At 38.3% G+C, this 57671-nt stretch carries 56 protein-coding genes and 4 tRNA genes (2 of these 60 cut by a window edge); 44 read left to right on the top strand and 16 right to left on the bottom strand.

Annotated elements, in window-relative coordinates:
• The 3 genes in view from CH361_RS00890 to CH361_RS00880 are tightly spaced (each overlapping or abutting the next) and all read left to right on the top strand, a layout consistent with a single transcriptional unit that may run on beyond the window.
• Positions 1-287: the 3' portion of an HmuY family protein gene (locus tag CH361_RS00890; RefSeq protein ID WP_100789405.1), read on the top strand. Its footprint begins 307 nt before the window's first position; 287 of the gene's 594 nt are visible here — the last part of the coding sequence; its start codon lies beyond the left edge, outside the window; its stop codon occupies positions 285-287.
• Complete coding sequence (locus CH361_RS00885; RefSeq protein ID WP_100789404.1) at positions 287-2473, top strand: TonB-dependent receptor plug domain-containing protein; 2187 nt, start codon at positions 287-289, stop codon at positions 2471-2473. Before CH361_RS00890 ends, CH361_RS00885 begins: the two co-directional genes overlap by 1 nt.
• Complete coding sequence (locus CH361_RS00880) at positions 2448-3095, top strand: hypothetical protein (RefSeq protein ID WP_100788943.1); 648 nt, start codon at positions 2448-2450, stop codon at positions 3093-3095. The genes CH361_RS00885 and CH361_RS00880 overlap by 26 nt, the downstream gene beginning before the upstream one ends.
• Here the strand turns inward: CH361_RS00880 and CH361_RS00875 are convergent.
• Both CH361_RS00875 and CH361_RS00870 read right to left on the bottom strand, forming a co-directional pair.
• Positions 3092-3619 carry a DUF3015 domain-containing protein gene (locus CH361_RS00875; RefSeq protein ID WP_100788942.1) on the bottom strand — a complete coding sequence of 176 codons (528 nt, stop codon included), beginning with the start codon at positions 3617-3619 and terminating at the stop codon, positions 3092-3094. The genes CH361_RS00880 and CH361_RS00875 overlap by 4 nt on opposite strands.
• A 14-nt stretch (positions 3620-3633) precedes the next feature.
• Positions 3634-3855 (bottom strand): hypothetical protein, encoded by a 222-nt coding sequence (locus CH361_RS00870; RefSeq protein ID WP_100788941.1) that lies wholly within the window; start codon positions 3853-3855, stop codon positions 3634-3636.
• Between the two features lie 188 nt (positions 3856-4043).
• Here CH361_RS00870 and CH361_RS00860 point away from each other — a divergent pair, with 188 nt between their 5' ends.
• Together CH361_RS00860 and CH361_RS00855 are read left to right on the top strand one after the other, a co-directional pair.
• Complete coding sequence (locus CH361_RS00860) at positions 4044-4967, top strand: FAD-binding oxidoreductase (protein ID WP_100788940.1); 924 nt, start codon at positions 4044-4046, stop codon at positions 4965-4967.
• Position 4968: 1 nt separating this feature from the next.
• Positions 4969-5190: a transcriptional coactivator p15/PC4 family protein gene (locus CH361_RS00855; RefSeq protein ID WP_100788939.1), complete on the top strand. Its 222-nt coding sequence runs from the start codon at positions 4969-4971 to the stop codon at positions 5188-5190.
• 1 nt (position 5191) lies between these two features.
• On the opposite strand, the gene CH361_RS00850 is transcribed toward CH361_RS00855, so the two are convergent.
• The gene (locus CH361_RS00850; RefSeq protein WP_165782214.1) at positions 5192-6847 is read right to left on the bottom strand and encodes a VWA domain-containing protein; all 1656 of its coding nucleotides are present in this window, start codon (positions 6845-6847) and stop codon (positions 5192-5194) included.
• A 72-nt stretch (positions 6848-6919) separates the two neighbouring features.
• Between CH361_RS00850 and CH361_RS00845 the strand changes: the two genes are divergently transcribed.
• From CH361_RS00845 to CH361_RS00805, 9 genes are read left to right on the top strand one after another with little or no spacing between them, the layout of a single operon-like run.
• Positions 6920-7630: a 7-carboxy-7-deazaguanine synthase QueE gene (locus CH361_RS00845; RefSeq protein WP_100788938.1), complete on the top strand. Its 711-nt coding sequence runs from the start codon at positions 6920-6922 to the stop codon at positions 7628-7630.
• Positions 7630-10473 carry a DEAD/DEAH box helicase gene (locus CH361_RS00840; protein WP_100788937.1) on the top strand — a complete coding sequence of 948 codons (2844 nt, stop codon included), beginning with the start codon at positions 7630-7632 and terminating at the stop codon, positions 10471-10473. The genes CH361_RS00845 and CH361_RS00840 overlap by 1 nt, the downstream gene beginning before the upstream one ends.
• 39 nt (positions 10474-10512) lie before the next feature.
• A complete protein-coding gene (locus tag CH361_RS00835; RefSeq protein WP_100788936.1) occupies positions 10513-11778 on the top strand; it encodes a dicarboxylate/amino acid:cation symporter in 1266 nt (421 codons plus the stop codon).
• A complete protein-coding gene (locus CH361_RS00830; protein WP_100788935.1) occupies positions 11765-12616 on the top strand; it encodes an SGNH/GDSL hydrolase family protein in 852 nt (283 codons plus the stop codon). The genes CH361_RS00835 and CH361_RS00830 overlap by 14 nt, the downstream gene beginning before the upstream one ends.
• Before the next feature lie 2 nt (positions 12617-12618).
• Positions 12619-13437 (top strand): hypothetical protein, encoded by an 819-nt coding sequence (locus CH361_RS00825; RefSeq protein ID WP_100788934.1) that lies wholly within the window; start codon positions 12619-12621, stop codon positions 13435-13437.
• A 3-nt stretch (positions 13438-13440) separates the two neighbouring features.
• On the top strand, positions 13441-13758 hold the full coding sequence (locus tag CH361_RS00820) for a TRL domain-containing protein (protein ID WP_100788933.1): 318 nt from the start codon (positions 13441-13443) through the stop codon (positions 13756-13758).
• A complete protein-coding gene (locus CH361_RS00815) occupies positions 13755-14000 on the top strand; it encodes a hypothetical protein (RefSeq protein ID WP_100788932.1) in 246 nt (81 codons plus the stop codon). The genes CH361_RS00820 and CH361_RS00815 overlap by 4 nt, the downstream gene beginning before the upstream one ends.
• Positions 13936-14319, top strand: a complete 384-nt coding sequence (locus tag CH361_RS00810) for a TRL-like family protein (protein ID WP_100788931.1) — start codon at positions 13936-13938, stop codon at positions 14317-14319. Before CH361_RS00815 ends, CH361_RS00810 begins: the two co-directional genes overlap by 65 nt.
• Positions 14320-14346: 27 nt before the next feature.
• Complete coding sequence (locus CH361_RS00805; protein WP_244279444.1) at positions 14347-14763, top strand: Ig-like domain-containing domain; 417 nt, start codon at positions 14347-14349, stop codon at positions 14761-14763.
• 123 nt (positions 14764-14886) lie between these two features.
• Here CH361_RS00805 and CH361_RS00800 read toward each other — a convergent pair whose 3' ends face one another.
• Positions 14887-17034, bottom strand: coding sequence for a sodium-translocating pyrophosphatase (locus CH361_RS00800; RefSeq protein WP_100788929.1), 2148 nt, complete (start codon positions 17032-17034; stop codon positions 14887-14889).
• 70 nt (positions 17035-17104) lie between these two features.
• Here CH361_RS00800 and CH361_RS00795 point away from each other — a divergent pair, with 70 nt between their 5' ends.
• Positions 17105-18274, top strand: a complete 1170-nt coding sequence (locus CH361_RS00795; RefSeq protein ID WP_100788928.1) for a tetratricopeptide repeat protein — start codon at positions 17105-17107, stop codon at positions 18272-18274.
• 65 nt (positions 18275-18339) lie between these two features.
• Here CH361_RS00795 and acs read toward each other — a convergent pair whose 3' ends face one another.
• Positions 18340-20304, bottom strand: coding sequence for an acetate--CoA ligase (acs, locus tag CH361_RS00790; RefSeq protein ID WP_100788927.1), 1965 nt, complete (start codon positions 20302-20304; stop codon positions 18340-18342).
• A gap of 83 nt (positions 20305-20387) precedes the next feature.
• The gene (gene folE, locus CH361_RS00785; protein WP_100788926.1) at positions 20388-20939 is read right to left on the bottom strand and encodes a GTP cyclohydrolase I FolE; all 552 of its coding nucleotides are present in this window, start codon (positions 20937-20939) and stop codon (positions 20388-20390) included.
• Positions 20940-21089: 150 nt separating this feature from the next.
• Between folE and CH361_RS00780 the strand changes: the two genes are divergently transcribed.
• The 6 genes from CH361_RS00780 (at position 21090) to CH361_RS00755 (ending at position 25066) form a co-directional block, all read left to right on the top strand.
• A complete protein-coding gene (locus CH361_RS00780; protein ID WP_100788925.1) occupies positions 21090-22190 on the top strand; it encodes a glycosyltransferase family 4 protein in 1101 nt (366 codons plus the stop codon).
• 113 nt (positions 22191-22303) lie between these two features.
• Positions 22304-22495 carry a (2Fe-2S)-binding protein gene (locus CH361_RS00775; RefSeq protein WP_100788924.1) on the top strand — a complete coding sequence of 64 codons (192 nt, stop codon included), beginning with the start codon at positions 22304-22306 and terminating at the stop codon, positions 22493-22495.
• Positions 22473-22946 carry a WbuC family cupin fold metalloprotein gene (locus CH361_RS00770; protein WP_100788923.1) on the top strand — a complete coding sequence of 158 codons (474 nt, stop codon included), beginning with the start codon at positions 22473-22475 and terminating at the stop codon, positions 22944-22946. The genes CH361_RS00775 and CH361_RS00770 overlap by 23 nt, the downstream gene beginning before the upstream one ends.
• Positions 22943-23959, top strand: coding sequence for a CE1 family esterase (locus CH361_RS00765; RefSeq protein ID WP_100788922.1), 1017 nt, complete (start codon positions 22943-22945; stop codon positions 23957-23959). The genes CH361_RS00770 and CH361_RS00765 overlap by 4 nt, the downstream gene beginning before the upstream one ends.
• Positions 23940-24824, top strand: coding sequence for an alpha/beta fold hydrolase (locus tag CH361_RS00760; RefSeq protein ID WP_100788921.1), 885 nt, complete (start codon positions 23940-23942; stop codon positions 24822-24824). The genes CH361_RS00765 and CH361_RS00760 overlap by 20 nt, the downstream gene beginning before the upstream one ends.
• A gap of 41 nt (positions 24825-24865) precedes the next feature.
• On the top strand, positions 24866-25066 hold the full coding sequence (locus CH361_RS00755; protein WP_100788920.1) for a YgaP family membrane protein: 201 nt from the start codon (positions 24866-24868) through the stop codon (positions 25064-25066).
• 53 nt (positions 25067-25119) lie between these two features.
• Here the strand turns inward: CH361_RS00755 and CH361_RS00750 are convergent, their stop codons facing one another.
• A complete protein-coding gene (locus CH361_RS00750) occupies positions 25120-26235 on the bottom strand; it encodes a class I SAM-dependent RNA methyltransferase (RefSeq protein WP_100788919.1) in 1116 nt (371 codons plus the stop codon).
• Positions 26236-26305: 70 nt separating this feature from the next.
• On the opposite strand from CH361_RS00750, the gene CH361_RS00745 reads away from it, so the two are divergent.
• From CH361_RS00745 to recR, 8 genes are all read left to right on the top strand, one after another.
• Positions 26306-26389 (top strand) — tRNA-Ser (locus CH361_RS00745).
• Positions 26390-26396: 7 nt separating this feature from the next.
• A tRNA-Ser gene (locus CH361_RS00740) sits at positions 26397-26483 on the top strand.
• Between the two features lie 392 nt (positions 26484-26875).
• Positions 26876-26949, top strand: a tRNA-Arg gene (locus CH361_RS00730).
• Position 26950: 1 nt separating this feature from the next.
• Positions 26951-27391 (top strand): nucleoside deaminase, encoded by a 441-nt coding sequence (locus tag CH361_RS00725; protein ID WP_100788917.1) that lies wholly within the window; start codon positions 26951-26953, stop codon positions 27389-27391.
• Between the two features lie 45 nt (positions 27392-27436).
• Positions 27437-27523, top strand: a tRNA-Ser gene (locus tag CH361_RS00720).
• Between the two features lie 165 nt (positions 27524-27688).
• Entirely contained in the window at positions 27689-29182 is a 1494-nt protein-coding gene (gene dnaX / locus CH361_RS00715) for a DNA polymerase III subunit gamma/tau (RefSeq protein ID WP_100788916.1), read from the top strand.
• A gap of 21 nt (positions 29183-29203) precedes the next feature.
• Entirely contained in the window at positions 29204-29569 is a 366-nt protein-coding gene (locus tag CH361_RS00710) for a YbaB/EbfC family nucleoid-associated protein (protein WP_196795741.1), read from the top strand.
• Positions 29547-30155, top strand: a complete 609-nt coding sequence (gene recR, locus CH361_RS00705) for a recombination mediator RecR (RefSeq protein ID WP_100788915.1) — start codon at positions 29547-29549, stop codon at positions 30153-30155. The genes CH361_RS00710 and recR overlap by 23 nt, the downstream gene beginning before the upstream one ends.
• 158 nt (positions 30156-30313) lie before the next feature.
• Here the strand turns inward: recR and CH361_RS00700 are convergent, their stop codons facing one another.
• From CH361_RS00700 to CH361_RS00680, 5 genes are read right to left on the bottom strand one after another with little or no spacing between them, the layout of a single operon-like run.
• Positions 30314-31864, bottom strand: a complete 1551-nt coding sequence (locus CH361_RS00700) for an alginate export family protein (protein ID WP_100788914.1) — start codon at positions 31862-31864, stop codon at positions 30314-30316.
• A 5-nt stretch (positions 31865-31869) separates the two neighbouring features.
• Positions 31870-32727 carry a substrate-binding periplasmic protein gene (locus CH361_RS00695; RefSeq protein ID WP_100789402.1) on the bottom strand — a complete coding sequence of 286 codons (858 nt, stop codon included), beginning with the start codon at positions 32725-32727 and terminating at the stop codon, positions 31870-31872.
• Between the two features lie 42 nt (positions 32728-32769).
• Positions 32770-34329, bottom strand: coding sequence for an OmpA family protein (locus tag CH361_RS00690; RefSeq protein ID WP_425268655.1), 1560 nt, complete (start codon positions 34327-34329; stop codon positions 32770-32772).
• Between the two features lie 29 nt (positions 34330-34358).
• A complete protein-coding gene (gene serS / locus CH361_RS00685; RefSeq protein ID WP_100788913.1) occupies positions 34359-35615 on the bottom strand; it encodes a serine--tRNA ligase in 1257 nt (418 codons plus the stop codon).
• Positions 35608-36417, bottom strand: coding sequence for a TatD family hydrolase (locus CH361_RS00680; protein WP_208861358.1), 810 nt, complete (start codon positions 36415-36417; stop codon positions 35608-35610). The genes serS and CH361_RS00680 overlap by 8 nt, the downstream gene beginning before the upstream one ends.
• Positions 36418-36522: 105 nt before the next feature.
• Between CH361_RS00680 and CH361_RS00675 the strand changes: the two genes are divergently transcribed.
• From CH361_RS00675 to CH361_RS00660, 4 genes are read left to right on the top strand one after another with little or no spacing between them, the layout of a single operon-like run.
• Positions 36523-37512, top strand: coding sequence for a M23 family metallopeptidase (locus CH361_RS00675; RefSeq protein WP_100788911.1), 990 nt, complete (start codon positions 36523-36525; stop codon positions 37510-37512).
• Positions 37512-37865, top strand: coding sequence for a bactofilin family protein (locus CH361_RS00670; RefSeq protein ID WP_100788910.1), 354 nt, complete (start codon positions 37512-37514; stop codon positions 37863-37865). Before CH361_RS00675 ends, CH361_RS00670 begins: the two co-directional genes overlap by 1 nt.
• An 8-nt stretch (positions 37866-37873) precedes the next feature.
• Positions 37874-38344, top strand: coding sequence for a YaaR family protein (locus CH361_RS00665; RefSeq protein WP_100788909.1), 471 nt, complete (start codon positions 37874-37876; stop codon positions 38342-38344).
• Positions 38345-38348: 4 nt separating this feature from the next.
• Positions 38349-40169, top strand: a complete 1821-nt coding sequence (locus tag CH361_RS00660) for an ABC transporter transmembrane domain-containing protein (protein WP_100788908.1) — start codon at positions 38349-38351, stop codon at positions 40167-40169.
• Here the strand turns inward: CH361_RS00660 and CH361_RS00655 are convergent.
• Genes CH361_RS00655 through CH361_RS00645 form a run of 3 tightly spaced genes read right to left on the bottom strand, consistent with a single transcriptional unit; the run spans position 40143 to position 42544 of the window.
• A complete protein-coding gene (locus CH361_RS00655) occupies positions 40143-41042 on the bottom strand; it encodes a ParB/RepB/Spo0J family partition protein (RefSeq protein ID WP_100788907.1) in 900 nt (299 codons plus the stop codon). The genes CH361_RS00660 and CH361_RS00655 overlap by 27 nt on opposite strands.
• Positions 41043-41046: 4 nt before the next feature.
• Positions 41047-41808, bottom strand: a complete 762-nt coding sequence (locus CH361_RS00650) for a ParA family protein (protein WP_100788906.1) — start codon at positions 41806-41808, stop codon at positions 41047-41049.
• The gene (locus tag CH361_RS00645; protein ID WP_100788905.1) at positions 41801-42544 is read right to left on the bottom strand and encodes an RsmG family class I SAM-dependent methyltransferase; all 744 of its coding nucleotides are present in this window, start codon (positions 42542-42544) and stop codon (positions 41801-41803) included. Before CH361_RS00645 ends, CH361_RS00650 begins: the two co-directional genes overlap by 8 nt.
• Positions 42545-42602: 58 nt before the next feature.
• On the opposite strand from CH361_RS00645, the gene CH361_RS00640 reads away from it, so the two are divergent.
• On the top strand, positions 42603-43328 hold the full coding sequence (locus CH361_RS00640) for a hypothetical protein (protein WP_100789400.1): 726 nt from the start codon (positions 42603-42605) through the stop codon (positions 43326-43328).
• Positions 43329-43489: 161 nt separating this feature from the next.
• Here CH361_RS00640 and mnmG read toward each other — a convergent pair whose 3' ends face one another.
• Positions 43490-45364, bottom strand: a complete 1875-nt coding sequence (gene mnmG, locus CH361_RS00635) for a tRNA uridine-5-carboxymethylaminomethyl(34) synthesis enzyme MnmG (protein ID WP_100788904.1) — start codon at positions 45362-45364, stop codon at positions 43490-43492.
• A gap of 168 nt (positions 45365-45532) precedes the next feature.
• Here mnmG and CH361_RS00630 point away from each other — a divergent pair, with 168 nt between their 5' ends.
• The 10 genes from CH361_RS00630 to CH361_RS00585 all read left to right on the top strand — a co-directional run.
• Positions 45533-46456: a branched-chain amino acid transaminase gene (locus tag CH361_RS00630; RefSeq protein WP_100788903.1), complete on the top strand. Its 924-nt coding sequence runs from the start codon at positions 45533-45535 to the stop codon at positions 46454-46456.
• 6 nt (positions 46457-46462) lie between these two features.
• A complete protein-coding gene (locus CH361_RS00625; protein WP_100788902.1) occupies positions 46463-47395 on the top strand; it encodes a DNA polymerase III subunit delta' in 933 nt (310 codons plus the stop codon).
• Between the two features lie 220 nt (positions 47396-47615).
• Entirely contained in the window at positions 47616-48941 is a 1326-nt protein-coding gene (gene dnaA, locus CH361_RS00620) for a chromosomal replication initiator protein DnaA (protein ID WP_100788901.1), read from the top strand.
• 246 nt (positions 48942-49187) lie between these two features.
• Positions 49188-50306 (top strand): DNA polymerase III subunit beta, encoded by a 1119-nt coding sequence (dnaN, locus tag CH361_RS00615; RefSeq protein ID WP_100788900.1) that lies wholly within the window; start codon positions 49188-49190, stop codon positions 50304-50306.
• A complete protein-coding gene (gene recF, locus CH361_RS00610) occupies positions 50306-51409 on the top strand; it encodes a DNA replication/repair protein RecF (RefSeq protein ID WP_100788899.1) in 1104 nt (367 codons plus the stop codon). Before dnaN ends, recF begins: the two co-directional genes overlap by 1 nt.
• Complete coding sequence (locus CH361_RS00605) at positions 51406-51729, top strand: DciA family protein (protein WP_100788898.1); 324 nt, start codon at positions 51406-51408, stop codon at positions 51727-51729. Before recF ends, CH361_RS00605 begins: the two co-directional genes overlap by 4 nt.
• A gap of 79 nt (positions 51730-51808) precedes the next feature.
• Complete coding sequence (gene gyrB / locus CH361_RS00600; RefSeq protein WP_100788897.1) at positions 51809-53728, top strand: DNA topoisomerase (ATP-hydrolyzing) subunit B; 1920 nt, start codon at positions 51809-51811, stop codon at positions 53726-53728.
• Between the two features lie 18 nt (positions 53729-53746).
• Complete coding sequence (gene gyrA / locus CH361_RS00595) at positions 53747-56272, top strand: DNA gyrase subunit A (RefSeq protein WP_100788896.1); 2526 nt, start codon at positions 53747-53749, stop codon at positions 56270-56272.
• A 13-nt stretch (positions 56273-56285) separates the two neighbouring features.
• On the top strand, positions 56286-57299 hold the full coding sequence (locus CH361_RS00590; protein ID WP_100788895.1) for a tRNA dihydrouridine synthase: 1014 nt from the start codon (positions 56286-56288) through the stop codon (positions 57297-57299).
• Positions 57300-57310: 11 nt separating this feature from the next.
• On the top strand, positions 57311-57671 hold the 5' portion of the coding sequence (locus CH361_RS00585) for a PilZ domain-containing protein (RefSeq protein WP_100788894.1). Its footprint extends 23 nt past the window's final position; 361 of the gene's 384 nt are visible here — the first part of the coding sequence; it begins with the start codon at positions 57311-57313; the stop codon falls past the right edge of the window.

The following is a 57671-nucleotide window of genomic DNA, read 5'->3' as shown; positions in this document are numbered from 1 at the left end:
TTGGTACAGCTAGTTCTAATTCTGCTGCTAGCCAAGGATGTTCCACATTTACCGTTGATGTTGCCACCACCACACAAGGAATTGGTGGAGCCGGGGCAACTTATATCGGAAATGCAATTGTTACCGAATGGTACTATTACACTATTGGATTTTTATCTCCAAAACCTGATATCTTTCTCATTCGAGGGGGAACAGGAGCTTCTACTTACGCCGTTCATATCGAAAATTATTATAGTGATGCGGGAACTTCAGGTTATCCTACCATCCGATGGAAAAAACTTCCCTAATGCATTCTTTCATTCAGTTTCTATTTCCTATCCTTTGCCTCTTTGTACTTTTTATTGGAGAAGTTCATTCCCAAACACGTCCTCGTGAAACAGGAAAAAAAACTAAAACGACAGACCAACAACTTCCGAACACTACCACTCCAACAACTGAAACCAATCCTACTGATCAGAATCAGAACCCACAAACTACAGGTACCACAACCACTACGCCAGTAGCGGATGGAGAAAACAAAGAAGAAACTTCTACAGAAGAAGTAGATCGTTTCAAAGATTTAGACAATAAAAATGGGATCGTAGTAACTGGTTCGCGTGGTGAAAGAAGACTCAAAGATTCTACAGTTGCTACAGAGGTAATCTCTAGAAAACGAATTGAACAAACAGGAGCACGTAACTTAGGTGAGGTGCTCGATACACAAACTGGAATCAATGTAACACCTTTTTTTGGTGGTTCGCAAGTACAAATGCTCGGGCTTGATTCTAAATATGTACTCTTTCTTGTGGATGGACAACGTGTTGCAGGAAGGTTAAACAATACCATCGATCTAACTCGATTCAAAGTTCAAAATATTGAACGGGTTGAAATTGTAAAAGGTAGTTCTTCTTCTTTGTATGGAGCCGATGCGATTGGTGGTGTGATTAATATCATTACCAAACAAGCTGAAAAACCAGAACATTACCAATTCCGAACATCTTACGGAAACGGAAGACAAACCAACTTTGGTACCCAAGGCGAAAAGAACATGATCGCTGATGTGGGTTTTAAAAATAGTTTTGTAGCCACAAATTTTTTTGGTGGGTTCAACCAATCTGCTGCTTATGACTTAGATCCTAAAACTCCAGCCACTACAGGGAATGCATTCCAGGATAACAACTTAGGTGGGAATATGACCTTCAATCCCGATGGTCAATTTAAAGTAAAAACCGGATTCAATTATTTAAACCGAAACCAAGCAGGGGTTGATTCTAGAGCCAATGGTGGTGTTTTTGATAGAACCAATCTCACAAACGACTTTCTTGGGTTAGGTGCTTTAGAATATTCCTATGGGAATAGAAATATGATTTCCTTACGTGGAAATTTTTCGCGTTGGGAAAACCACTATAAGTTAGATCAAAGAAATTCAAATGAATTAGATGTAAAAGAACTCACCAATGAGTTTTCATCACAGGGTGTTGCTCAGATTGATCACGAAATCAATAAAGATCATATGATCACTGCGGGAGTAGAATCCTTTTCCGAAGAATTACAGTCTGACCGACTCCAAAGAAGAAATGCTTATCGAACCAGAAGAGCAGCTTTCATTCAAGATGAGTGGATCATTTGGCGCCAAGGTTTTGTTTGGCGACTGGTTCCAGGGGTTCGCCATGATGTGGATTCTCAGTTTGGTGGACAAACCACTCCAAAAATTGCAACCAAAGTAGATATCACAAGTAATCTTGTATTCCGCGCAAGTTATGGAAAAGGATTTCGTCCTCCTTCCTTCAGAGAATTGTATTTACGTTTCGAAAATCCAGGTGTGGGATATGTTGTTGATGGAAATGACCAATTAAGACCAGAAAAATCAACAACTGTCAACGCAGACATTGAATACACTCCTTATAAATTTTGGACATTGTCTCTTAGTGTATTTCGTAACGATATTACAGACCTCATCCAATATAGTTTTGGGACGAGAACCAGTGAATTTGCCAATTTCCAATTAAAGAATATCCAAAGAGCTTATACAAGAGGTGTGGAAGCAGGATCTCGAGTTCGATTCCTCAAATACTTTGCTCTGGAATTAGGATACAACCAAACAGACACCAGGGATCTAACAACCGATAGACCTCTAGAAGGAAGAGCTTTACACCAAGGAACAATGAACTTTTTTGTTAACGCTCCTGGTGGCTGGGAATTTGCCCTCCGTGCTAAACGTTTAGACAAACGGCCGTTTTATAGTACAACCAACGAATTTACTGCAGGAAGTAGTACAGCTCTCATCGACCAACAAACCAAATCGGTCGAAGAAAATAACAAAGTAGTCTATGGGAAACCTTTCACATTACTAAATGTACGAATGGAAAAAAAATTCTTCGATGGAAGGATGTCTTTGTTTTTAGGAGTGGACAACCTCCTAGACCAATACGAGCTTACATACAATCCTATTCGTCCCAGGTTTTACTATGGTGGACTCCAAGCCACTTTTTGAACTTAGTGTTTATAAAACAGCATTCATTGTTTTTGTTCTTTATTCACTCTCAGGTGTCGTTTTGTACGCCGATGAATCCAAGTTAAATGCAAAACAATCCAAAGTTCTCAAAGAATCTTTTTCTTACTTAGAATCTATAGAACCCAAACGAATCAAAATCGATAAACCCACGTATAACAAACTTACACAATTTGAATCTATCTTCAAGTTTGGGTTTTCGGGAAAAAAGTTATCACGTTGGATCCAATCGCGAATCAAAAAATATTCTTACGGATCTACTGGTGATTATATAGCGATGTACCATGACGATGGGGATGTTTTGCTTGGACGCGCATTTTTTAGTTTGAATCGATTGGACCGGGTGCTTGTTTTATTACACGAAGCAAGACATGCAGACGGTAAAAATTTCGGCCATGTGGTTTGCCCGGAAAATTTCCAATTTCTAAATCCACGAGATTGGAAAATTCATCCTGCAGGCAAAAAGGGATGTGATTCTGTTATTGATGGTGGTTATGGAGTCACGGCTGCTTTTTTATTTGAATTAGGTGCCTATGGATATCTAAACCAAACGGAAGCAGCACACCGTTACAATTCAGAAATTTCGCGAGTCATTCGCGACTAATACAAACAAGCTTGTTTTAAAGTTGGATCTTCTGCGATTTTAGATTTGAGTCTAGAAAGAATGAGTTGGGATCTTGTAGTCGAATCTCCCTCTTTTGACTTCTCAAAAATATAAGAATGTTTTTCTTTCATCAGTTTTCCAAGTTCTATTCCATGTGTCGGACAACCTAAGAGAGAAGCAATGGTCCGAATTCTTTCGCCCGTCCCTTGTGTAGTCTCTAATTCTAATGGTTCTTCATTATAAGTCACAAAAACTTCTTGTACTCGGTCAGCACGAACAATTCCATCTGTAGTACAATTTGATGTTCCTGAGGTAATCCCAAAAGTCTGAGAGGACAAACTACCGTTCGTAGTCGCAGCAACAACTTGGCCAATGTCATTTTTCCAAGCAGGCACCATCGATCCAAGCCCACAACCAGCCATTCCATATGGTTCTGCAGAAACTTGGTTATGACTTGTAAGTAAAATTATGCTAACAAGTGCTAGTTGGACTTTGATAAAAAAACGAATACCGACTCTAGACATAAAAACCTCTCTAATTAAACAGAAAATAAGGAATCGGAATTACGATCGATTTGCGGAAGTTTGTGTCCATGGGCTAAGATTTCCCCTGACATAGAGAGAACGACCCAGGATTTTTCCTCTTTTGTTTTGGTTTGTAGAGATTGGATCATTGAATTTGTGAATGATTCCAATTTTTGATGAAGGACGGTATTTGGAAATGAGGATGGTTTCTTTTCTTGTGCTTCAATCGATCTCATGCAATTTGTTTTCCCGGTTGTCTTTAGGATCGGCGAGGGGGCCGGAATGACTAAAGTTTAAAAAATCCAAAAAATGAGTCAAGAAGAGACATAATTCCGAGGAGGAAAAATGAAAACTCTAACTTCTCCTTTTCCCGAAGGATCGGAATGCCAAACTTGACCAAAAACCACCTGTTACGAGGACGACCTTGCTTACCCCTCAGATCAATCTGTTTAAAAAATCCAATCCTATTTTAGCCCAAGTTCTAGCGAACACCCGTTTGACTCCCGAACCAGGAAAGGGAAAACGTCCTGCAAAGGAAGGGGATTCTGCCGTTCATCGAATCACCATAGCGGTCGATCACAACACCTACCCATATATGATCGGGCAAAGTGCAGGGATCATCCCTCCGGGTGTGGATCCAGAAAAACAAGCCAAAGGTTCGGCCGATCCTTCTTACACCATCCGTTTGTATTCCATCGCCTCACCGTCGTTTAGTTTTGGTCAAACCAAAGACAATATTGAGTTTGTTGTCAAAAGGGATAATGTTTACGATGAAAACGGAAATCTTGTCCATAAGGGAGTTTGTTCCAATTATCTTTGTGATTTGAAACCTGGGGATACAGTGACCATGACAGGTCCTGCGGGAAAAAAATTCCTTCTACCCCAAACTGATTTTTCAGGTGATATTTTCTTTTTTGCTACCGGAACTGGGATTAGTCCTTTTTTCGGAATGGTCGAAGAACTTCTGGTTCAGAAACTAGTTTCCTTCCAAGGAAATGTTTGGTTGATTTATGGAGCTCCCTATTCTGACGAAATTGTCCTCCGTGATTATTTTGAAGATATGGCAAAAAGTCATTCCAATTTTCATTTCATAACGGCGATTAGCCGAGAGGAAAAAAATTCCTTTGATGGTGGAAAAATGTATATTTCTCACCGAGCAAAAGAAAATGCCGAAGCCATTAAAAATGCTGTCAATGGAAATGGTAAGTTTTATATTTGTGGCGGTCCGAAAGGAATGGAAAAAGGAGTGATACAAGAAATCATGTCTGCTTGCGGAACTGATCTTTCGTATGATGAATTCAAAAAACACCTGGAAGAAAAAGAACAACTTTTTGTAGAGACGTACTAAAATGGCAAAAACAGGAATCATTCGAGATATTGACAAAGGTAGGGGAGAAGTCATCCGCGTTGAGATTTCCGAATACAAAGGCCAAACTTTTTTTAATATTAGAGTTTGGTACACTGACCCCAACGGAGAATTAAAACCCACTCAGAAAGGGATCGCTATTGCACCTGCTCTGGTAAGTGATTTAAAGGAAGCGATCGAAGAAGCAGAACGATGGCTAGCTTAAATTAACTAATTTTTTTATCTCCTTCGTTTGCATAAATGATCCTCTGTAAAATTTCTTTGGCAGAGGAGACATTTTCAGCTACGCGAATGTGGTTGTACAACCTTGTAATTTCGAAAATCTTTTTCACCGAATCATGAATGTTGGCAACCACAAGTTCACCACCCCGTCTTCGTAGCCAACCCACAATCTGAATCACCATTCCAATCGCAGAAGAATCAATATGCGATGTCTCAATAAAATCAAAAATCATATAACGATAACCTTCTGATAGTTTTTGTTCTATTAGGAGTTTGATTTCAGGACATTTATATAAATCGATATCACCAATGGTTCTGTATTCAAAGATTTCATCATGAAGAACAACATCTTTTAAATCTAACTTCTCTGGACCTTTCATCAGTATTTGCGAATTCATAAAAAGATGTTTGTTTAGATCATCTGACTTCGTTGTGATTTTAGTTTCCAGAACTTGTAAACGACCCAAAACAGAACCAAGTGCATTGGGAGCAAAATGTAAATTATTTTTAATATCTTGGATGAGGCCAAATAGTAATGCTTTGGCATCTTCGCTATGCCCACGTTTGATCAAATCAGAAATTTCTCGAATCCCAGTCGTTGCATTTGCTACTAAAATCTCTACTAAAACGTCTGGATCTTGTTTGCCTCTGTTTTTACCTTTTGGAAATTGAAAAGATTCCTTTACCCATTCTAATGCATTCTGCTTAGATAAATTGTAATAGGACAAGTTTACTTCACAAAAAGGAGATTCTGTTTGAGAAACTCGATCATCGATTTCTAAACGTAATACTAAATTACGAATGTCGTCGGCCCTGAGATCACCCAACTGCAAATTAACTTTCTGCCTCGAAATCGTTTTAGAATCTCCTAAAAATTCATCAAATTCTTCTGTTACTTGATGTGAAGTTTCTGATAACACTTGTTTGAATCTTACTCCCGGAGCTAATTGTAATTCCACATCAATGGCCTGTGCATACAGAGCTCCTATATCTCCAAACTCATCAAAGAATATATCAGATGCTTTTTCTGGATTATCGATATAATGAAAATTTCCACCACCGGCTTTTGCAATTTCTACTAATATCTCTTCATTAAAATCATTTCCAACACCAATGGTTGTGGTAGAGATTCCCATAGCTAAATGATCTTCTGCGATTTTAACAAGGGCTTCTTTATCTTTAATTCCTGAAGTAGGATTTCCATCAGTAAGTAATAAAACACGTTTATAAGCATTCGGGATTTTGCATTGGTTAAGACTTTTTAAACCCGATAACCACCCACCACTTAAATTTGTAGAAGTGGCAACTTGAATATTTCTAATTTTATCAGTAACAGAAATTTTTTCTGTTAGGTGAGTCACTGGCTGGATGATTTGGACATCTGCCGAATAAGCAACAATAACAACAGCGTCATGTCTGGTCAGCCAGTTGACAAGAGCACAGGAAGCGTCAATTACCGATTCCATTTTTTCACCCTTCATCGACCAACTTTTATCGATAACAAGGCCAATCACTAAGGGTTTGCGTTCCTCAATTTTAGGGTTGGCAGGGGTTCGAAACCGAAGCAAAAGATGATTTTCTTGTATTTCTTTTTCTTGGATTAACGGATATTCCAATTTAGCATCTACGAACATGACCATAAAAAGCAAATTCTGAATTAATGTTTTCGCAAGAACAATTTAAAGGAATCTGACATACAAGGAATCATCACAATGTTTGGAAAAATTCATGAAGTCTATTCTTCCATATCCGGGGAAGGAATTTCGCAAGGAATCCCTACTGTCTTCATACGATTTGCTGGTTGTTCCTTACGTTGTGGCAGAACAGAAACACGAGCATTATGGTGTGACACAGCTTATGCCTTGGGACCAAACCAAGGCGAAGAAAAAAGTTTAGATTCTATCTGGAAAGAGTTAGAAAAATTAGATCCTCATCACGGTTACCAAGTACTACTCACTGGCGGGGAACCTTTGGAAGGAAAAAACCGCGACTTATCTCTGGCCATAGCAAACAAAATCTACAATCATAGAATCAGTACAGAACTTCCCTACCCTGCCTCTCGTGTAGAAACCAATGGAAGTGAACGAATCACTGAAGATCCTTTTTTTATCTTCACTATGGACTATAAATTACCAGGTTCGGGGATGGAAGAAAAGATGGATCAGGAAAATTTCCGGATTCTAGAAAAGAGACATAATTCACTTGACGAAATCAAGTTTGTTGTGCGAGATAGAATCGACTTTGAAAGAAGTCTCGAAGTCGTTCGCGAACAAAAAATACAGACAAATATATTGTATTCGCCAGTCCACGGTGAAGTGGATGCCAAAGAACTAGTTGAATGGATCAAAGTAGACAACCCACCTAAGTGTCGTTTGTCGCTTCAAATTCACAAAGTACTTTGGGGAAATCAGAAAGGAGTTTGATGGACATCCCTACTCAATTAAGTTTAGATTTTGAAACGATTGTTGAACCAAAACAAACAAATGAATATGGATTTCTCATCGATGAACCAGGTTTAGGTCTAGCAAAAGTTACAAAAGAAACACCTACCTCCGTTGAGTTGTTTTTCGAATCCAAAGAACTTTTTCGCACTGTTAATAAATCAAACAAAAACTTACAGTTTTTAAATCAATACCCAGAATCACTTCGTGTTTGGGAAGAGTTTCCCAAAGCAATGGACTTAAGCCTAGCGGCAAGCCAACTCAAACTCACTTATAATTTTAATAAATTATCTTCTCTATCTAATTCTAGAACTCGTTTACTTCCGCACCAGATAGAATCCACATTCATTGTTGCTAATAGTTTGAAACCAAGATTCATCTTAGCAGATGAAGTAGGTCTTGGAAAAACGATCGAAGCAGGTCTTGCCGTAAAAGAATTAATGTTCCGACGCGGCCTCAAACGAGTTCTAGTGGTGGCACCATCTCCACTTTTAGTCCAATGGCAACAAGAGATGAAAAACAAATTCAATGAAGAATTTGCAATTGTTCGTAGAAGGAATTTTGTAACGAATGGACCGGATCATTGGAGAAATTTTAATAAGATCATAACTTCGATCGATTTTATTAAAAATCCAAGGTATGCAGAGGAAATTCTTGGAACTAAGTGGGATATCGTTGTTTTTGATGAGGCCCATAGACTTCGTCGTGATTATTCAAAAATCACACGTGGTTATCTTTTTGCAGAAAAGATTGCACGAAAAACAGAATGCCTCCTCCTTCTGACAGCAACTCCCTTTCGCGGAAAACTAGAAGAACTTTTTTATCTCATGCATTTGGTCGATCCCAATATCCTTGGACCATACCATACCTTTGTAAATGATTACGTGGTTGGTCAAAAAGGAGATCTAAAAGAAAAAATTTCCAAAGTCCTTCTTCGACGTAGAAAAGTAGAAGTAGGTGGATTTACCAAACGTTTTGCCAAAACGGTTCGCATTGATCTTTCACCCATAGAACGTGCGTTTTATGACGAGACCACTGATTATGTAAAAAGAGAATACAATATGGCAATGGGAACCAAAAACCGTGCCATTGGATTTGTGATGGTAGTATTCCAAAAACTTTTGGATTCTTCAGTCATCGCTCTACTTTCTGCCTTACAAAAAAGAAAGTTTATGTTGGAATCTAAATTCCATTACATGAAAGAACATGAGACCACTCTCGATGATTGGGATTTGGATGAAACGGAAGGTGTAGAAGACTTCATCACTGAATTAGAAGATGAAGAAATGTCTAGTTTCCAAAGGATCAAACGAGAACTGTTTACTCTAAATCGTCTCATCCATTTGGGAAAACAAATCAAAGAAGATAAAAAAACCCAAAAACTAAAAGAAACCCTCTATCGCCTAAAAAAAGAAGGGCATAAAAAATTTATCATTTTCACTCAATTTAGAACCACTCAAGACCATCTACAATCTGTTCTAGAACCTGACTTCAAAGTTTCACCATTTCACGGTTCTTTAAGTATGGATGAAAAAGAAGTCGCCATTCAAAAATTCAAAGAAGACTACGAAATTTTAATTTGTACGGAAGCTGGTGGCGAAGGCCGTAACTTACAATTTGCAAATATACTTTTTAATTATGACTTACCTTGGAGCCCGCTAAAAATTGAACAACGAATTGGAAGGATTCATCGTTTTGGGCAAAAAGATAATGTTTATATCTTTAACTTTGCTTCCAAAGATACAGTAGCGGAAAGAATTTTAGAAGTGCTTACAAACAAAATTCGTCTCTTTGAAGAATCGATCGGAGCCTCCGATGATCTTCTGGGAACCATTGAAGAGGAACTTGATTTCAACTCAAGTCTGATGAAATTTGTAACAGGCACCAAAACCAAAGAAGAATTGGAAACAGAATTTGACCTTCGCATCCAAGTGGCTCAAAAAGGATTCGAAAAACTCAATGCACTTGTAACTCCGAAAGTTTTGGATTTCAATTTAAAAGATTATTATGATCATACTTTAGAAGAAAGAGAATGGAACAATAGCCATCTAGAAGAAGTTGTGGCTCAAGGATCAAAGTTTTTTCAGTCACATCTCCCAGGAACTTTAACTTCCGTTAGCAAGGGATCATACGAATATAAGAATTCTGAAGGTAAAGTCAAAAAGGCAACTTTTGATTCCGACCTTGCCTTAACCAATGATTCACTTGAGTTTATGGCATTTGGTCACCCCTTTGTAGAGAAAGTAACGGAACTACTCACTCAAAGTGATGTTGGTCGTAAAAAGAAGTATTTGATCTCAAATGAATTAGGCCAAAAAATCCTTTTTGTTTTCCAAGTGGAATTTGACTTTTCTCTCAAACGAAAAGACCTCTTTTTTATTGAATTTGATTTAAAGAAAAAGAAAACCGCAGTCCTCGGTGAAAAACCAAACGAATGGATAGAGGCAAAAACTTATGTTCCGGAAAAAGAACTCGCCCTATCCAAATTAGAAGAAGCGTTTATTCATTGTTTTCCGATTGTCGAATCAGAAGCAGAAACCAAAAAAGAAATCTTAAGAAAAGAAACTTTGTCTATTTTTCAAAAAGAAGAATACAAAGTAGAACTTTCTCATCAAAAGACCATTCGCCAGTTGGAAGAAAAACTCATGCGCCAAGAAGCAGCTTATAAATGGGACAATCGTCCTGAAAAAAAAGCAGTCCTCCACAAAACAATGAAGGAAATCCAACGCGCAAAAGATGAGTACACTGTGGAAATTCGCAAAATCAAAAACGGTGCCAAAATTTTCCACAGAATTCGTCTCTTTCAAACTTATATAAGCATTTAAATTCATTTACAGAGAATTTCAAAAAGGTAAATTTTGGGAATGTTCTTTCCTAAAATACCCTTTTGGATCCAGATCCTCATCTCTTTATTGTTAGGTTTGATTTTCGGATTACTTTTAAATCCCGAAACCGGATTTGTATCGTCTTTAAGTTTAAATCCATATCTAGCATGGATGAAACTTCCGGGCGATATTTTTCTAAACTTACTCCAAATGATTATGATTCCGCTAGTCATAGTCTCCATTGCGCTTGGAGTTTCGAGTTTAAGAAATTTAAAAGATCTTTGGGATTTGGGAAGTAAAACTCTTCTCTATTTTGTTTTTACAACAGTCATCTCTGTCAGTATTGGAATATCGCTCACCCTGATTATCAAACCAGGAAATCACATTCAAAACCAAACTCTGGAATTAAACCAAAATGTGAATCCCACAAAAGTTTCAGAAAAGAAAGAAACCATTCCAGAAATTATCGCTGATATCATTCCTAAAAATTTAGTAAATGTTTGGTCCAAACAACAAATGTTATCTGTCGTTTTTTTCGGAATGATTTTAGGTATTTTTTTCTTAACCTCTCGTGATTCAGGAGCCGCTTTAAAGGCATTTTGCCACTCGCTTGAAAGCTTTTGCCTTTGGGTTGTTGCCACAGCGATGAAGTTAGCACCCTTAGCTGTTTTAGGACTGATGAGTTATGCCATAGTCCAAATTGGTTTCTCTTTATTCTTAGGACTCTTATCTTATATCGGAACAGTTCTTTTTGGACTTTTTTGTATAATGGTCTTTTATGGAGTTCTGATTTTATTTTTTACAAGAAAAAATCCGATTCGTTTCCTGAACCAAGTTCGTGAAATTCCCTTACTTGGTTTCTCTACTTCAAGTTCCAGTTCTGTTCTTCCTTATTCTTTAAAACTTGCTAAGGAAAAGTTAAAACTAAAAGAAACCGTTGCCGATTTTGTCCTTCCACTAGGCGCTACAATCAATATGGATGGAACCGCATTGTACCAAGCTGTTGCCACAGTTTTTCTGAGCCAAGTGTATCATGTCGAACTTTCATCACTAGACTTGTTTTTGTTAGTTGGTACTGTTACGGCAGCTTCCATAGGTACAGCAGCAACTCCAGGAGTCGGGCTTGTAATTTTGGCATCCATCTTATATACCTTTCAGATTCCTATCGAAGGAATCACCATCCTTTTTGGAGTTGACCGCTTTTTAGATATGTGTAGAACTTCAGTAAATCTGACCGGCGATCTATCTTGTGCATTTATCATGGACCATATCTGGAAGGAAACAAAACCAAATGAAAAAAATTAAATATACACTTTTGTTAGGAATCTTAACATTCCTTATCCATTGTGATACAAAAAAGGAATACTTAGAAGATATAAGTACACATTTTCTCTGTTATACCTATGCAATTTGTAATGGAGAAACGCCTGCCAAAACTGGCATCATCGGTGATAGTTGGGCAGACATTTTACTTGGTTATCCACTTGTAGAAACACTAAGACCTCAATTAGAAAACCGCTTCCAATATAAATTCGTCGGTGCCACTCTCGGTGGAAAAACCTTACAACAAGTTGTCAACCAAGGACTCCAATTCCAAGTCATTGACCAAGGTGGTGCTGATATGAAAGTCATTATCCTCTCACTGGGAGGAAATGACATCCAGGATAATCTCTCCGAATACATTGGGAAAATCGACACTGTGCAAGCGCAGCGTTTTGCCACGATCAAAGCCAATCTCAAACAATTAGTCATTACTGGTAACGCTTACAAAATTTCAAAATTTGGAGGAGCTCCTATAAAATGGATCATTCATGGATACGACTATCCCAATCCATTCATGCCACCCGTGATTCCAGGTTCTGATGAAGGTTGTAAAACTAAGTTTGATCGTGTTGGTCTAGTTGTACCTGATGCGGCCGCTTTTACAGCAACTCAATTGGATGCTTTTAACAACCTCCTGGTTGATGTTTCCAGGGAAGAACCTTCTTTCATTTATGTAGACTTACGAAATACTCTCGGTGGAAAACCTTTTTCTCGCGCTGAATTTATGTTAGATTGCATTCATGCAAATAACTTGGGATATAGCCTTCTTGCAGACAAACTCGCAAGATTAATTTATCCGATCACAAATGTAGGATTCTAAAAATGAAAAATATAATTATCATTTCACTATTTTCTCTTTTTTCGGTTGTTTCATTATATTCTCAGCCGACTTCGAATAATGATTTTGCCCACCCACTACAAATTGAACCCGTAGCCGTTTATACCAAAATCAGAGGCAATGCTACATACTGGGATAAGAGCTTCAATGGAGTAAAAGAGATTAATAAAAATCTCAACTTTGAGGGAGAATACAAATTTTCTGATACTTTTTCCGTCATTTCATCGATTGGAAGAACCGAATACTCACAAACGGATTCAGCAAAAGAAATCACTTGGGATCGTTGGAATGCGGGAATTAAATACGGAAAAATTTTTGATACTGGTTCTTCCCAATTCTTAATTGGTGGAGGGTTGCGAATCTATGATAAAAAAAGAAACGCAGAATTTCGAGAAAAAGAAAATCCAGACTTCTATTTGATTCGACCCAATTTTGGACTTGGATACAAACGCGGAATTTTTCAAATTATGTCAGAGTTTCGATTTCAAACAGAAACCAATCGACATGGAAAAGAATCTAGTTTGGAAGAATTCAAACGTTATTACCAAGTTGGTATTGCTCCTTCATTTGCTATCGCAGACTCTGTTCGTATCTTTACCGAACTCGAATATAGAGAACCTTTGGATAAAGTGGCGGATAAAAACTTAAGATACTTCAATCTCTATCCAGGGATATCAATGAGCACCGAAAGTTTTGGTACTTTTAGTTTTTCTGCTCTATTTGGTGTTTTACCAAAAGCAGATAATGCAATGGATCGCGGGATTCGTTTTTCTTATTTTTATTTTTTTGATACAAGCCAGTAAAATATGAAAAACTTTTATTTCTTACCGCTCGCATTTCTTTTTTCACATTGTATCAGTGTACAAATTGGAAATCCTTCGGTAACAGTATTTCAGAACAAAGGGCAAGAAGGTTGGTATTCCACAGGGAAACTTCCTTTGCCTGGCGACCGTTTTGTTGAATCTTGTACAACAAATTATTTTGGACTTGTGAGTATCGGTAGTGCTAGTTTAGATTACGTTCCTCGCAGTTCTCGCCCCAGAGAAATTTTGAGTTTAGATCACTACTATAAAAACCAATATTTCTTTTTCCAAGAACTTTGTTTGCGAATTACCGGACGATGAAACAGGACATTAACTCACTTAGCGAATTTGCAAAAAAACTAAAGAGTGGACTCATTTACGAAGAAATAGAATCCAAATTGAAGGATTTCCATTCTAAAAAAAATAATGTTACTAACAAATCGTTGGATACCCTAACAGCTAAAATTCGAAAGAAAGAAGCACAAATCGAAAAACTCTATGACGATATCATCACTTTACAAAACAAACTTTCCAAACTTTTGGATCAGGAACTTAAAAAATAAATCCACTCTCCTCTCGGTTAGGATTTTTATTTTTTCCAGTTCTTTCTTATTTCTCTTCTCTTGTGCTAGTTCCGGATTTGGAACCCAGGGCCTACTCTATGAAAACCAAAGGATCAGCATGATGGAAACCGGTGTTTCCGCATCAAAGGAAGGAATCGCTTGTGCAAAATCCTATCTTGGACTTCTCGCATGGGGAGACGCCTCAGTAGAGCTCAGCCAAAAAAACGGAAATATTAGAGAAATTACGTCTATTGAACTAGAAACCTACAATTTCTTCGGGATTTACGCAAAACTATGTGCGGTTACCAAAGGAAATTAGTCGAAACTAAATTTAGAACCTATGCCCATGTGGAAGAAAATCCAAATCCTATCTTTATTTGTTTTTTCGGCCCTATCTTGCCTACCGGAACCCAAACCCTCTCTTTTGGGAGTTCTGGTTCTGCCACTAGTCACACAAACATCTAGCACCTTCACCATCGAATCTACCACTCCTAGTGACGGTGCCACGGGGGTTTCCTTAAATCCAACCATCACAATCATAATGACGCAAGCAATCGATACCACTTCTCTTAATACCAATATCAGTTGCTCACCTACTTGTCCGAGCCTCAGTGGTGGGTCCTCGAATCGAACCATCACTCTCACACCAGCAAGTGCGCTTACTGCAGGAACCACTTATACCATCACTCTAAACCAAAACCTACAGTCCATCTTCGGACTCACTCTCGGAACAAATACCAGTTTTAGTTTTACGACCTTATAAATAAAAAGCCGACGTTTCCGCCGGCTTTTTATTTATCTCTTAAGAGATTTATGTTTTTAATCTTTAGGAAACTTCCAAGAGAAAGCTTCCTAAAGATAAGATGTAATTTTTATTTTAAACTTCTTATTTAAAGAAGTTTAAAATGATTCCACCTTTTGTTACAAAAAACTCAGCAAACACAAGTGATGTGATCGCCATTAGTTTGATGAGAATGTTGATTGCAGGACCAGAAGTATCTTTGAACGGATCCCCTACTGTATCACCCACAACCGCGGCTTTGTGTTTTTCAGAACCTTTTCCACCAGCAGTTTTTTCGATGTATTTTTTCGCGTTGTCCCATGCTCCACCAGAGTTCGCAGAAGAGATCGCAAGAACCACACCAGAAACAAGGGCACCAGCAAGAAGACCAGCAAGTGATTTCACACTAAACAAATAACCAACAACGATTGGGCTAAGAAGAACAAGAAGGCCTGGAGGGATCATTTCACGAAGAGCAGCAGAAGTAGAAATATCTACACATTTTGCATACTCTGGTTTAGCTTTTCCTTCCATAAGACCAGGAATTTCTTTGAACTGGCGACGAACTTCTTTCACCATATCAAGGGCAGCTTTTCCAACAGACTTCATTGTCATTGCAGAAAAGATGAATGGAAGCATAGCACCAAAAAGAAGACCACCAAATACTAATGGATCCAAAAGTTCAATAGAAGTGAGGTCAATTGCACCTTCTCCCAGTTCTTTAGAAGCATTTTGTGTTCTTGTGATAAAGGCAGCAAATAAGGCAAGTGAAGTAAGAGCTGCAGATCCAATGGCAAAACCTTTTCCCACTGCTGCAGTCGTGTTACCAGCGGCATCTAAGTTGTCAGTCCTATCACGAACATCTTTTCCCAGTTCCGCCATCTCAGCAATCCCACCCGCGTTGTCAGAAACAGGGCCGTAAGCATCGATGGTAAGACCAATCGCAATTGTGGAAATCATTCCAATCGCAGCGATTGCAATTCCATACATACCCGCAAGGATATTCGAAACAACAATCACGATCACAAGTAAAATCACTGGAACCACTGTGGACTTGTAACCAAGTGCCAAACCATAGATAATGTTGGTTGCAGCGCCTGTATCACAAGCATCCGCCACTTCACGAACTGGTTTGTAAGAATGAGAAGTGTAAATCTCAGTGATCCAACCAATAAACATTCCAGCAAACAAACCTAATGCGACTGAAGTATAAACATTCCACTTAGTGATGGTTTTGTCTCCAATTTGGAAACTATCGATCATAAAGATGTCAGTTACAAAGTAAAGAGCTGCTGCTACGATAAATGTAGAAATCCAAAGTTGGAGTTTTAGAGCTTTCTCTACGTTTCCACCTTCTTTCACTCGAGCAAAGAAAGTCGTTAAAAGAGATGCAGGAATTCCAATGGCAGAAATTAAAAGTGGATAGAGAAGAGCAGAGTTGTTGTCTGCAAGTGCTGATGCTGTTGCACCGATCACAAGAGCTGCGCAAGTCGCTTCTGCTGCTGAACCAAAAAGGTCAGCACCCATACCGGCGATGTCACCTACGTTATCTCCTACGTTATCGGCAATGGTGGCAGGGTTTCTCGGATCATCTTCTGGAATTCCTTTTTCTACCTTACCGACAAGGTCAGCACCTACGTCTGCGGCTTTGGTGTAAATACCACCACCCACACGACCAAATAATGCTACGGAAGACCCACCAAGACCAAAACCAGCAAGTGATTCCATAAGGATATGTTTGGCAACTCCAACGTTTGCTCCTGTGAATAGGAGAAATAGTCCAATCATTCCAAGAACAGCAAGACCGATCAGACCAAAACCCATTACGGCTCCAGAATCATAAGCCACTCGGAAGGCTCTGGAAAGAGAAGTTTTTGCAGCTTCCGCAGTACGAACGTTACCAGCAGTAGCAATCTTCATTCCGATAAAACCAGAAAGGCAAGAAATAAGGGCTCCGGAAACAAATGCAACGGCAGTGTAAATTCCTTCGTTGAACTCCGTTTTTGGGTTATCCAAAAGTAAATAAATGAGAACAGTCATGAAACTAATAAATAGCAAAATGACTCGGTATTCTCTCAGAAGGAAGGCCATAGCCCCTTCTGCGATCGCAGCGGAGATTTCTTTCAATTTAGCAGTTTCTTTTACGTCGCCACCGCCTGCGCCTACTTGGATGCGAACCACCCGAGCTGCGTAGAAAATCGCCGTGGCTATCGAAACTAGCGCCATGACGATAATGATTAACTCTACATTCATGAGATCCTCTTTGAGATTGTTTATTTGAATTTCTAAGATTATTTAGAAGATGACCGATGAGAATCCATAGATGATACTTCGGTCTAGGAGAATATGGCAATTTAGTGTTCTGGTAACAAGTCTATTTCTGGTTTCCAGTCCAAATTTAGCACAAACAGAGGTTCTGAACCCCGTTAAGGTTTTTTATGGATATGAAGATCTTTTGCGAATGGCCGAAGACAAAATTGTCCAAGAAACCCCAGCTAAAGCCTTTGATTTTCTCATCAAAGCCAAAGAATTAAACCCAGATCCGGATTATCGCTACTACAATCTAGCTGCTCGTGCCCATATGAAACTCGGGCAACTCTATGATGGGGTTCATGCCTACGAAGAATCGATCAAAAAGAAAAAAGACCAACTCGATTTGCTTCTCTACATTGCTGATTTTTACGAAAAGGAAAGAAAACAAAAGGAAGCTTTGTTCTATACTAAATTATATTTAGAACAAAAACCAAATGCTAAGTACAGATTGTATACAGCAGCCATTCTATCCAGACAAATTGGTTTGGAATCTGAATATGAATCCTATATACAAATTTTAGAATCAGACAAAACCTTTGTTTCAGAAAAAGAAGCACTGCAAGCTAGCCTTCAAAAAAATATCAAAAGTAAAAAATGGAAAGAGGCAGATGATTTAAGTTTACGTTATTTAGTTTATTTTCCCAGGGAAGAAGCGATGTATGAAACTTTAATCCTCGCACGGAGGGGAAGAAATTCTGAACTTCTAGAACAGGCTTATCAATGGACCAGCACCGTTTTTCTAAATGAAACCAGATACTTCACTCGTTACGGGGTGTACCTCCAAGAAAAACAAAGATTCCTAGAATCTTTATCCTTATTTCGCCGAGGGTTTTATAATCTATTAAAATTTTTTCCCGATTCCGATGCGGGTGAAATTCTATTTCTCATTCGTCAAAGTTATGCGAATTTAGGAAAAGATAGAGATACCTTGGCGATTGATTCTCTTGTCAAAGATTTTCAAAATCAAAAAAAAATCACAGCCACAGAATTAGAAAATCATCAAAATACCTATCGTAAAAATAGAGAGTATCTACTTTTTTGTGTTCATTGGTTTTCCAATCGAGACAAAACTAAGGCAAACGAGTATAGGCAAAGGTTAAAAGACCGGGATATAGAATTTGAAGAATCGGAATTCTTACGAGTGATCGGACCCTTTTCTTCCCTCCCGCAAGATTTATAAAACCTGCCTTCTTCCTTTGAATCACAGCAAAAGAAGAAGGATTCTCATCTAGGAAAAATCAATTCCTAACTATGAAACTTTTTCTTATCGTCAATTAACGTTTGTACAACGGATGGATCAGCAAGTGTGCTAATATCTCCTAGCGTATCAAATTCGTTATTGGCGATTTTTCGTAAGATCCGGCGCATGATTTTACCGGATCTAGTTTTTGGAAGTCCTGGTGCCCAGTGGATGACTTCTGGTCTTGCGATTTTTCCGATCACTTTTTCTACCATAGCAATTAATTCTTTTTTCAAAGCATCGTTTGTTGTTACACCATGTTTTACAGTCACATAGGCATAAATTCCTTGGCCTTTGATATCGTGTGGAAATCCTACAACAGCCGCCTCAGCCACAGATTTATGTTCTACAAGAGCACTTTCTACCTCTGCAGATCCAATACGGTGGCCCGAAACATTGAGTACGTCATCGACTCTTCCTGTTATGCGAAAGTACCCGTCCTTATCTTTATTGGCACCATCTCCCGTAAAATAATACCCTTTAAACTGAGAAAAGTAAGTATCAAAGAATCTTTTGGTATCCCCATAAACCCCCCGCATCATCGAAGGCCAAGGCATCGCAATACAAAGATTTCCTGAAATTTCCCCCTTCTCTTTGATCTCCACACCTTCATTGTCCACAAGAACGGGTTTGATTCCATAAAATGGCCAACTAGCCGATCCGGGCTTTTGAGGAATGGCTCCCGGAACTCCAGAGATCATAATGGATCCGGTTTCTGTTTGCCACCAAGTATCCACAATCGGGCATTTTGATTTTCCAATATTGGTATGATACCATTCCCAGGCCTCTGGGTTGATGGGTTCACCCACAGATCCAAGAAGGCGCAATGATTTGAGAGAGCGCTTTTTAATATGCTCCAATCCTTCTCGCATCAGTGCGCGAATGGCAGTTGGTGCCGTATAAAATACAGTGACTTTGTATTTATCAATCACATCCCAAAACCGACCGGCATCCGGGTAACTCGGAACTCCTTCAAACATAAGGGAAGTGGCTCCATTAGAGAGTGGTCCGTACAAAATGTAACTATGTCCTGTAATCCAACCAATGTCTGCCGTACACCAATAAGTATCTGTTTCTTTGTAATCAAAAATGGTAGCAAAAGTGAGGTTGGCACCGAGTAAATACCCTGCGGTTGTATGAAGAACCCCTTTTGGTTTTCCCGTCGAACCAGATGTATAAAGAATAAACAGAGGATCTTCCGAATCCATCGCTACAGGAGGGCATTCTTTTTTGATGTCAGCTTCTTTCATTAAGTAGTGATACCAGTGGTCCCTACCTTCTTTCCAATTGAGATTTCCTTCATCTCCTGTTCGCTTAACAACAATTACATCTTTTACTTTAAATTTGGTTTCTTCTAAAGCGGCATCCACATTTTTTTTGAGTTCAACTGGTTTGCCACCGCGATACCCACCATCTGCTGTGATCACAAGAGCTGGTTTACAGTCTTCAATACGACCAAGAAGAGCTTCGGGAGAAAATCCACCGAAGACAACCGAATGTACAGCTCCAATTCGCGTACAAGCTAAGGTAGCAATCGCAAGTTCCGGAATCATAGGTAAATAAATCAGAACCCGATCCCCTTTTTTTACATGGAACTTCTTGAGAACATTGGCAAAATAATTCACCTCGCGGTGGAGGTCATGATAGGTGAGAACTTTGGATTCATCTGGATTGTCCCCTTCCCAAATGAGAGCCGCTTTGTTTTTAAGAGGAGAATCTAAATGCCTGTCCAAACAGTTATAAGAAACATTGAGTTTCCCGCCAACAAACCATTCTACTTTTGCTTTGGCAAAATCGTGTTTCAGAACCTTTGTCCATTTTTTAAACCAAGTGAGGCGTTTTGCTTGTTCGGCCCAAAACTTCTCTGGTTTCTCAATCGATTCTTTGTATTTGGTTTTGTATTCTTTTAAACTAACGTTCGCTAACTTAGCGAAGTCTTTGGACGGTGCCACAATTCTTTCTTTCGGCATAGGTTCCCTCTAGGGAAAGAATGCTGAACTTTTTTTGAGAAAAGTCCAGCATGAATCTGAAAAATAGAATTTAAAAAATGAACTTAGTGGGAACCGGTTCGGATTAAATCTAAAAACTCACTCCGAGTGGTTGGATCTGTTTTGAATAGACCGAGTAGACTAGAAGTAAAAAGCTCTGAGTTCTGTTTTTCCACACCACGCATCATCATACATAAATGTTTTGCTTTGATGACAACACCCACTCCCAAAGGATCTAGTGTTTCTTGGATGGCTTGTGCAATCTGATCAGTGAGTCGCTCTTGGACCTGAAGGCGACGGGCAAATACATCGACAATTCTTGGAATCTTGCTAATTCCAATGATCTTCTTATTCGGAATGTAAGCCACATGGGCCCTTCCATAAAAAGGAAGCAAATGATGTTCACATAAGGAATACATTTCAATATCGCGTACGAGAACCATCCCTGTTGTACTCTCTTCGAAGATGGCTCCGTTTACAATTTGATTCAAATCGGCTTTGTAACCACTCGTTAAAAAGTCATACGCCTTTTTCACTCGATTAGGTGTTTTGACGAGGCCCTCTCTCGCAGGGTCTTCTCCAATTTGTTTTAGGATTTCTTCGATTAAGTTTTCCATCCGGGTCCTTTTTGAACGATATGATACCTGTGGTTCTACATCTCAAATTATGAATGCAGAATATTCACCACTAATTTGACTAGACTCTACCAGAAAGGAAAAGATACATTTCCTTTTTTAAATTAATTCTAAAGGAACATAATCAGATTCATGCGGTTAAAAATTGGTTACGATGCACGGATGATCGAAAATTCCGGGATCGGGATTCGTATCCAACATATTCTAAAGTTTTGGCCTATTTCCCCGCAAACGGCCGAATTATTTATTTTTGGTGATCCCTCTGTATTAAAAAAATATGACCTACCCAAAGATGCGAAGATCATAGAATACAAAACTAGCATTTACTCGCCTAAAGAATTTTTAGGACACCCCCAAATGGCAGAAATGGATGTCTTGGATATTCCTCATTTCAACATTCCGTTTCCTTATATTCGTAAGTGTGTTGTCACCATTCACGATCTCATTCCTTATCATTTCAAAGTGGCCCATGCTTCCCTTGTCAAACGAGTGTATCTGCAAATTGTCTTTCGTTGGATCAAATGGTTTGCATTAAAAGTCATCACCGTTTCTGAATTCACCAAACAAGATTTAATTCATTTTTTTGGTTATTCAAAAGATAAAATTTCTGTTGTTTATAATGGAATTGATTTAGAGACTTTCTCCCAACAGAACGCAAACAAAGTTTCGACTTTTAAAAGAAAACACGACTTACCTGCATCTTATTTGTTTACAGTAGGCATTGGAAAAACCCATAAAAACTTCCCGTTTTTATTATCCAATTTAGAAGAGTTGTGGGCGAAAAAAGAATTAAACCTACCTCTCGTTGTAGGTGGCCTCAGTAAAGAAATCCCCGAAGAATTTCTAAATTTCCAAAAGAAGTACCCTGACAAAATTTATTTTTTGTCTCACTTACCGTATGCGGAACTTCCTCTTGCCTACCAAGCGGCAAAGATTTTTCTTTATCCCTCTCTCTTCGAAGGATTTGGATTTCCTGTTTTGGAAGCACAAGCCATGGGAACGGTCGTTTTTTCTTCCAACGCCAGCGTTTTGCCCGAAGTTTTGGGAGTTGGATATGAACCTTTCGATCCAAAGGACTCTACCTCTTTTCAAACGAAACTTCTCTCTTTGCTAAAAGATTCCAAAAGGCAAAACCAACTAAAAAAGTTAGGCGAGAGTAATGCCAAACGTTTCCAGTGGAAACCAGCCATTAAAGAACTAAATTCTTTATATAAAACCCTTCTAAAGAGCTAAATCTGAAAAGAACTCCCCCATTTTTTGATAAAATTCTCTGAAAAATGACTTAGAAAGATTTAAAAAAATTCTTGTCGTACCATTTCATAAGCCAGAGACTGATTCTCAGAACCATGATCAAGTGTCACTGTGCAGAAGTTTTCTTTGAATCTATCTTAAATGTTGTCAAAGAATCCAATCGCCCTATACTAGAAGTCGCCCGCGAGATGGGAGCGGCTGATACTTGTACGGCTTGTGTTCCGGATATGTTAGCCTTCATCGAGCAGGAATTGGAAGGTCAACTTGCAGGAAATACAAATCATTGATTCCGACTTAATCGGATCTCTCGTCAAAAAAGCCCAAACCGCAGAAAGAAAACGTACCAATCATAACTTCCACGAACAAATGGAAGTGTACCAAAGGTTTCTCAACGTTCTTTCTAAAAACACCTACATTCCACCTCACAGACATTTGTCGGACCCAAAACCAGAAACCTTTGTCGTTTTAGAAGGTGAAATTGGATTTCTCATCTTCCAGGAAAATGGAGAAATCAAAGAAGCCCATAAACTTTCCTCTACAGGCCCTAAACGGGGAATTGATTTAAAACCTGGTGTTTGGCATAGCCTAGTTTGTCTGTCTGAAACGGCAGTTTGTTTTGAAGGAAAGTCGGGCCCTTATGATCCCACAATCGATAAAGAATTTCATCCCAAGTTTCCTTTAGAGGGAGATTTAAAAGTTCCAGAAACCATTCTATGGTATGAATCTTTGTTTGCATGAACTGGTTTTTCTCAAATACAAAACGATATCTACCACTCGTCATGATTTCTTTTTCTTTTTTTTGTAAATCACTTCCTTCCATTGTTCCTGTAAAAGAACACAAGTTGGAATCCATTTCCTCTGATGGGATCATCCGCAATTTTCGTTACTATGTGCCTAAACAAATTAAAGAAACCAGATTGCCTTTGATTTTTATTTTACACGGCGGTGGAGGGAGTGGAGAGGGAATGATTTATCTTTCTCGTATGTCGGAAAAAGCAGAAGAATATGGATTTATCGCAGTTTATCCAGATGGTTATGCCAACCGTTGGAATGACGGAAGAAAAATTCCACATTCACTTACCGACAAACGAAATACAAAAGATGTCGAATTTTTCCGAGACATGGTAAGTTTTATCGATAAAAAAATACCTGTTGATTACAATCGAATTCACGCTGTTGGAATTTCCAACGGTGGTTTTATGACACAGCGCTTGTTATGCGAAGCACAGGATTTATTTAGTTCTGGGTATTCTGTTGCTGCAGTTACTTCCAAAGGTTTAAAAGAGATTTGTAATCTTCCTCCTAATAAATCGATTGGGTTCATTATGGGAACTTCTGACGATGTTGTACCTTACCAAGGTGGTTCTGTTTCCATTCCTTCGGATCCAAGCCCCAATGCACAAAGAATTCCAGCTGGTGATGTTTTTTCTTATTTAGAATCATTAGAATTTTGGTCTTCGCAGTTTGCCTGCAAGGAAGAAACCAAATCCAAAAAAAGACATCTGAACAAATTTTGGAAAAGAGACATTCAATACACAAAGTTTACAGATTGTGAATCCGATCAAGTTGTAGAAGGATATTTAATTCCAGGTGGAGGTCATATTTGGCCAAACGGTTTTTTTTACCAAAATGAAAAACAATATGGGTATTTAAGTAAGGACTTGGATACAAGAGAGATTGTGTTACAATTCTTTAGAACGACGTATAAAAAAGAAAAGTTGGTAAACAACAATGCACCATTCGGAAATTAGAAATTCATCTGCTGTATTTACCACTTTAGAAACGGGAAAAGGAGAACCTGTTCTTTTTCTCCACGGGTTTCCTGATAATCATAAAACCTTTGCTCCGATGATGGAAACTATTGGGAAAAAAGGATATCACTGTATCTCTCCTGTTATGCGAGGATACGAACCATCAACAATCTCTCATTCCCATAAATTACATGTAGTCGACCTTGTGGATGATATTTTGGGATGGATGAACGATAGAAAATGGGATTCGGTGCATTTAGTAGGCCACAACTGGGGATCTGTGATTGCCTTTGCCGCTGGGATGTATTACCCAAACCGAATCAAATCCATCACAAGTCTAGGAGTCCCTCTTCTACGGACTTATCAGGACTCGTTTTTTTGGGCTCCTCAACAAACCATTCATTCTTGGTATGTATTATTATTCCAAATTCCTTTTTTAGCGGAACTTACCATTCGCTCTAATGGATTTGCTCTTGTAGATTATTTATGGAAGGATTGGTCACCAGGATATTCGCCAAACCAAGACCATTTAGCAGAGATTAAAGCAAATTTTCAAAATCCGGGAATTTTATCTTCCGCTCTTGCTTATTATCGCAATTTAAACGATCTTTTTACAGAATCTGGTAGAGAAAGTATCCTTGGAATTTTAGATTCAAAAATCACAGTCCCCACTCAAATTCTATACGGATTAAATGACGGTTGTTTTCATAAAAACTTATTTGAACACCTATTAGATGAAAACGATTTCCCTTGTGGTTTTCGCAAAATTGGTTTTGATCACGCAGGTCATTTTCTCCATTGGGAAAAAAGAGAAGAGGTAACGAGACTGATTTTAGAATGGTTAGAAAAAAATAACCAAATATAAAATACATTTTGTTCGTCCAATCTAACTTAAGGAGATTGAATATGTTTCAAAACATGGGTCTATATGATAGAATCATTCGAGTTGTAGTTGGATTGGTATTAGGCGGTTTGTATTTGGCAGGTGTGGTTGAAGGAACAACAGCAATTGTTCTATTTGTCATTGGCCTTGTAATGATAGCAACTTCTGCAATTGGATTTTGCCCAGCTTACCTACCTCTAAAGATTAATACCAAATCAAAATAACAAAATCTTTCGTTAGAAAAGAACTCACAAACTATTCTTTGTGAGTTCTTTATTTATTTTTTCAAACTCACCAAAACTTCGTAATGTTGTGTTCTTGGGAAAAAGTCAAAGAGACCCATAAATTCCAACCGATATCCAATACTTTCTAGTCTTACAATGTCTCGTTTTAATGTACTCGGATTACAACTAGAATAGATAATTTGTTTTGGTGAGAATAATGAAGCTGATTCTATGATTCCCTCTGTTAATCCTGCTCTCGGCGGATTCACAATCCAAATTGGAAACTTTGCCACATGTTTGGGTAAATGTTTTTGGTATAAATCGCTGACTTCATATTCAAATGACAAAGCCACATTTACTTTTGCATTTTCTTTTGCATAACGAATGCTCTTTTCGTGAGATTCCATTCCGTATAAAGATTTAATTTTTTCGCGAATGGAAATGCCTATACTCCCGCATCCGCAGAATAACTCCAAAACCTCACTAGAATCAGGTAATAGAGATTTGATTTTTAAAAGCCAAGGTTCTAGAAGGAACTGATTGATTTGAAAGAATCCACGTTCGGGCACTTTTAATTTTGTATTCTGAACATTGATTTCTGTTTGGTCCCTTTCATAATTCACAATGGATTTGGAGGAAAGGCGAAGTTGGATAGATTTTTGTTTAGAAACTGATTTTTTAATTCCTTGTGGAACTAAATCCCATAACAAACGTTTATCGATAGTTTTACAAACAGAATGAGAATCATTAACAATTCTGTGAGTGTTTTTTGCGAAATATCCAATTTCTTTTCCGTTGGATTGCCATTGTACATTATTTCGATATTCGTTTTCAGGCCCACGAACTACCTCTAGTTTTTCTTTCCATTCAGGAAACATAGCTGTTAAAAGCGAGGTTTTGAGTTCGATCTCTTGTTCGTATGATATATGCCGATAACTACAGCCACCACATTCCATAAACACGGAACAATCAGAGGGGATTCTTTTTTCTGAGGCTTCTAAAACTTCTGAAACAGTTCCAAACCATTCTTTTTTTCCGGTTTTATAGAGACTTATGTCTACCAATTCTCCCGGAAGTCCACCTTCAACGAAGACTGCATGCCCCTCGTGGTGCGCTAAACAGAAACCGCCATTGACCCACTTTTCCAGTTTTATACGCAACTTTTCCATTCTCTAGAACCATTCATTGAATATTCATTTGACACTGCACTCGCATTTAACATAACGGATAGGTACTCTTGGAGAAGTGGCTGAGTGGTCTAAAGCAGCGGTCTTGAAAACCGTCGTGGTAATCCCACCGTGGGTTCGAATCCTACCTTCTCCGAGTCGCTGGAGACGTGCCTGAGTGGCCGAAAGGAGCGGTTTGCTAAACCGTCGTACGAGCAATCGTACCCAGGGTTCGAATCCCTGCGTCTCCGTTGATACCGTCATGAATACCACCCAAATCAAAGCAAAATTAGAAAGAATACAGGCCTATTTAGTTACTGACGAAGCAGCTAAGATCTTTGCAGTATTACCTCTCTATTTCTCTTGGGTGCCAATTTTTACTTGGAAACGAAATCTTCCTGAATTTGTAACGGTTTGTCTATATTCTGCAGTTAATACTTGTTTGTTCTTACTCGGATTGGTACTTGCTCAAGTCCTTTCTGTCCTACCCTTTGTTGGTCTCTACTTAGCTGCAACCATCCATCTCCTTTCCGTACTACTTTATCTAGGAATTGCGGGATTTTTGATTTACTCCATCCGCTTGAAAAAAACCATAGTGATACCCGTTCTTTTGGAATGGGTGAAAATGCTTCAAGCATTCATTGCGCCCATAGCTCAACTGGATAGAGTATCTGACTACGGATCAGAAGGTTAGAGGTTCAAATCCTCTTGGGCGCGCGTGGAAGCTTTCAATTCCTTTCTAGAGCGCTACGCAAAAGCCCTTTCTAGCCACCCCGAAGAAATTCCCTCTTATTCAGAAATCATTTCGAAAGACGGAAACCTGATTGCCGCCTCTTATAATTCCGTCGAACAAACATTAAATCCCACAAAGCACAGCGAGATCCTTGCGATCGATGAAGCACTTTCAAAAATTGAAGGTCGTTATCTAACAGATCATATTTTGATTACAGCTCTTGAACCTTGTCTTCTTTGTTCTGGTGCTATTTTACGCGTAAAAATTCCGGAAGTGATATATTTTGTTCCCGCAAAACCGGGAGAAGGAATTTCATCTTACACCACAGAATCCATCTATCTTCTAAATCACTTTCCTAAATGTACTCTCATTCCAAGATCCCACATAAAATTTGAATTTCTGACATTTTTTAGAGAGAAAAGGTAGAATTCTATTGAGCGTTTCATTTTATGGAAGCCAGTAGAAACCATTGGAGAGATGTCAGAGTGGTCTATTGTGCATGCTTGGAAAGCATGTGTGCCAAAAGCACCCCGGGTTCGAATCCCGGTCTCTCCGCCAGGTTCTTACTTGCCATCTTAAGATCTTTTCTCCATTCACCTCTCCTCTCACTTAGTAAAATATCGATTACTCCGATAAATATTTCATTGCCTCCAACATACGAAATTACAAGATCAAAGTGATTCACAAATTTCCCATTCCACATCTTTTTTGGCACGGACTTACATGAGCGAAAACCACCAAGTACTCTTTCGAAAATACAGACCCCAATTCTTTCGCGATGTGATTTACCAGGACTTAGCCGTTGGTTCTTTACAAAATGCCTTTAAATCAAAAAAGATTGGACATGCTTATATTTTTATCGGCCCTCGTGGTGTGGGTAAAACGACCATAGCAAGAATTCTAGCAAAACGATTGAATTGTGAAAGACCAGATGGAGTAGAACCTTGCAACGAATGTACTTCTTGTTTAGAAATTACAAAAGGAAATTCTAACGATGTATTTGAAATCGATGCAGCGTCCAACAGTGGTGTTGATAACATTCGTGAACTACGAGAAAATGTAAAATTTAATGCGATGGGTGGAAAGTATCGCGTTTATATTTTGGACGAGGTACACATGCTAAGTGGGGCTGCTTTTAATGCTCTACTAAAAACATTGGAAGAACCTCCTGCACATGTTGTTTTTATTTTAGCAACAACAGAGTATCATAAAATTCCAGAAACAATTCTTTCTCGTTGCCAAGACTTTCATTTTCGAAAAGTACCGGTTACCGTTTTACAAAACTATATTGAAACACTTTGTGAAAAAGAAGGTTTAAAATATGATTCAGAAGGATTATTCTGGATCGCTAAAAAAGGAGATGGTTCCGTCCGCGATACTCTTTCCTTTATGGAACAGGCCGTTATCTTTACGGATGGAAATTTAACGGGTGTCAAACTTAGAAAGATGATTGGGTATCATGGAATTGATACTTTTACAGATTTTTTGAACCAACTACTCGATTCCACACAAAGTGCTCAGATCTTTGAAACACTAGAAAACCTTTTTCAAGCAGGAATTGATCTTGGAAAATTTGTTTGGGATTTTATTGAATTTCTAAATTCTCTACTTCTCATCAAAGATAATTTAGCAGATAGAGAATCTATCAATATTCCCCAAGAAGACTTACAAAAATTAAAACAAAATTACAGAGAACTTGATCGGGAAGTATTAGTTCTGTTGGCGGAACGAATTTTTTCCGTTCATGAAAAATTGAACCTCATGAAACTAAGAAGTTCTTATGAGATGAAAGTTTATTTGGAAATTCAGTTTCGTAAACTAATCTTGGATCGAGAGAAACCAAGTATATCTGGTTTGTTATCAAAAATTTCAGAACTCGCAAAACTAGTACAAGGTGACATTTCGCATATTCCTGATAATTTGGAAACTCCGAAAAAAGTAACCACTCCTTCGGATCCTCCTATTCAACAAAAATCAGAATCTTCACAGATTACACAACCGGAACCGGTAAAACCTATTCTAGAAAAACCAAAACAAACTCTAGAACCAGAAACCAAACAACCTTTGGAATCAAAAACCATTCCTCCAAAACAAGAAGAGCCGCCCAAAGCAAAAACTACAGCAGCAAGTCCATCAGCTCCTGAAGATATGGAGAAACTTTTAAAAGAAAAGTTCTCTGGTATGGAAGTTGATCCCAACCAATTTAAGAATTTATAAGTCCAAAAGGTACGTATGGGAATTTTTGACCAAATGAAACAAATGCGAGAAGCTTTCTCGCAACTCGGTAATATCAAAGAGAAACAAGAAGAACTTTCGAAAAGGCTCGCTCAGATTCGAGTAACCGCGTCCGCTGGTGCCGGTATGGTGGAAGTCACTGCATCAGCAGATGGAACGCTCACCAATCTCAACATCAATCCTATCATGTTCAATGCGGACGATAAAAAGATGTTAGAAGATTTAATTCTATCAGCAACCAACGAAGTACAAAGAAAAGCCAAAGAAACAATGGCACATGAAATGAAGAACGTCCTTGGGTTTAATCCGAGTGACTTTGAGGGTGTATTCAACCAGATCCAAAAGGATGGAGGATTCCCCCCTGTCTGATCCACAATTTCAAAAACTAATCCAATCCTTCTCCAGCCTTCCTGGAATTGGGAAAAAAAGTGCGACTAGAATTGGGTTTCATATTTTACGTATGGATCCTTCCACATTTCGAGCATGGCTTTCCAATATCGAAGAAGCAAAATCCAAACTTCGATTTTGTGATGAATGTGGTGGACTGACTGAAGATCCTGTTTGTTCTATCTGTCTGTCTGAAAAAAGAGAAACAGGTATTCTTTGTGTAGTGGAACAGCCTGAAGATATTTTCTTTATCGAAAACACAAAAGAGTACGTTGGAAAGTATCATGTGTTAAATGGAGCTATTTCTCCCTTAGATGGAATAGGCCCTGACCAATTGCGAATACGCCAACTGATTGAGCGATTGGAGGATGGTGAAATCAAAGAAGTTTTAATCGCCACCAACCCAACCTTGGAAGGTGATGCCACTGCTTCTTATCTTTCTACTGTGATCAAACCAATGGAAATTAAAATCACAAGGATCGCTCATGGAATTACCATTGGAGGAACCTTAGAATACTCTGATCAATACACATTAGGAAAAGCGATCAAGTCAAGGCTGACACTTTAGTTCAAATTAAATACTCGAATCAATTTTATAGTTACTTCGTAAGTAAACTCGGTCATTCTTCAAGTAGTCTGATTGTAAGTCTTAGAAGACAAATGATCACGCAGATTGATCAAGTGTTAGAAAATACTCATTCTGCTTTTCCAGTTTATAATGACTATTTAGAATCGATGTTCAAATACGATAAATGCTTCTCGCAGAACCCTTCCATATTTAGAATCAAGTAAAACAAAAAGTGCATCTCCTGCTACAAAATAACCAGATCTAAAAATGATTTGGAAATCTGATGTAACGTTATAACGAACATTAAAATTATATTCCATACCCATATAGGTTGATGTTCTATATCCATTAAGTTCACTAAATTCTCGATTGATACGAATCTCTGGTGACTTGGTTGCCCATAATTGATAGTAACCTAAAGTGAATTGATAAGGACCAAAAGCAATGATATTGGAATAAAACCCATACTCATTTAATCCAGAGAAACTCGAACCATTGAACAATGCGTATCCACCCGTAAAGTCTGTAGCGATGTTGGAAATGGAAAACCCTGGAGCCAAAGTTCTGTATCCGTTTCCTTTTAAATTGGCCTCATGGCCTTTCTCGTCATAACCAGGTCTTCCAGTTGTTCCAAGCGCAATTAAATTAAAGTTAAGCGATTCACTCCACCGGTAAGTAAACTGAAAATCATACATTCCACCTTTGATAGAATGCCTTTGTGTTGTATTGTAAATGGTCACATCATTTGTATCTGTAACTGCGCGAAGTTTTTTAACCGTACCCGTATTTAAAATTCCATGAACAATGAATGAAAATTTTTGAAAATTAAATTCATTGTGTAAGCCATACCAAGCAAGTCTTGCTGTTTCATTATCTGATTTATCGTTATCATCTAAAAAGTAAGCATACACTTCATTTCGAATATTTCGGAAATATTCAAACTTCAAACGATTGTAATAGATGTTTGAACTTTGATAGTTTTTATCAGCAAACCCATTCTTATCTACATCCAAAAAACTTTGGTCACGAGCTCTTAAAATCCCACCTTCCAAAGATAATCTTAAAAATTGAAAGTTTTTAAGAATGCTAACACCTGTTCCGGTAGAAAATAATACGCGGCCTTGGGCAGAACTAAAAAGTTGTTGGCCCACTTTAATAAAAAGTCCCGATTCTGGAATTCTAAAGTTTAGATATAAAAAGTTTGTTTGAACATTGACAGCCGCTGTACGACCACGTTCACCACCTGAGCCAGGACCTACTAAACCAGGATCAAATCCGTCTGGTCCTGTTGCTCGTAATCCTTTTCCACCAAAGGGAATATCACCTACTTGCATTCCCCAGACACCTTCTACATATTTGTTTGCTGAGAAACTCATATTGTATAAAAAACGCGAATCATAATAACTTACGTCTTCTTTCCTTGGAGTGATTTGGCTAGGTAGGCCTTGTTGTCTCCTTTCTAAATCAGATTGAATTAATTGTTGTTCCGTTTGTTGGCGTTCAGCCGTTTCTTTCTCTAGATTATTAATTGGTGTTACAGGAGTTTTCCTTTCTAATAAAACATCACGACCAACGTTAGTAGCACGAACCCTAAATGACCCATTAAAATTCATAAAGGTTCTTTGCGACTCTTCTTCTTGAGCAAATAAAAATCCAGAAGGTATCAAAAGAAAAATAATGTATCTAAAAAGGAAATTTCGTAGTGACATTAAGTTTATTCTTTTTTAACCCACTGATTGGATTTAAAATATTTATTGATTAAAACCTGAATTTTACCAGTTCGTTTCAATTCTTTGATGAAGAAATTTAAGTTATAAAGAAACTCTATATCTTTTTTCGCAGTTGCCATACTGATATGATCTTCCTGAACAACTCCGAGAATAGGCAAATAATTTGCTCGCAAAGAAGAATCTTTTTGTAGAAGGGCCTGAATGTAAAATGAATCAGCAACAAATGCATTCACATTATTTTTCTTTAATTCACTTAAGGCCGCTTCGTTTGTAAAATAGGAAAATGTTTGAGCCTTAGGAAAAACATCTCTTAAGAATTGATGGTTAGAACTATTTGCAAGAACCGAATAAGAAATTCCGGTAATGTTCGTTAAATCATTTAGATTTCTAAATAACTGAACCGTTACAATTTGTCCTTCTGGTTCTGGGGGTAGGGCTGTTCTGTTTACTAGAGCAGCAGGAGTTGATATTAAATATGGATCTGTAAAATAAACATCTTTAAATCGATTGATCGAAGAAGATAAGCCTGCCATCGCTATCTGCGTATCACCTTTCTCTAACATCCTTGCATGTTGATCAAAAGTTCGAAGCGGAATGATTTTTAAATCTACATCAAGAAACTTTGCATATTCCTGTGCTAATTCTACGTCCAGACCTGGAAAACTTGGATTAGGATTTTCAATATAAAATGGATCATAAAATTCATTTACGGAAACCGTGAGAGTTTTGGTTTTTTTAATCTTTTCTAAAACCTGGCTTGGTTCACCAGACAAGGAAAAAGAGAAAAAAAGCACTAAAAGGCTAACTAACCCAAAACTTCGAATCCGAAAAAGAGGCAACATCCCCATTACCTTTTCTTCGGAAATCGAAACGGCAAGGAAAAATTAAGGATCTATCAGTACAAATTCTGTTCTTCGATTCTTTTTAGACGAACCCTCATCTGTCGCCTGCACAACCGGTTGCGTTGGCCCTTTCCCATCCGTTACCAGACGTTTTGAATCCACTCCTTTGGAGACTAAATATTGTTTAACGGACTCTGCCCTATCCTTTGAAAGAACCATATTGTCTTCAAATGTTCCGGTCAAATCAGTGTGTCCTATAATTTTCATTTTTTTATCTGAATTTTCATGGAGGTAATCAACGATAGCATCCAAAGGAACTGACGACTCTGGTTTCAAAACTGAGGATGCTCTTTCGAAATACACTGAATCGAGTGAGATCTTTTTCGTTTCTTCCAGTTTCTTTTGTACAATGTTTTCTTGTTTTGGGACGGAGGCAGTAAAAAGATCAAAGGACCTACCTTCGACTCTTCTGCAAAATAAAAATGTTTTTTTCACCTGTTGGAAAACAATATATGCCTCATCTTCATTTGAATTGATAGGCGCTCCTAAATTCTCAGTGTCTTTAAAAGAATCGCCATCAATCTTTGCCATGTACAAATCAAAACCCCCATAACCGCCAGGTCGATTCGATGAGAAAAAAAGGATACTTCCATCATCATTGAAGGCCGCTGCGATCGTCGCATAATTATCATTAATTGGTGAAGGTAAAGGTTTGGGATTCGACCATGAATTATCTTTATATTGGCTAAAATAGACTTTAGCAAGATTTGGTTTTCCAAATGGATATCTTGTAAAGAGTAGGGTATCTCCAAGCAAATGTGGATTCTCTTCAATTTCTTCTGTGTTAATCGAGGCAGGTAAAGGGATTGGTTTACTCCATGATTTTCCATTCCAATTGGAAACATATAAATCTCTAGAAATTCCGACCTTTCCGTCTGGTAACATAACTTCCACAGAACCATCTCGATTCGAGGATAATAATAGAGTTTTGCCATCTCTTGTAATAAAAGGGCTTTGGTCATCAAAGGGAGAATTCAATACATCGACTTCTTCTGGAAAATCCCAAGTTCCATCTTTTTTTCGTTCTGATTTAAAAATCTCCGTATAGCCACGACTGGAACGTTTTGAATAGAAATATAAAGTTTTTGCATCGGGGGTCATCGTAGGTCCAAATTCTTGAAACTCGGTATTGATAGGACCTTGGATGGGAGCGACCACTAAACTTGGCTCTACCTCGGATGACTGGCTATAGACAGTTGCGGGAGAAAGAAAGGCAATATAAAGTGATACTTGAAAAAAAAGGTAAGTGACTTTCGAAATCCATCGAATGGAATTTGCGAACGACTGAAAAAAGAAAAGACCTTGGTATAGATTAGGGCTTTTCAAAAAAAACGAAGAGTTTTTTGCGCTATTCGCATAACTTGTATTTATCTGCGGCTTACCGCTTCGCGTATATTCCCCAAAGGTTCCTCTTTTTCTGCAGAGCGTATAAATCCCGCAAAAGTTTAGTTTTCTGTAGTGCGTATATTTGCAATGCTGATTGAATTTGAGATTAGTATAAGAATTAAAATTAAGATCAAAATTTAGATTGGAATAGGGCATTTGACACCTCGGTCATCTGCCCTAATTGATTAACGAATGTAATTTTTTAATACATCCGGAATCTGGAAGGTTCCATCTTCTGATTGGTAGTTTTCTATCACTGCAGCCAGTGTTCGACCGATTGCAAGACCAGAACCATTCAGAGTATGGATGAGCAGGTTTTTTCCTTCCTTTGATTTGTATCGAATTTTTCCCCTTCTTGCTTGATAGTCTTTGAAGTTAGAAACAGAGGAAATTTCCATAAATCGACCAAGCCCAGGCATCCAAACTTCGATATCATAGGTTTTAGAGGAAGCGCTCGACATATCTTTACTACATAAAAGCATCACACGGTAAGGAAGTTTCAGTTTTTGCAAAATCGACTCTGCATCGTTTAGCATCTTTTCGTGTTCTGTTTGAGAAGTTTCCGGTTCAACAAACTTGACTAGTTCGACTTTTTGAAATTGATGCACTCGCACAAGACCACGGGTATCACGCCCATAAGAACCTGCTTCTCTTCGAAAACAAGATGTGTGTGCACATACAGAAATCGGTAATTCCTTTTCTGAAATGATTTCATCTCGGTAATAATTCGTTAAAGGAACTTCCGCAGTCGGAATTAAATTGAGTCCGTCTTTTTCTAGTCTGTAAAAATCCTCAGCAAATTTAGGAAGTTGGCCTGTAGCAGTCATAGACTCATCATTCACAAGAACGGGAACCCACATCTCTTCATATCCATTTTCTGTGGTATGAGTATCGAGCATTAAGTTCATAAGTGCTCTCTCGAGTTTCGCACCTAAACCACGATACGTGTAAAATCTAGCACCTGAAAGTTTCACTCCGCGTTCGAAATCAAAAATTCCTAATTTTTCCCCAATATCAAAATGAGTTTTTGCCTCAAAGCTAAGTTTGGGAATTTCACCCCATTGACGAACGAGAACATTGTCTTCTTCTGATTTTCCTTCTGGAACACTTGGATCAAGTAAGTTGGGAAGACCCAAATTGAGATCATGTAAAGACTCTTCTTCTTTCGTGAGTTCTTCTTCAATAGCTTTGATTCGATCACCCACTCCTTTCATCGAAGCTGAAATTTCAGTGATATCTTTCCCTTGTGATTTTTGGATTCCGATCTCTTTCGAAACTCGATTCCTTTCAGCACGAAGTTCCTCCACTTCCAATTTTAGCTTACGTTGTTTTTCAGAAACAGATTTGATTTTTGCTTCGATATCTGTCGAAACAACACCTCTCTTTTGTAAGGTGGAAATTAATTCTTCTGGGTTTTGGACAATACGGTTGATATCAAGCATGGTGATAAGCCTTTCTTTCTGTAAATTTTATGGAATTTTGATAAATGCGATCTGATACTTCTAAGTTTGTTTCTGTTCTTAGAGAAAACATTTTTTCTAAAACAAAAGGTAAATGGGAAGAATCATTTCGTTTTCCCCTATGGGGCATAGGAGACAAAAACGGAGCGTCTGTTTCAATCAGAATTGTTTCTAAAGGAATTTTACGTGCAGCTTCCTGAATATCAGTTGCTGATTTAAAAGTAACGATTCCAGAAAAGGAAACATAGTAACCTAATTCGACAAACTTTTTCGCTGCTTCATAATCATAAGTAAAACAATGGATCACTCCAAATGCTTTTGTTTTGAATTCTTTTAATGCTTCATACGTATCTTCAAAAGCATCACGTGAATGAATGACAACAGGTAATTTGTAATCGGCTGAGAATTGTAAAAATTTTCTTAACACTTCATTTTGAGCGATGCGAGTGCTCGCATCATGATAGAGATCGACACCAATTTCTCCGATCGCTGAAAATTTTGGATCATTCATTCGGGTTTTTGCTAAATCTAAAATTTGATCTGCATTAGGAAATTCATGAGTCTCCGTTGGATGGCATCCAATCGAATAGAAAATTTCTAAGTCTTCTTTGGAATGAGTTTCTGAAATACGAACGGCTTCTTTAGAACTGGGTAGATCGATCCCAATTTGCACCATGCGGTCCACTCCCGCCATTCGGGATTTCGCCAGTGTTTCTTCAATCTCTTGGCCTTGTTCTCGAATTATGTCTAGATGGCAATGTGTGTCGATGGTTGAATATCCCATAAATAGCAAGATTTGTAATTTCCACTGTTTGAAAATGAAAATTCAATCGAAAGATATAGTGGGTGCATTAAGTTTTGTTTAAATAGTCGAAGGCCTAAAACGAACGTGGAAGTAAAACAAAGACTACATTTAATTTTTTACCGTTTGCGGTATAAAGTCCAGGAATGGAAGCTTAAGTTATCTCAACGTTACGAGGATCTTGACAAAAAGGGACGAGAACGTCTGACCATTATGGTCATTCCGCATACCGACCGCCGAACGATTAATTTTGTTATCTCCTACAAGGCCATTTCCATATTTATCGGAATCATGGTAGTTCTTCTTGTCATTAGTGCTGTGAATGTTTTATCGCATAGTGGGTCCATCCACCAACTCACAGAACTCAATTTAACCAACAAAGACTTTATCAGACAATCTTCCAAAATGAAGGAAGAGGTAAACTCCCTTCACGAAACCATCCAATACTATTACGAAAGAATTTCTAACCTTTATATTAAACTCGGTGGAGATCCATCTCGAGTTTCAAAAGGGATGGGTGGACAAGCAGGACAGTTCCTCGCATTACAAGGAACACCTCAATCCGATATCACTGATGAATCTTTTCGTATCAAAGAAGACATTCACAATTTAAAGTTATCTTCCGAACTTTCTGAAGAAATTATCAAACTCATCAAAAAAAGAAAAAGTATCATTCGAAACACTCCATCTATTTGGCCTACAAAAGGTTATGTGCTTTTTCCTTTCGGAAAATACATTTCGCCAGTAACTGGAAAAGAAGAGTTAAACCGAGGACTAGACATTGGATCTTTTCCAGGTGCGGAAGTCATAGCAACAGCTCCTGGAATTGTATTTGATACAGGATACTCTCCTGCTACTGGTTATTATGTAAAATTATCTCACAGATTTGGATGGAAAACCATCTACTCGAATCTTGATAGAATTCGTGTTAAGAAAAATGAAAAACTCTCCAAGGGTGACATCTTAGGTTATGTTGGAAAATCACCAGAAAATCCGATTTACCATCTTCATTATGAAGTACATGTTGGTACCCAAGCGTTGAATCCGTTTTCGTTTCTCAACCAAATTCAAGAATAATGCCGAACCCATCTACAGAAGAAGAATTTTTAGTTAATAGTATCATTGGCGAAGGAGCCGAGTTCGTAGGTGAATTTAAGTTCCCTGGACTCATTCGTATCGATGGAAAATTTCGAGGAGTCCTGGAAACTACCGGAAAGGTACTTATAGGAAAATCCGGAATCGTCGATACAGATATCAAAGCACGTGTGGTCGTTGCTGGCGGAGAAATCCGCGGCAATATTTATGCAACCGAAAGAGTCACTTTACTTTCCAGCTGTCGATTAGAAGGAGATATTGTCACTCCTCGCCTGATCGTAGAAGAAGGTGTGGTATTTCACGGAAAATGCACGATTAATCCCACTCGTCATTAGGCGGGTTTATGATCATTCAAAACAACAACCCTAAGTCGGTTTCCACTTCGACTAAAAAAGGTTCCAAAGAAAAACTCTCCGGATCTGCTTTTCCCGTTGATGAATCCAAACAAAGTTTTTTGGAGATTTTAGAATCCATCGTTCCATCAGGAAAAGAGGAAACGAGAGAATTAAATGAACTTTGGAAAGACTTACCCGATTTAGAAAAAGAACTCATTAAAGATCCCAACCATAGAAATCTCGACTCTTACAAAAAACACATCAAACAAATTGCCGAACTCATTCTCAAAAAAAACTACAAAGTGATGCAAGCACCACAACGCGGACGAAATGACCAAAAGGACGTTCGTTATGTAAAGGTTGTAGATGAAAAATTGGATTTACTCGCCAAAACCATGTTTTCACCCAACAACAGTGCGTTCGTGATTTTGAAACAATTAGATGAAATTAGAGGTCTACTAATTGATCTAAAAGGATAATTCTTTGCAAACTCCCGACCGCCCGAAATCGAAAAACCTTCGTGTTCTTTCTAAAACTTTTTCTTATTTAAAGCCCTACAGATTCCAAATGGCAGTTTCTTCCCTTGCCTTACTTTTCACCGCAGGCGTCACCTTAGGTCTCGGGCAGGGCCTACGCCATTTGGTCGATGCGGGTTTTTCTGCTAGGTCCAAACAAGAATTAGGTTATGCACTCGTATTTATTATTTTAGTTGGGATCCTTCTCGCAATCGGAACTTATATCCGCCATTATTCAGTTTCTTGGATTGGGGAAAGGGTGGCATCAGACATTCGAAGGGATGTATTCAAACATATCATCTTCATCCATCCCAGCTTTTTTGAAACGAATTCTCCAGGTGAAATCCAATCAAGAATCACAACAGATACTACTCTCATTCAAACGGTAATTGGTTCTTCTGCTTCCATTGCCCTTCGAAATGTTTTGATGTTCGTAGGTGGGATTATTTTTCTTTTTATTACCAATGCAAAACTTACAATGATTGTCCTACTTAGTGTTCCCTTCATTGTATTCCCCATTTTGTTTTATGGAAAAAAAGTGAGAAATCTATCTCGCACCACTCAGGATAAAATTGCAAATATCGGATCTTATGTAAGCGAAGCCCTTCTCAATATAAAAATCCTTCAGTCTTTCCACCATCAAGAAGAGGACATTCAAAAATTCAGCCAAACCGTCGAAGCGGCTTTCGATATTTCCGTTCTTCGTATCAAACAAAGAGCACTTCTCATTGGAGCGGTCATCCTCTTCATACTTACGGGAATCAGTGTGATGTTATGGATTGGTGGAACCGATGTTTTAGAAGGAAAGATCACCGGTGGGGAACTCATCGCATTTTCTTTTTATGCTATCATGGTTGCCAATAGTGTTGGTGCTGTTTCGGAAGTCCTCGGTGATTTACAAAGGGCGGCCGGTGCTACAGAACGACTCATGGAACTTTTATTGTCGGAATCTGAAATTAAGGATCCTGAAAAACCAATATTACTTTCTAGCGTTCTGCACATAAATGATGGAAACCATTACCTCAATGGTTCTTCCAATCGTAACGGTTTAAAAATCAATTTAGAGAATTTATATTTTTCATATCCATCCAGGTTAGACAAACAGGCCATCAAAGGAATCAACTTAGAAATCCCTGCCAATCAGACCACCGCTCTGGTTGGCCCTTCAGGTGGGGGAAAGAGTACTCTCTTTGAACTCATTCTTAGATTCTACGATCCGACTAAAGGTCGCATTCTCATTGGAGATGCAGATCTCAAAAACTTAAGCCTGAAAGATTTACGATCTCTTATTGGTTTTGTTCCCCAACAACCTATCCTCTTCAGTGGAACCTTACGCGAAAACATAGCATACGGAAAACCAAATGCAAGTTTCGCAGAAATAGAAAAGGCTGCTAAGAGTGCCTACGTAACTGAATTTTTAAATCATCTTCCTGATGGGTATGAAACTGATTTAGGTCACTTAGGTACAAGACTTTCCGGTGGGCAAAAACAAAGGATCGCCATTGCTAGAGCCATCCTTCGTAATCCACGAATTCTTTTATTGGATGAAGCCACTTCCGCTCTCGATTCGGAATCGGAACAAATGATTAAGCACGCTTTGGATTTTTTAATGAAAGAAAGAACCACTATCATGATTGCACATAGACTTTCCACAGTGGTGAAGTCAGATCAGATTGTAGTGATTAAAGAAGGAGAGATTGAGTCCGTCGGAACCCATGACGAACTCATTAAAAAAAGTGAATTGTATGAAAGGTTGGCAAAATTACAATTTCACACCGAGCTGCTCTAAAATTCTTTCCATATCATTTAAGTTGGCGTAAGAAAAAACAATTTTGCCTTTCCCATTGGTTTCATTGTGGGCAACTTCCACTTTGGAACTGTATTTGTTTCTGAGTTTCGTTTCTAATTTTACAATACTTGCATCACGTTTATCAGGACCAACTGCAGAGGAGGTTTTTGATTTTTTATCAGGGTTCAAAAGATTCGAAACATAGTTTTCTACTTCCCGAACATTCCAACCTTCACTGATTACTTTTTGACCGACCTCAAATTGTTTTTTTGAATCGGGAATAGAGAGAAGGGGACGAGCTTGCCCTTCTGAAAGTTTTCCTTCCTTCACCCAATCTTGTAATGGTTTGGGAAGAGCCAAAAGTCGAATCAAATTCGAAATGGTGGCTCTGTTTTTTCCTACACGAGTGGCAAGGTCTGTAACCTTTAACCCTCGTTTGTCGATAATTGCTTGGTAAGCGAGAGCCTCATCCATTGGATTTAGATTTTCTCTTTGGATGTTTTCAATGAGAGCCAGTTCCATCATATCTGCTTCGGATAGATCGCGTACAATCGCAGGTATTTTTGCGAAGCCAGCAAGTTTACAAGCGCGAAGTCTTCTTTCTCCTGCCACTAAAAGAAAGCCAGATCCTGACGGATTTTTTTGTACGACGATGGGTTGGATCACTCCATGTTCTACTATCGTGTTGGACAACTCTTGGATGGAGGCATCAGAAAATTGTTTTCTGGGTTGGTGTGGGTTTGGTAAAATTTCTGTGACTTTGATTTCCCGAAGACCACTAAGTTCGTCTTTAGAAATCTCAACATTGTTTTCATTGACTGGAATTAAATTCCCAAGTCCTCTTCCTAAAACTTTACCTTTGCCGAGTGCCATAACCTTATGCCTTCCCTACAATTTCTTCCGCTAAACTTTTATAACTTTTTGCACCCACACCATCTGGGTCATAGTAGTTGATTGGTTTTCCAAAGGAAGGTGCTTCGGATAATTTTACATTTCTTGGAATGACAGTTTCATAAACTTTTTCTTTGAAATAGTTACGAACATCCTCTGCTACTTGGTTCGCTAAGTTGGTTCGTTTATCATACATGGTGAGAAGTACTCCTTCGAGTGCGAGGGAAGGATTCCATTGCGACTGCACGAGAGAAATAATTCTCATAAGTTGTGAGAGTCCCTCAAGAGCAAAGTATTCCGTTTGCAAAGTGATCATCACTGACTGTGAAGCACAAAGAGCGTTAATAGTAAGAACACCGAGAGAAGGGGGACAATCGATTAAAATATAATCATACGATTCTTTGACAGATGCCAATGCATCTTTCAATTTGAATTCCTTTCTTTCCATTCCGAGAAAGTCCACTTCCAATCCAGAAAGGTTGATGTTGGAAGGAATGATATCCAAATTGTTTACGAAAGTTTTTTGAACTGCTTCTCTTGCAGAGAGTTCTCCAATCAAAACTTCATAAGTAGTTTTATTTAAAGACTGCACTTCTAACCCAAGACCTGAACCTGAGTTTCCTTGTGGATCAATATCAAGGAGAAGAACCTTCTTTCCTAAATCAACAAGATTGGATGCCAAGTTAATCGCCGTGGTCGTTTTGCCGACTCCACCTTTTTGGTTACTGATAGAAACGATTTTACCCATTCTTGCTTTTAGTCTCCTTTACGATTTCTTTCCAATCGCGGGGGTATCCCTTTTTAGGAAGGGAATTCTTTTGCAGTATTTTGATATGTCTCTTTCCCACAAACTCTAATTCGGGAATGGGAATTTCTTTTTTCATCAAGAAACCATTGTTCGTGAGAACCTCCGTTTCCTTTTCCAAATCTTGATAGGGTTGTGCAAGAAAGGGACATAAGATTCCTTTTTGTTTTACCATTCGAGCAGTCACTTCCGCGATGTATGGGTAGGGGACCATTGCCCTGGATGTCACAACATCAAAATTAGAACTGATCTCTTCAGTACGTGCATAGACAAAATCAACTCGCTTCTTGATTTTAGAAAGACTTCCACTTTCTATTTCAGTTTCTAAGAGTGCGAGTTTTCGTTTTTGAGAATCTACAAGAAAAACATGCGGTGGTTTTTTCAAAAGGGCAAAAAGAAAACCGGGAAGGCCTGGTCCAGTTCCTACGTCGGCCACATTTGTTTCACGTGAAACATATCCTGTGCTTTTCAATTTCCAAACAAAGATTAATGATTCCAGAATATGTCTTTCGAGTATTTTCTCTGAATCATTCCGAGAAAAGAATCCTCCTTTCTCATTATCTCGTTTGAGAAATTCATAAAAGTTCTTCACTAGTTCCCAATCAAATTCTGGTTCAAGGGTGGGAAATAGATCGGGTATGATCGATTGGATTTCTTCTTGGATCGTTTTTTCTGACATAATCTCGTTATCGTTTTAAATGAATTCGCCGATGTCTCCAGTAGGAGAACTCTTTTCCATGATTCGAATCATTAGTTTTTTAATCATCCTTTCCTTTCCTATTTTAGGTTACACTCCGGGCAAGTGGTCCCACAAAGATGCATACTTGTTCAAAAAAGTTAAAAAAGTTCCGAACAAAGAAATCGTCCGCAATGGAGAAGGGCAGGTTGTTTATGTCGCAGAATACGAATACAATGCTGATGGAAAATTGATCACAGAAACTTATTCTGATAAAGAAGGCAAAGGCGACGGAAAAACAACCTTTCGTTATACCGATGGTTTGTTATCGAGCGAAGAAGTTTATGACAACGGTGGTCATCTTGTTGAGAGAAAGGACTTTCAATTCAAAGGCCGTGCTCTGAAAAAAATGAACATAAAAGATGGAGAAGGAAGACTTCTCATTGTCTACTCCATCGAGAGTGATGGAGAAGGAAATGTCTTCGCCGCTGAAGGAAAAAACATAGAGACTAAGGACAATGAATCCTTTCGATTTCAAATCGATCCCAAACGTCCAAATGTTCAGATCCAATATCTAACTGATGACAAGAAAAAAGGACTTGGGGAAATTCATTTCAAGTTTGATGCAAAAGGAAATCTCGTAGAAAGAGAGTTCTTTCAAGGAGAGAATCGTCGCGTTCATAAACTCAAATACAAAGCGGATGGCAGTTTAGAATCCCATTCGTTTCACGTGAAACAAGGCGACAACTGGATCCTCGAAAAGACCCACGTACTAGTCTACGAATAGGACTAAATCACAGGCACCCATCAGGATGGATCTGAGAATCTAAAGTTGATGCTCTCATTCTGAATTTCAAATGGCCTGATGCCTTAGATGAATGGCAGAAACCAAGAAGGGTGATCCTTCTTGGCTTTTTTATTTAAGGAAGGAAGTTCTTGTTCTTTGATCTATCTTCTATCTACCAAATGATAGAGAAGTAAATCTACATCCGATGGATCCACTCCAGAGATATGAAGAGCATTTTCTAAATTTAAAGGTCTATGTTTTTCCAACTTCACAATTGCTTCTGTCTTCAATCCCTTTACACTTGTGTAATCAAAGTCCGATGGAATTTGAAAGTTTAAAAACTTCTTACGGTATTCGATGGTTTCCAATTCTCGTTTTAAATACCCTTCATATTTAATTTCCATTTCGAGAACCGCCTTTTCATCTTCGTTCAAAGTTTCTAAGTCAGAAACAATCGGTTCGAGATCTTTTATTTTGATATCCGAACGCTTTAAAAACGAAGCTACGTTGTGGCCGAATTTATAATTTTCGATCTTCTTTTCTTCTAAAACTTTTGTGAGTTCTTCCGTTGGTTTCATCGGAGTCACAAACATCTGTGTTTTGATTTTTTCGATTCGAGCGTAACGATCTTTCATGTCTAGATAAAGAGATTCGTCCACAAGTCCCATCTCATATCCATATTGCATCAGTCTTTGGTCGGCGTTGTCTTGGCGAAGGAGTAGGCGATACTCCGCACGACTCGTAAACATTCGGTAGGGATCTTCCACACCTTTATAAACCAAATCATCTACAAGAACTCCAATGTAAGATTCACTTCGTTTGAAAAGAATGGGTTCTTCTTTCCGAACAGAACGAATCACATTGTATGCCGCAACGAGTCCTTGTGCCGCCGCTTCTTCATAACCTGTAGTGCCGTTGATTTGTCCTGCGTGGTAAAGACCTTTGACTTTTTTTGTTTCCAGTGTTGGATTCAGTTCCGTCGGATCGACAAAATCATATTCAATGGCATAACCTGGACGCATGAGTTCCACTTCTTCTAAACCTTTGATGCTACGAAGAAACTTCCATTGTACTTCTTCTGGTAAACTTGTGGAGACACCATTTAGATACATCTCGTTGGTTTCATAACCTTCCGGTTCGATAAAGATTTGGTGGCGATCACGTTCGGCAAAACGAACTACTTTGTCTTCAATAGAAGGGCAATACCTTGGGCCAATACTTTTGATTTGGCCGGAATACATCGGTGAGTATTCCAAGTTTTGTTTGATCAGTTCATGTGTGGTGTCGTTGGTGTAAGTGATGTAACAAGGAATTTGTTTGCGATCAATCTTCGGAGTGGAGAATGAAAAGGGACGAGGGTTCTCATCCCCATCTTGCACATCCAGTCCTTCAAAGTTGATAGAGTTTTTGTGAACACGAGCAGGAGTTCCTGTTTTGAGTCTACCAAGACGTAATTCAAAACGAGCAAGTGTATGAGAAAGTCCTTTGGTCGTTGGCTCTCCAATCCGACCAGATTCTTTTTGGTAAGTTCCAATATGAATCACACTCGATAAAAATGTTCCTGTGGTTAAGATCACATGCTTTGTATAAAAAGTAAAACCGCGACCAGTGATCACACCAGTCACTTGGTTTCCTTCTACAATTAAATCCTCAACTGTATCTTGTCTGATAGAGAGCGATTGTAATTTCTCCAACTGGTGTTTGACCATGAGTTGATATTGTTTTTTCTCCGCTTGCGCACGAGGAGCCCAGACAGAAGGACCCTTGGATGTGTTTAACATCTTAAATTGAATTCCCGTTTGGTCAATCACCCGACCCATAAGTCCACCGAGTGCATCCACTTCACGAACCATATGTCCTTTGGCAATTCCACCAATCGCAGGATTACAACTCATCTGTCCGATGGTATCTAAGTTCATTGTGATGAGGAGAGTTTTGAGTCCAGCTTTCGCAGAGATATAAGCAGCCTCGGTTCCGGCGTGACCTGCACCGACAACAATACAATCAAATTGGTTAGGATAAAAAGATGGATTCATATTATGTCTTCTAAAGTTTCAGTTCTTATAAAAATGAGAGGGAGTCAGATGTTTAAATCTACTCCTTAGAACGATATCAAAATCATCGGCCTATGCTTCGAGAGAAAAAAAGATAAAATTCATTTTCTAATTTTGAAACTTCAGAAGATTGGAGTGATAGGAATCTCAATGGCTCAGAATTCATTCCCTTATACATACTTTGAAGGAAAGATTGTTCCTTCCGAAGACGCGAAAGTCAGTGTCCAAACTCATGCCTTACAATACGGTACCGCCGTCTTCGGCGGAATTCGTGGATACTACAACGAAGCTAAAAAAAATCTTTATGTCTTCCGATTACCCGAACATTGCAAACGACTTGTGAACTCCACAAAGATCATGCAACTCCAAATCAAAATCACACCGGAAGAAATCCAATCCATCATTCTGGATCTCCTTCGAAAAAACGAAGTAAAACAAAATGTTTACCTAAGACCTTTTATTTATACTTCGGCCCTCCAACTTTCTCCCAGATTCCATGACGTAAATGCAGACATCACAATCTATGCGTTGAAGCTTGATGATTACCTCGATACTCAAAATGGTCTCACAACGATGGTCTCTTCTTGGCAAAGATTTTCAGATAACCAAATCCCAACACTTTCTAAAGTGAGCGGTGGGTATGTGAACTCAGCTCTTGCAAAATCAGAAGCCGTTCAAAATGGAATGGATGAAGCCATCTTTTTGGATGCAAGAGGATTTGTTTCAGAAGGTTCTGCAGAAAATCTTTTTATCGTTCGGGATGGAGTGATTCATACACCCACAATTCCTTCTTCCATCTTAGAAGGAATCACTCGTCGAAGCATCATTCAAATTGCAAAAGACTTAGGTTACCAAGTTGTGGAAAGAGACATTGCTCGTTCGGAACTTTATATTGCTGATGAATTATTTTTTTCAGGCACCGGTGTACAAGTTGCTTGGGTGAAAGAGGTAGACCGGCGTGTGATTGGAAATGGAAACATTGGTCCCATCACAAAAAAAATCCAATCAATCTTTTTTGAAACAGTTCGTGGCGAACAACCCAACTATATGAATTGGTTAACTCCGGTATACTAAACGAAAATGGCTGATGCTTTGTTTTCATTCGACCAAGTGTCAGGCCAAGACGTTGCACTGACTTACATAAAATCTTTTTTAAAAGATAGGTCACGAATTCCTGGATCCATTATTTTTTATGGACCTGATGGAGTGGGGAAGTGGACTGCTGCTGAAAGATTTGCAAGACAACTTCTTTGTTTGGAAGGAACCTCTTGTGGGATTTGTGATTCTTGCAGGCAGTTTATGAAAGGAGTTCATCCTGACTTCATTCAATTTCCTAGAAGAAAAAACATAGCCATTGGCAAAGAAAAAGATCCTGAAGACTTTACGATTCGTTGGTTGTTGTCTGCTCGGATTCCTTTCAAACCACATACATCTGAATATCGCGTTGTTCTTTTTCCTGAAGCCAACCGGATCAATAACGAAGCAGAGACCACTCTCTTAAAAACCTTAGAAGAACCTCCTGCCCATACAAAGTTTATTCTGATTGTAAATGATTTAAAAAATTTAAAACCAACCATTGTTTCTCGTTCGGTTTGTGTTCCATTTAACTATCTTCCTCAAGATGAAATCAAAAAAATTCGAAGGAATGAAATTACCGAGGCTAAACTTTATTATGGTGGATCACTCAATCCTTTTGAAATCTCTGATGAATTTTTAGAAGAGTGGCATGAGAATGTAAAAGAACATTGTCACGATTCTATTTTGTTATTTAAATTAGAAAATTGGGTGAGAGACCAACTTGGAGAATTTCGATCCAACAAAGAAGGCCTCACAGGAATTGACTTTTTAGAAATGATTTGTTTGTTGCTTCTCTATGAATACAGACAAAAAAACTTTGAAGCAAACGTAGGAAGGATTGAAGCCATCCTTGATTTCAAAATGAAACTCCATTATGAAATTCCTGCACTTGAATATGTTCTTTTATCACAACTTTTTTTAAGACTAGCTACCTGAGTTGAGTCGACTTAAAATTCTCGTTTTTAAAAATAATAGATAGATTTAACTTCACCTAACATAAATTAATACAAAAAATTTTCTGAGTTAGTCAGGTGACATAATTTTTTTATCGATGTCGACTATTTTTCGTAGTTTGGATCGTTTTCGGATTTTTCATTTGAATTCTACCTACTTGCTAAAAGTATAGTACCCGATTTCACATTTAGGGCGGGGAAACTTGGAAAGACGTTGGGAAGAAATTTTAGAAGAAATATCGAAACAGATACCTCCCAAGTACTTTTCTAATTTCATCGCACCTCTTCGATTCGAAAAATCGGAAAACCAAATGGTGCATTTGACTGCACCGTCCACAGGAATCAAACGCCATGTGGAAACCAAATATGTTAGTTTCATTGAGGATGCCGTCTATCAAGTCATAGGTGATCGTTTTAAAGTATCCATCCTTGCAGAATCGGAATCCTCTACTCAAATTTTAAAAGAAGTCATCCAATCCAAATTTGATGAATCCGACTCTGACTTAAACCCTGAGTTTATTTTTAGTAATTATATCACTTCTGATTCCAATCGGATAGCTTATACGGCCGCAAAAAGTGTCGCGGAACAACCGGGTAAATACAATCCTCTTTATATTTTTGGTCCCGTCGGTGTGGGAAAAACTCATCTCTTACATGCCATTGGAAATGAGATCAAAAAGAAGGATCCATGGAAGACAGTTCGGTACGTAAACAGTACCTCATTTTTGAATGAGTTTATTTTTACAGTCCGTCAAAACAATAGAGAGTCTCTCGAATCTTTTAAAATTCGTTATCAATCTTATAATGTTTTACTCTTTGACGACATTCAGTTTTTGAATGGAGGTGCGGAAAAAACCCAAGAGGAATTTTTCGCCCTATTCAATTTCCTTTATGATCGAAAACGCCAGATTGTGATCGCATCCGATAGACCAAGTTACGAACTTCCGTTACATGAAAGGCTAAAATCTCGATTTGTGCATGGTCTCCAAGCCGATGTGAAATCCCATGACTTAGCTCTTCGCATTGAACTTTTGCGAGTTAATTTTTCTGAGTTTAATATTCCAGCGAGCGACAAACTCCTGCATTGGCTTGCGGAACGTTTAGAGGGAGATTCAAGGGCTCTGATTGGAATTGTAAATGATTTGGTTCTCTATAAAAAGGCCTACGAATACTTCTTACTCACGGAAGAAAAAATTCAGAAAATTGCAGAAGCCAGATTTCTTACTAATAAAAAAAGAATCGGGTTCAGTCCAGACATGGTCATCGATCTTGTCTGCGAACGAACGAATATCGCCCGCAAAGATTTACTCGGAAAAAGCCGAAAAGCGGATTTTATTCCACCGAGACATCTTTGTATGCTCCTCCTCCACGATGTCCTTCATGTTCCTAAGGCGCAGATTGGAAGGATATTTTCGACCACACATTCTACTGTCATCCATGGAATTGATAAATTCAAAGAGCGGATGAAAACAGAATCCCAGTGGGAAGATCTATTCCACACCATCAAACACAAGATAAGTTTTCAATAACCTGTCAAAAACTCTCAAACTACCTGTCTATAAACTGTTGATAGGACATAGTCTCGACTTATTGTTCCTAAAATTTTCAGACCCCTGTTCAAAGTGACATAAATATTGACAGTTGCAAAAAGGAAAAAACCTGACATAATTCAATAAAAATTGATGTTTCCAGGCTTTATCGACATACTGACAGAACCAACGGAAACGACATAATATATATAAAGATATATAATATAAATAAGAAGAAGAGGAAAAATGAAATTCACTGTCAATACTACAGAATTCCTAAAAGCAATCAACTCAGTGGATGGAGTCATCTCTGTTCGAGAAATTAAATCGGCACTCTCCAATTTGAAAATCCAAACCGGTGACAATGAAGTTTATCTTTCTGCAACAGATTTAGAGATCGCTATCAAAACTTCTGTTCCATCCACCATTGGAGAAAAAGGGACTGCTTCCCTTCCGGCAAAACAACTTTCGAGTATTTTTAAAAATTTAAACTTTGATACAAGTCTGCTGACTACGACTGACCAAGCGGAAAATTCTGAGACCACCATTACGGATGCATCAGGAAAGATGGACACTAAGTTTAAAGTGAATGGGATTGATTCTGAAGATATCAAAACGATTCCGAAAGTAGATGAAGCAAGCGTTGTTGAATTCCCTTGCCAAACCATTCGTGAGATGTTTCGTAAAACCTCTTATGCAATGGCGATTGAAGAAACTCGTTTTGTATTCAACGGTCTATTTTTAAAACCAGACAATACAGATTTAATTGTAGTGGGAACTGATGGACGTAGACTTTCTAAAATTGTTCGTAAGTTTCCAAAACAATTTCCTTTTAAAAATGGTGTGATCATTCCTCACAAAGCAGTTCGTGAAATGCTTAAGATGATGGAAGGAAAAGAAACTGCTAAAATTGGTTTTGTAGAAGAACAAATTTATGTTTCTTCTGGAAACGTTGAGCTTCTTTTTAAACTCATTGATGGAAACTTTCCTGATTATGAACAAGTCATTCCAAAACAAACATCCGAATCAGTTCGTGTGGTAAAGGCTGACTTTTTAACTTTCTTAAAACAAGCTCTCATTTCTGCAGAAGAACCTTCAAAACAAATTCGTTTGGCTTTTACAAAAGGAAATGTCAATATCAGCTCTTCTAATCCAGGTACGATGATGTTTGATCACAATATGCCAATTGAATACAGTGGAGAACCAATCACCATTGCTTTTAAAGGGGATTATTTGAGCGATGTGGTAAAAGCTGTGGATGATCCTGAAGTAATTTTGGAATTCACAACTTCTAGTGCACCAGTTTTATTTAAGGATCCATCTGATAGTGACTTTGTTTCTGTCATTATGCCAATGAAACTTTAATGTTTCTAAAGAAAATTTACATAAAGAATTTTCGTAATCACGAAGAAACAGCACTTACATTTCGATCACGTCTTATCTTTTTTATTGGTAACAATGGAGAAGGTAAGACAAACCTTCTCGAATCTATTTCCCTATTATCCTATTTAAAAAGTTTTCGTGAATCGGATCAAAATCAACTCCTTCGTTGGGACACAAAAGATACATTCATTCGTGCTGAATTTGAATCAGAAGAAAATGATTATTTATTTGAATATGGAATTGAACATTCTTACTCCAAAAGAAAGAAACTAAAAGTTAACGGAGAAGAGTTTAAAAAAATCTCTGACTATGTAGGATACTTTCGATCCATTGTGATGAGTCCACCTGACATTCTGATCATTGAAGATGGGAACGTTGAAAGAAGACGGTTTTTAGATGCTTTTATTTCTTCCACCAATCGTTATTATTTAAAACAACTCATTGAATATGAAAGATTGATCAAACAACGTAACGCCGCTTTAAAAAAAGAAAACTCTACAGATCGTGAAATTGGAATTTGGGATGAACCGATCGTAAACCACGATGCAGAAATTCGAGAAATCAGAACCAAAACCATTGAAACTCTTGCGGGATATTTTCATAAAAATTTACAGCAACTAAGTTCAGGAAAAGACCCTTTCTTTTTAACTTATAAACCAAATATATCTTCTAAGGAAGAACACAAACAAAAACTTATCGATAATCTTAGAAAGGATAGGGCTATTGGTTATACCAGTTGTGGAAATCATAGAGACCAACTTCCGATTGGATTTGATGAGAAAGATTTAAGTGGGTTTGGATCCCAAGGGCAAAAACGAAGTGCTGTTATCGCTCTCAAAACCGCATGTTTTCAAATGATTCGTGACACAACAGGGGAAGCTCCGGTTTTACTCATTGACGATATCATTCGGGAGTTAGATGTCAAAAGAAGAGAATACTTTGTAAATTTGATTTCTGAATGTGGACAGGCATTTTTTACCACCACAGATTTAGAAGGTATCAATGAATATGTTGGAAACCTAACACTTGATAAAGAAATCTACCAAGTCGAAGCCGGCAAAGTGAAGGTTTTTTTAGAGAAATGAAAAAAGTCGAACTCTCAGAACTCTTTCAAAGTTTAGAAAAACTCGGTATGGACAGGGAATCTGTCTTTCGGGACCAGATTCTGAAAACCATACGCCTTCGTTGGAATGAGATCGTAGGGGAGTATTTTGGAAAACAAAGTTTCCCAAAATCAATTGATGGTAAAAAACTCACAGTTGTTTGTCGTCATTCCATGATTTCGCAAGAATTAGAGTTCCAAAAGGCCGAAATTTTGACTAAGGCAAACTCAATTACGAACCCGGTTTTATTGGAAAAAATTTACTTTAAAACAGGGAACGAATTCCAAAATCCTAGGTCTTAAAGACACCCCAATCCCCCCGATTTCACTTGCCCTTCGAGGGTCTTTCTAGGATACTTCCTATAGGGTATCTAATCAATCTATGTCCAATCAAACCGATCAAAACGCCTATTCGGCATCGAAAATTAAGATTCTAGAGGGTCTAGAGGCGGTCCGGAAACGCCCCGGAATGTATATTGGAACCCAGGATGAGTCTGGACTCCATAAGATGGTTTATGAGGTTGTGGACAACTCTGTTGACGAAGCAATGGCTGGGCACTGTACAGAGATTGATGTTCGTATTCTCCCTGATCATATCATAGAAGTAAAAGACAATGGTCGTGGAATTCCAACAGGAATTCACCCAGATAAGGGTAAGTCCACTATTGAAGTGGTGCTTACTATTTTACATGCTGGTGGAAAGTTTGAAAATGATGCTTATAAAGTTTCCGGTGGTCTTCATGGGGTGGGTGTTTCTGTAGTAAACGCTCTTTCTACTTATTTGGAAGTGGAAGTACACCAAGATGGAAAATTACATTATCAAAAATACCAAGCAGGTGTTCCTCTAGAAGATGTAAAAGTCATAGGGGATACAACACACCGTGGAACGGTTGTTCGCTTTAAAGCAGACGATACTATTTTTACAACTGTTGATTTTTCTTTTGATACTCTCTCTGCGCGTTTTAGAGAAATCGCCTTTTTAAATAAAGGCCTTCTCATTCGTATTGAAGATAAAAGAAAGGAAGAAATCGCCAAACACGAGTTTAAATTTGATGGTGGAATTGTTTCCTTTGTGGAATACATCACAGAATCAAAACACCCTCTTCATAAAGTTTTACACTTTGTGGGAGAAAAAGAAAATGTTTGGGCTGAGATTGCTCTCCAATACTGTGATACCTATAGCGAAAATATATTTTGTTTTACCAATGCAATAAATAATAACCTAGGTGGAACTCACTTAGAAGGTTTTCGAACAGCTTTAACGAGAACATTAAACGATCATTTAAAGAAAGATCAGGTTCTTTTTAAAAAACAGCCTAATGGTTTGCAAGGGGATGATATCAAAGAAGGACTTTGTGCCGTCATTTCGATTAAAATCCCTCAACCACAGTTTAACTCACAAACAAAAGAAAAGTTGGTAAATGCAGAAGTAAAAGGTCTAATGCAGACCATTACGGGAGAAGGACTCAATCGTTTCTTCGAAGAAAATCCTGCTGTCATCAAAAAGATTTTAGAAAAAGGTATCTTAGCGTCAAAAGCGAGAGAAGCAGCTCGCCGGGCACGTGACCTTACGAGACGAAAAACAGTTTTAGAAGGTGGTGGCCTTCCAGGAAAACTTGCGGATTGTTCAGAGAAAGATCCTGAACATTGCGAGTTGTATCTTGTCGAGGGGGATTCGGCTGGTGGTTCTGCGAAACAAGGTCGCGATCGAAATACACAAGCGATTCTTCCACTCAAAGGTAAAATTCTCAACGTAGAAAAAGCTCGCTTGGACAAAATCCTTTCGAATGATGAAATTAGAACACTCATCACTGTTATGGGAACAGGAATCGGTGATGATGAATTTAATATCGATAAACTCCGATACAAAAAAATCATTATTATGACAGATGCGGATGTGGACGGATCTCACATTCGAACTCTTCTTCTTACTTTTTTCTTTCGTTATATGAAACCCATTATCGAAACGGGTTCGTTGTTTGTCGCACAACCTCCGTTATACCTTCTGAAGTTTGGTCGAGAGGCAGTTTATGTTTATTCGGATCGGGAAAAGGATGAAATTTTAAAAGCCAGACCAAACGATAAAGTAACCATCCAACGATACAAAGGACTTGGAGAGATGAATCCAGAACAACTTTGGGATACCACAATGGATCCGAAAGAACGTGTTATGTTACAAGTGAAGTTACAAGATTTTGTAGAGGCTGAGGATACATTCAATATCCTTATGGGGGATGAAGTTTCCCCTCGTCGTCGTTTCATTGAAGCGAATTCTTACAAAGTTGCAAATTTAGACCTTTAATCGGATTAGGATAAAAAAATGACCGAACAAAACGGCCAAGAAAACGAATCAAACAAAACCTTAGCACTGAATCTTTCCGGTAGACCAGACGTTGCAGGAGCCTTAAAAGCTGGCGTGAGGGTCATTCCGGTTGAAATCGAAGATCAAATGAAGGAAGCTTACCTTGATTATGCGATGAGCGTAATTGTTGGTCGTGCTCTTCCTGATGTTCGTGATGGATTAAAACCAGTTCACAGACGTGTGCTCCATGCGATGAATGAGAGAGGTTGGAGATCGGATCGTCCTTATGTAAAATCAGCAAAGATTGTAGGGGAAGTGATTGGTAACTACCACCCGCACGGTGATGCACCTGTATACGAAACTATGGTTCGTATGGCTCAAACTTTCTCTATGCGAGAAATTCTCATCGATGGTCAAGGTAACTTTGGATCTGTTGATGGTGACAATGCGGCTGCTTATCGTTATACCGAAGCAAAACTCACAAAACTTGCAGAAGAACTTCTAAGAGATATTGAAAAAAATACTGTTAGTTTTTCGCCAAACTTTGATGACACAAGACAACAACCGGATGTATTACCTGCTAATTTTCCAAACATTTTAGTGAATGGATCTACGGGGATTGCCGTCGGTATGGCGACCAATATACCTCCGCATAACTTAAAAGAAGCGGTCAATGCAGTCATAGCCCTCATTCAAAATCCCGATATTACTCTTCCTGAGTTAATGAAAATCATTCCTGGACCGGATTTCCCTACGGGGGGAACGATTATCGGTGGGGAAGGTCTTTACCAAGCGTATGCGACAGGAAAAGGTTCCATTCGAATTCGTTCCAAGGTAGAAATTATCGAAAATAACAAGGGTCGCGAGATCATTGTTGTTAATGAAATTCCATACCAAGTAAACAAAAAGAACTTACTCGAAAAAATCGGGGAGCTTGTGAATGAGAAGATCATAGAAGGTATTTCTGAAATTTTAGATCTTTCTGATAGAAAGGGAATTCGAGTTGAGATTCATGTCAAAAAAGATGCTAACGCTCAAGTCATTCTGAATCAACTTTTCAAACTCACACAGTTGCAGGTGAGTTATGGAATCACAATGCTTGCGATTTTGGACAACCGTCCCAAAATCTTTTCTTTAAAAGAAATTCTAAAAGCTTATGCTAACCATAGAAATGAAGTTGTTGTCAAACGAACTGAATTTGATTTAGATAAAGCCCAAAAAAGAGCTCATATCTTAGAAGGGCTTCGTATTGCATTAGATAATATCGATGAAGTCATTCGAATCATCCGAGCTTCTAAAGATGTAAAAGAAGCGCAAAGCTCCCTCATGGCGACTTTCTCTCTTTCGGAAATCCAAGCGGACGCCATTTTGGAAATGCGTTTACAACGTTTAACTTCATTAGAAGTACAGAAGATCATTGAAGAATTAGAACAAGTGCGACTCCTCATTGCAGATTTGGAAGATATCCTTGCTAAACCAGAACGAGTGAAATCAATTATTTGTGATGAATTAGGTAAAGTAGCAACATCTTTTGGAAACAATCGCACAACAGATATTAGTTTAGAATCATTAGAGTCCTCTACATTTAATGCAGAAGATTTGATTGCTGATGAAGAAGTTGTGGTTCAACTTTCGGAGGATATGTTTATTAAACGTCTTCCGATGGACACTTTCCGCCGTCAAAAACGCGGTGGGAAGGGTGTACAAGGAATCTCTACCAAACGAGAAGACTTTGTTAAAAAACTGAGTAGTGCCATGACTCATGACAACTTGATGCTTTTCTCGAACAAAGGTCGAGCTTTCCTCATGAAAGTCTATGAATTACCGATTGGTTCTAAAGAAGCACGAGGAAAATCACTCAAAGCAGTGATCAACTTAAATGAGGATGAAATCATTACATCATTATTTACTTTTAGAAATTTTGATGAGTCTTATCTCCTTATGGTGACAAGAGAAGGGTTTGTGAAAAAAATCCAATTGGATGAATTTACAAATACTAAAAAATCGGGAATCATTGCGATTGGGCTTCGTGATGGAGATGAACTCATTGATGTGATTGCCAATCCAAATAATTACGATGTATTTATTGGAAGTAAAAATGGTCTCGCCATACGAATGAATTTGAATGAACTCCGCTCACAAGGTAGAACTGCATCTGGTGTCACTGCGATGAAGTTAGAGGATGACGATGCGATTGCAGGGATCACCAAAGTAGAACCAGGAACTAATTTATTCTGCGTTTCCGAAAATGGATTTGGAAAACGAACGGATTTTGAAGAATTTTCTACCAAGGGTCGTGGTGGCAAAGGGATGACCTATTTAAAAATTGGTGAAAAAAATGGACGCGCAGTCGGAATTTCATCTGTAAAAGAAGAAGATGAACTCCTTGTGATCACTCAATCGGGTATGGCAATTCGTGTGGAAGTCAAAACCATTTCGATGGTGGGTCGCTCGGCTATGGGTGTTAAAGTTGTAAACACAAAGGATGACGACTTTGTAAAAGACTTTGCTGTTGTGCGAGACTCGGAAACTGAATCAGAATAATTAGAGAGCAAGTATGATTACCATCGGGAATGTAACAATCAAAGGTGACGTTGTTCTTTCTCCGATGGCTGGTATTTCCGACAGCCCGTATAGACAAATTACAAGACGGTTTGGTTCTGCCTTTGCTTATACAGAATTTGTCTCCACAGAACAGTTGTTAATGGGAAATACAAAATCCCTGGATATGTTTCGTTATTTGGAAAAAGAGAGACCTATTTTTTTTCAAATCTTTGGTTCCGATTTAGATACGGTTGTGAATGCATCAGAAATTGCTGCTTCCAAAAATCCTGATGTGATCGATCTGAATATGGGATGTTCTGTGGCCAAAGTTTCGCATCACGGCTCAGGAGCAGGTCTTTTGCGAAATGTTCGTTTGGCAGGCGAAATGATCGAAGGAATCCGCAAAAAAACAGGTCTACCGGTTACTGCCAAGATTCGTCTCGGATGGGATGCTAATTCCTTAAACTACTTAGAAACAGTCAAAGTATTAGAAGGATCAGGTGTATCGGCAATTTCGGTTCATGGCAGAACAAAAGCAATGGCATATACTGGATTTGCCGATTGGAATGCGATTGGCGAGATTAAATCCAAGGCTACTGTTCCTATCTTTGGAAATGGAGATGTGGCAAGTTTTTCTGAAGCAATGGTTAAGAAAAAAAAGTATGGGGTCGACCTTGTTCTTATTGGTCGCAAGGCCATTGGAAACCCATGGATTTTCTCGGAAACACCAAAGGAAAAAATTTCTTGGAGAGAGATCAAAGAAATCATTCTCGAACATTTAAATTTGATGTTAGATTTTTATCCGTCTGAAGATGATTATGCTTTGATACTTTTTCGGAAACATTTTATACGATATATAGAAAATACTGGTTTCCCTGAAGAAATCAAAAGAGAATTATTATCCATTACAAATGTGAATCAATTTATAGATAGATTAGAATCTGTGCAGATAGATTCTAAATTTTTGGAAACAAGCGAAATAAAAAACGAGAATATCAACTGTGAAACGTTTGTTAGTCTCGTATAAAGGAAGTTAAAATGGCAGATTCAAAACAGTCGATATTTTCCGATAGTTATAGTAAATACGGTGGAGTGAAACAAAAACGAAAAGATGCACGTGTGAAGTTAGATGTACCTTGCACTGTAGAACTCGTAAAATCAAAAAACACACCTGTGACTGGACATCTTTCTGATTTAGGAACAGGGGGACTAGCTTTTCAAACAACTGCTATTTTTTATGAAGGGGACCAAGTAAAGATTCAATTTTCGCTCCACCAAAATCCATTAGAAATTATTGGAACGGTTCATCGAACGGCAGGAAAAACAACTTCAGTGATCTTTAAACCTTTAGCTGCAGCAGAACATAAAGTAGTTCAAGAATTCATTCATAAACATTACT

The organism is Leptospira brenneri (assembly GCF_002812125.1).
GTDB lineage: Bacteria > Spirochaetota > Leptospiria > Leptospirales > Leptospiraceae > Leptospira_A > Leptospira_A brenneri.
This window is presented reverse-complemented; position numbering and strand designations above follow the sequence as displayed.

Bases quoted from the DNA above. Each gene is read 5' to 3' on its own strand.
- CH361_RS00805 (WP_244279444.1), top strand. From the start codon at position 14,347: ATGTGGAAGAAAATCCAAATCCTATCTTTATTTGTTTTTTCGGCCCTA.
- CH361_RS00655 (WP_100788907.1), bottom strand. From the start codon at position 41,042: ATGGCACTCGGCAAAGGTAAAGTTTTAGGAAGAGGACTTGGGAATTTA.
- CH361_RS00855 (WP_100788939.1), top strand. From the start codon at position 4,969: ATGGCAAAAACAGGAATCATTCGAGATATTGACAAAGGTAGGGGAGAA.
- CH361_RS00870 (WP_100788941.1), bottom strand. From the start codon at position 3,855: ATGAGATCGATTGAAGCACAAGAAAAGAAACCATCCTCATTTCCAAAT.
- CH361_RS00680 (WP_208861358.1), bottom strand. From the start codon at position 36,417: ATGGGATATTCAACCATCGACACACATTGCCATCTAGACATAATTCGA.
- CH361_RS00825 (WP_100788934.1), top strand. From the start codon at position 12,619: ATGAAAAATATAATTATCATTTCACTATTTTCTCTTTTTTCGGTTGTT.
- CH361_RS00605 (WP_100788898.1), top strand. From the start codon at position 51,406: ATGAAAAAAGTCGAACTCTCAGAACTCTTTCAAAGTTTAGAAAAACTC.
- gyrA (WP_100788896.1), top strand. From the start codon at position 53,747: ATGACCGAACAAAACGGCCAAGAAAACGAATCAAACAAAACCTTAGCA.
- CH361_RS00810 (WP_100788931.1), top strand. From the start codon at position 13,936: ATGACGATATCATCACTTTACAAAACAAACTTTCCAAACTTTTGGATC.
- CH361_RS00845 (WP_100788938.1), top strand. From the start codon at position 6,920: ATGTTTGGAAAAATTCATGAAGTCTATTCTTCCATATCCGGGGAAGGA.
- CH361_RS00885 (WP_100789404.1), top strand. From the start codon at position 287: ATGCATTCTTTCATTCAGTTTCTATTTCCTATCCTTTGCCTCTTTGTA.
- CH361_RS00640 (WP_100789400.1), top strand. From the start codon at position 42,603: ATGATTCGAATCATTAGTTTTTTAATCATCCTTTCCTTTCCTATTTTA.
- CH361_RS00700 (WP_100788914.1), bottom strand. From the start codon at position 31,864: ATGTCACTACGAAATTTCCTTTTTAGATACATTATTTTTCTTTTGATA.
- CH361_RS00775 (WP_100788924.1), top strand. From the start codon at position 22,304: ATGATCAAGTGTCACTGTGCAGAAGTTTTCTTTGAATCTATCTTAAAT.
- gyrB (WP_100788897.1), top strand. From the start codon at position 51,809: ATGTCCAATCAAACCGATCAAAACGCCTATTCGGCATCGAAAATTAAG.
- CH361_RS00690 (WP_425268655.1), bottom strand. From the start codon at position 34,329: ATGCCCTATTCCAATCTAAATTTTGATCTTAATTTTAATTCTTATACT.
- CH361_RS00780 (WP_100788925.1), top strand. From the start codon at position 21,090: ATGCGGTTAAAAATTGGTTACGATGCACGGATGATCGAAAATTCCGGG.
- recF (WP_100788899.1), top strand. From the start codon at position 50,306: ATGTTTCTAAAGAAAATTTACATAAAGAATTTTCGTAATCACGAAGAA.
- CH361_RS00590 (WP_100788895.1), top strand. From the start codon at position 56,286: ATGATTACCATCGGGAATGTAACAATCAAAGGTGACGTTGTTCTTTCT.
- CH361_RS00830 (WP_100788935.1), top strand. From the start codon at position 11,765: ATGAAAAAAATTAAATATACACTTTTGTTAGGAATCTTAACATTCCTT.
- CH361_RS00880 (WP_100788943.1), top strand. From the start codon at position 2,448: ATGGTGGACTCCAAGCCACTTTTTGAACTTAGTGTTTATAAAACAGCA.
- CH361_RS00815 (WP_100788932.1), top strand. From the start codon at position 13,755: ATGAAACAGGACATTAACTCACTTAGCGAATTTGCAAAAAAACTAAAG.
- folE (WP_100788926.1), bottom strand. From the start codon at position 20,939: ATGGAAAACTTAATCGAAGAAATCCTAAAACAAATTGGAGAAGACCCT.
- CH361_RS00755 (WP_100788920.1), top strand. From the start codon at position 24,866: ATGTTTCAAAACATGGGTCTATATGATAGAATCATTCGAGTTGTAGTT.
- acs (WP_100788927.1), bottom strand. From the start codon at position 20,304: ATGCCGAAAGAAAGAATTGTGGCACCGTCCAAAGACTTCGCTAAGTTA.
- mnmG (WP_100788904.1), bottom strand. From the start codon at position 45,364: ATGAATCCATCTTTTTATCCTAACCAATTTGATTGTATTGTTGTCGGT.
- CH361_RS00875 (WP_100788942.1), bottom strand. From the start codon at position 3,619: ATGTCTAGAGTCGGTATTCGTTTTTTTATCAAAGTCCAACTAGCACTT.
- CH361_RS00665 (WP_100788909.1), top strand. From the start codon at position 37,874: ATGATCATTCAAAACAACAACCCTAAGTCGGTTTCCACTTCGACTAAA.
- CH361_RS00835 (WP_100788936.1), top strand. From the start codon at position 10,513: ATGTTCTTTCCTAAAATACCCTTTTGGATCCAGATCCTCATCTCTTTA.
- CH361_RS00850 (WP_165782214.1), bottom strand. From the start codon at position 6,847: ATGGTCATGTTCGTAGATGCTAAATTGGAATATCCGTTAATCCAAGAA.
- CH361_RS00840 (WP_100788937.1), top strand. From the start codon at position 7,630: ATGGACATCCCTACTCAATTAAGTTTAGATTTTGAAACGATTGTTGAA.
- CH361_RS00625 (WP_100788902.1), top strand. From the start codon at position 46,463: ATGGCTGATGCTTTGTTTTCATTCGACCAAGTGTCAGGCCAAGACGTT.
- dnaN (WP_100788900.1), top strand. From the start codon at position 49,188: ATGAAATTCACTGTCAATACTACAGAATTCCTAAAAGCAATCAACTCA.
- CH361_RS00645 (WP_100788905.1), bottom strand. From the start codon at position 42,544: ATGTCAGAAAAAACGATCCAAGAAGAAATCCAATCGATCATACCCGAT.
- CH361_RS00765 (WP_100788922.1), top strand. From the start codon at position 22,943: ATGAACTGGTTTTTCTCAAATACAAAACGATATCTACCACTCGTCATG.
- CH361_RS00820 (WP_100788933.1), top strand. From the start codon at position 13,441: ATGAAAAACTTTTATTTCTTACCGCTCGCATTTCTTTTTTCACATTGT.
- CH361_RS00695 (WP_100789402.1), bottom strand. From the start codon at position 32,727: ATGTTGCCTCTTTTTCGGATTCGAAGTTTTGGGTTAGTTAGCCTTTTA.
- recR (WP_100788915.1), top strand. From the start codon at position 29,547: ATGGAGGATTCCCCCCTGTCTGATCCACAATTTCAAAAACTAATCCAA.
- CH361_RS00650 (WP_100788906.1), bottom strand. From the start codon at position 41,808: ATGGGTAAAATCGTTTCTATCAGTAACCAAAAAGGTGGAGTCGGCAAA.
- CH361_RS00800 (WP_100788929.1), bottom strand. From the start codon at position 17,034: ATGAATGTAGAGTTAATCATTATCGTCATGGCGCTAGTTTCGATAGCC.
- dnaX (WP_100788916.1), top strand. From the start codon at position 27,689: ATGAGCGAAAACCACCAAGTACTCTTTCGAAAATACAGACCCCAATTC.
- serS (WP_100788913.1), bottom strand. From the start codon at position 35,615: ATGCTTGATATCAACCGTATTGTCCAAAACCCAGAAGAATTAATTTCC.
- CH361_RS00760 (WP_100788921.1), top strand. From the start codon at position 23,940: ATGCACCATTCGGAAATTAGAAATTCATCTGCTGTATTTACCACTTTA.
- CH361_RS00670 (WP_100788910.1), top strand. From the start codon at position 37,512: ATGCCGAACCCATCTACAGAAGAAGAATTTTTAGTTAATAGTATCATT.
- CH361_RS00630 (WP_100788903.1), top strand. From the start codon at position 45,533: ATGGCTCAGAATTCATTCCCTTATACATACTTTGAAGGAAAGATTGTT.
- CH361_RS00750 (WP_100788919.1), bottom strand. From the start codon at position 26,235: ATGGAAAAGTTGCGTATAAAACTGGAAAAGTGGGTCAATGGCGGTTTC.
- CH361_RS00795 (WP_100788928.1), top strand. From the start codon at position 17,105: ATGATACTTCGGTCTAGGAGAATATGGCAATTTAGTGTTCTGGTAACA.